The 57671-nt window shown below is 59.4% G+C and carries 51 protein-coding genes, 2 pseudogenes and 1 riboswitch (2 of these 54 cut by a window edge); of the genes and pseudogenes, 34 read left to right on the top strand and 19 right to left on the bottom strand.

All coding sequences use genetic code 11. The features are described 5' to 3' along the window. The 13 genes and pseudogenes from ACTG27_RS14615 to tldD all read left to right on the top strand — a co-directional run. On the top strand, positions 1–784 hold the 3' portion of the coding sequence (locus ACTG27_RS14615) for a hypothetical protein (RefSeq protein ID WP_439979881.1). It extends 374 nt beyond the left edge of the window; the window shows 784 of its 1158 coding nt (coding positions 375–1158); its start codon lies off the left edge, out of view; it ends in the stop codon at positions 782–784. A 14-nt stretch (positions 785–798) separates the two neighbouring features. Beyond that, positions 799–1611: a LamG-like jellyroll fold domain-containing protein gene (locus ACTG27_RS14610; protein WP_439980527.1), complete on the top strand. Its 813-nt coding sequence runs from the start codon at positions 799–801 to the stop codon at positions 1609–1611. A 274-nt stretch (positions 1612–1885) separates the two neighbouring features. Next, positions 1886–4078 (top strand): annotated as a pseudogene (locus ACTG27_RS14605) (DUF6701 domain-containing protein); the annotation flags it as partial. A gap of 204 nt (positions 4079–4282) precedes the next feature. Next, positions 4283–5323 carry a rod shape-determining protein gene (locus ACTG27_RS14600; protein WP_005340051.1) on the top strand — a complete coding sequence of 347 codons (1041 nt, stop codon included), beginning with the start codon at positions 4283–4285 and terminating at the stop codon, positions 5321–5323. Positions 5324–5365: 42 nt separating this feature from the next. Beyond that, a complete protein-coding gene (mreC, locus tag ACTG27_RS14595; RefSeq protein ID WP_005340053.1) occupies positions 5366–6256 on the top strand; it encodes a rod shape-determining protein MreC in 891 nt (296 codons plus the stop codon). After that, positions 6256–6741, top strand: a complete 486-nt coding sequence (gene mreD, locus ACTG27_RS14590; RefSeq protein ID WP_005340054.1) for a rod shape-determining protein MreD — start codon at positions 6256–6258, stop codon at positions 6739–6741. The genes mreC and mreD overlap by 1 nt, the downstream gene beginning before the upstream one ends. Positions 6742–6743: 2 nt before the next feature. Next, positions 6744–7330, top strand: a pseudogene (locus tag ACTG27_RS14585) (Maf family protein). A 95-nt stretch (positions 7331–7425) separates the two neighbouring features. Continuing rightward, a complete protein-coding gene (rng, locus tag ACTG27_RS14580) occupies positions 7426–8895 on the top strand; it encodes a ribonuclease G (RefSeq protein ID WP_005340056.1) in 1470 nt (489 codons plus the stop codon). After that, entirely contained in the window at positions 8896–12789 is a 3894-nt protein-coding gene (locus ACTG27_RS14575) for a YhdP family protein (protein ID WP_439979880.1), read from the top strand. A 34-nt stretch (positions 12790–12823) separates the two neighbouring features. Next, positions 12824–13156, top strand: coding sequence for a Dabb family protein (locus ACTG27_RS14570; protein WP_439979879.1), 333 nt, complete (start codon positions 12824–12826; stop codon positions 13154–13156). After that, positions 13153–13740 (top strand): nucleotidyltransferase domain-containing protein, encoded by a 588-nt coding sequence (locus ACTG27_RS14565; RefSeq protein WP_129504843.1) that lies wholly within the window; start codon positions 13153–13155, stop codon positions 13738–13740. Before ACTG27_RS14570 ends, ACTG27_RS14565 begins: the two co-directional genes overlap by 4 nt. 19 nt (positions 13741–13759) lie before the next feature. Then, on the top strand, positions 13760–14566 hold the full coding sequence (locus tag ACTG27_RS14560) for a carbon-nitrogen hydrolase family protein (protein ID WP_279461137.1): 807 nt from the start codon (positions 13760–13762) through the stop codon (positions 14564–14566). A gap of 133 nt (positions 14567–14699) precedes the next feature. Further along, positions 14700–16148, top strand: a complete 1449-nt coding sequence (gene tldD, locus ACTG27_RS14555; protein WP_439979878.1) for a metalloprotease TldD — start codon at positions 14700–14702, stop codon at positions 16146–16148. A gap of 131 nt (positions 16149–16279) precedes the next feature. Here tldD and ACTG27_RS14550 read toward each other — a convergent pair whose 3' ends face one another. The 3 genes from ACTG27_RS14550 to ACTG27_RS14540 form a co-directional block, all read right to left on the bottom strand. Beyond that, complete coding sequence (locus ACTG27_RS14550; protein ID WP_005340062.1) at positions 16280–16483, bottom strand: hypothetical protein; 204 nt, start codon at positions 16481–16483, stop codon at positions 16280–16282. A gap of 159 nt (positions 16484–16642) precedes the next feature. Continuing rightward, positions 16643–17365 (bottom strand): MarC family NAAT transporter, encoded by a 723-nt coding sequence (locus ACTG27_RS14545; RefSeq protein ID WP_236381783.1) that lies wholly within the window; start codon positions 17363–17365, stop codon positions 16643–16645. 138 nt (positions 17366–17503) lie between these two features. After that, the gene (locus ACTG27_RS14540) at positions 17504–18823 is read right to left on the bottom strand and encodes an MFS transporter (RefSeq protein ID WP_019446502.1); all 1320 of its coding nucleotides are present in this window, start codon (positions 18821–18823) and stop codon (positions 17504–17506) included. A gap of 166 nt (positions 18824–18989) precedes the next feature. Between ACTG27_RS14540 and ACTG27_RS14535 the strand changes: the two genes are divergently transcribed. Together ACTG27_RS14535 and aphA are read left to right on the top strand one after the other, a co-directional pair. Further along, the gene (locus ACTG27_RS14535; RefSeq protein WP_019446503.1) at positions 18990–19664 is read left to right on the top strand and encodes an ATPase; all 675 of its coding nucleotides are present in this window, start codon (positions 18990–18992) and stop codon (positions 19662–19664) included. Positions 19665–19770: 106 nt separating this feature from the next. Continuing rightward, positions 19771–20490, top strand: coding sequence for an acid phosphatase AphA (gene aphA / locus ACTG27_RS14530; RefSeq protein WP_429072366.1), 720 nt, complete (start codon positions 19771–19773; stop codon positions 20488–20490). A gap of 72 nt (positions 20491–20562) precedes the next feature. On the opposite strand, the gene ACTG27_RS14525 is transcribed toward aphA, so the two are convergent. Continuing rightward, positions 20563–20829: a hypothetical protein gene (locus ACTG27_RS14525; protein WP_005348674.1), complete on the bottom strand. Its 267-nt coding sequence runs from the start codon at positions 20827–20829 to the stop codon at positions 20563–20565. Positions 20830–20998: 169 nt separating this feature from the next. On the opposite strand from ACTG27_RS14525, the gene ACTG27_RS14520 reads away from it, so the two are divergent. Both ACTG27_RS14520 and ACTG27_RS14515 read left to right on the top strand, forming a co-directional pair. Then, the gene (locus ACTG27_RS14520) at positions 20999–21820 is read left to right on the top strand and encodes an HDOD domain-containing protein (protein ID WP_019446506.1); all 822 of its coding nucleotides are present in this window, start codon (positions 20999–21001) and stop codon (positions 21818–21820) included. Between the two features lie 130 nt (positions 21821–21950). Next, complete coding sequence (locus tag ACTG27_RS14515) at positions 21951–22448, top strand: GNAT family N-acetyltransferase (RefSeq protein WP_421263114.1); 498 nt, start codon at positions 21951–21953, stop codon at positions 22446–22448. Between the two features lie 153 nt (positions 22449–22601). Here the strand turns inward: ACTG27_RS14515 and ACTG27_RS14510 are convergent, their stop codons facing one another. Both ACTG27_RS14510 and ACTG27_RS14505 read right to left on the bottom strand, forming a co-directional pair. Beyond that, entirely contained in the window at positions 22602–22778 is a 177-nt protein-coding gene (locus ACTG27_RS14510; protein WP_005340085.1) for a hypothetical protein, read from the bottom strand. A 505-nt stretch (positions 22779–23283) separates the two neighbouring features. After that, positions 23284–24561, bottom strand: a complete 1278-nt coding sequence (locus tag ACTG27_RS14505) for a cation:proton antiporter (protein ID WP_139438600.1) — start codon at positions 24559–24561, stop codon at positions 23284–23286. Positions 24562–24777: 216 nt separating this feature from the next. On the opposite strand from ACTG27_RS14505, the gene metH reads away from it, so the two are divergent. Further along, the gene (gene metH / locus ACTG27_RS14500; RefSeq protein WP_439980526.1) at positions 24778–28473 is read left to right on the top strand and encodes a methionine synthase; all 3696 of its coding nucleotides are present in this window, start codon (positions 24778–24780) and stop codon (positions 28471–28473) included. A 231-nt stretch (positions 28474–28704) separates the two neighbouring features. Continuing rightward, the gene (rimK, locus tag ACTG27_RS14495) at positions 28705–29601 is read left to right on the top strand and encodes a 30S ribosomal protein S6--L-glutamate ligase (RefSeq protein ID WP_005340088.1); all 897 of its coding nucleotides are present in this window, start codon (positions 28705–28707) and stop codon (positions 29599–29601) included. A gap of 95 nt (positions 29602–29696) precedes the next feature. Here rimK and ACTG27_RS14490 read toward each other — a convergent pair whose 3' ends face one another. Together ACTG27_RS14490 and ACTG27_RS14485 are read right to left on the bottom strand one after the other, a co-directional pair. Next, entirely contained in the window at positions 29697–30941 is a 1245-nt protein-coding gene (locus ACTG27_RS14490; RefSeq protein ID WP_439979877.1) for a sensor histidine kinase, read from the bottom strand. After that, the gene (locus ACTG27_RS14485; protein ID WP_019446511.1) at positions 30938–31606 is read right to left on the bottom strand and encodes a response regulator transcription factor; all 669 of its coding nucleotides are present in this window, start codon (positions 31604–31606) and stop codon (positions 30938–30940) included. Before ACTG27_RS14485 ends, ACTG27_RS14490 begins: the two co-directional genes overlap by 4 nt. Positions 31607–31694: 88 nt before the next feature. On the opposite strand from ACTG27_RS14485, the gene ACTG27_RS14480 reads away from it, so the two are divergent. The 11 genes from ACTG27_RS14480 (at position 31695) to ACTG27_RS14430 (ending at position 44402) form a co-directional block, all read left to right on the top strand. Then, the gene (locus tag ACTG27_RS14480; protein WP_267529240.1) at positions 31695–32117 is read left to right on the top strand and encodes a hypothetical protein; all 423 of its coding nucleotides are present in this window, start codon (positions 31695–31697) and stop codon (positions 32115–32117) included. An 86-nt stretch (positions 32118–32203) separates the two neighbouring features. Then, on the top strand, positions 32204–32689 hold the full coding sequence (locus ACTG27_RS14475) for a hypothetical protein (RefSeq protein WP_439979876.1): 486 nt from the start codon (positions 32204–32206) through the stop codon (positions 32687–32689). Positions 32690–32949: 260 nt separating this feature from the next. Next, the gene (gene aerA / locus ACTG27_RS14470) at positions 32950–34413 is read left to right on the top strand and encodes an aerolysin AerA (protein WP_162838751.1); all 1464 of its coding nucleotides are present in this window, start codon (positions 32950–32952) and stop codon (positions 34411–34413) included. Positions 34414–34664: 251 nt separating this feature from the next. Continuing rightward, positions 34665–34777: riboswitch (TPP riboswitch) on the top strand. Positions 34778–35057: 280 nt separating this feature from the next. Next, positions 35058–37049 carry a phosphomethylpyrimidine synthase ThiC gene (gene thiC / locus ACTG27_RS14465; RefSeq protein WP_041209655.1) on the top strand — a complete coding sequence of 664 codons (1992 nt, stop codon included), beginning with the start codon at positions 35058–35060 and terminating at the stop codon, positions 37047–37049. Next, positions 37046–38662, top strand: a complete 1617-nt coding sequence (gene thiE, locus ACTG27_RS14460) for a thiamine phosphate synthase (protein WP_439979875.1) — start codon at positions 37046–37048, stop codon at positions 38660–38662. Before thiC ends, thiE begins: the two co-directional genes overlap by 4 nt. Then, the gene (locus ACTG27_RS14455; protein ID WP_439979874.1) at positions 38652–39428 is read left to right on the top strand and encodes a HesA/MoeB/ThiF family protein; all 777 of its coding nucleotides are present in this window, start codon (positions 38652–38654) and stop codon (positions 39426–39428) included. Before thiE ends, ACTG27_RS14455 begins: the two co-directional genes overlap by 11 nt. Then, the gene (thiS, locus tag ACTG27_RS14450) at positions 39425–39631 is read left to right on the top strand and encodes a sulfur carrier protein ThiS (protein ID WP_368167316.1); all 207 of its coding nucleotides are present in this window, start codon (positions 39425–39427) and stop codon (positions 39629–39631) included. The genes ACTG27_RS14455 and thiS overlap by 4 nt, the downstream gene beginning before the upstream one ends. An 85-nt stretch (positions 39632–39716) precedes the next feature. After that, entirely contained in the window at positions 39717–40484 is a 768-nt protein-coding gene (locus ACTG27_RS14445; protein ID WP_439979873.1) for a thiazole synthase, read from the top strand. Then, positions 40481–41737, top strand: coding sequence for a 2-iminoacetate synthase ThiH (thiH, locus tag ACTG27_RS14440; RefSeq protein ID WP_439979872.1), 1257 nt, complete (start codon positions 40481–40483; stop codon positions 41735–41737). Before ACTG27_RS14445 ends, thiH begins: the two co-directional genes overlap by 4 nt. A gap of 766 nt (positions 41738–42503) precedes the next feature. Continuing rightward, on the top strand, positions 42504–43733 hold the full coding sequence (locus ACTG27_RS14435) for an AAA family ATPase (protein WP_439979871.1): 1230 nt from the start codon (positions 42504–42506) through the stop codon (positions 43731–43733). A gap of 3 nt (positions 43734–43736) precedes the next feature. Further along, entirely contained in the window at positions 43737–44402 is a 666-nt protein-coding gene (locus ACTG27_RS14430; protein ID WP_439979870.1) for an HNH endonuclease, read from the top strand. A gap of 182 nt (positions 44403–44584) precedes the next feature. Here the strand turns inward: ACTG27_RS14430 and ACTG27_RS14425 are convergent, their stop codons facing one another. From ACTG27_RS14425 to ACTG27_RS14405, 5 genes are all read right to left on the bottom strand, one after another. Beyond that, the gene (locus tag ACTG27_RS14425; RefSeq protein ID WP_439979869.1) at positions 44585–45127 is read right to left on the bottom strand and encodes a GNAT family N-acetyltransferase; all 543 of its coding nucleotides are present in this window, start codon (positions 45125–45127) and stop codon (positions 44585–44587) included. A gap of 22 nt (positions 45128–45149) precedes the next feature. Further along, positions 45150–45590, bottom strand: a complete 441-nt coding sequence (locus ACTG27_RS14420) for a hypothetical protein (protein WP_439979868.1) — start codon at positions 45588–45590, stop codon at positions 45150–45152. Positions 45591–45669: 79 nt separating this feature from the next. Then, complete coding sequence (locus ACTG27_RS14415; RefSeq protein WP_429033983.1) at positions 45670–46083, bottom strand: GNAT family N-acetyltransferase; 414 nt, start codon at positions 46081–46083, stop codon at positions 45670–45672. A 28-nt stretch (positions 46084–46111) separates the two neighbouring features. Beyond that, positions 46112–46747, bottom strand: a complete 636-nt coding sequence (locus ACTG27_RS14410; RefSeq protein WP_439979867.1) for a Vat family streptogramin A O-acetyltransferase — start codon at positions 46745–46747, stop codon at positions 46112–46114. 22 nt (positions 46748–46769) lie between these two features. Continuing rightward, a complete protein-coding gene (locus ACTG27_RS14405; protein ID WP_439979866.1) occupies positions 46770–47087 on the bottom strand; it encodes a DUF6968 family protein in 318 nt (105 codons plus the stop codon). Between the two features lie 335 nt (positions 47088–47422). Between ACTG27_RS14405 and ACTG27_RS14400 the strand changes: the two genes are divergently transcribed. After that, the gene (locus tag ACTG27_RS14400) at positions 47423–48313 is read left to right on the top strand and encodes a diguanylate cyclase (RefSeq protein WP_439979865.1); all 891 of its coding nucleotides are present in this window, start codon (positions 47423–47425) and stop codon (positions 48311–48313) included. A 471-nt stretch (positions 48314–48784) separates the two neighbouring features. Beyond that, complete coding sequence (locus tag ACTG27_RS14395) at positions 48785–50059, top strand: amino acid permease (protein WP_101530032.1); 1275 nt, start codon at positions 48785–48787, stop codon at positions 50057–50059. A gap of 66 nt (positions 50060–50125) precedes the next feature. On the opposite strand, the gene ACTG27_RS14390 is transcribed toward ACTG27_RS14395, so the two are convergent. Beyond that, positions 50126–50764 carry an exopolysaccharide biosynthesis protein gene (locus tag ACTG27_RS14390; protein WP_069529294.1) on the bottom strand — a complete coding sequence of 213 codons (639 nt, stop codon included), beginning with the start codon at positions 50762–50764 and terminating at the stop codon, positions 50126–50128. Positions 50765–51016: 252 nt separating this feature from the next. On the opposite strand from ACTG27_RS14390, the gene ACTG27_RS14385 reads away from it, so the two are divergent. Next, positions 51017–51637 carry an outer membrane beta-barrel protein gene (locus ACTG27_RS14385; protein ID WP_439980525.1) on the top strand — a complete coding sequence of 207 codons (621 nt, stop codon included), beginning with the start codon at positions 51017–51019 and terminating at the stop codon, positions 51635–51637. A 90-nt stretch (positions 51638–51727) separates the two neighbouring features. On the opposite strand, the gene ACTG27_RS14380 is transcribed toward ACTG27_RS14385, so the two are convergent. Next, positions 51728–52651 carry a GGDEF domain-containing protein gene (locus ACTG27_RS14380; protein ID WP_439979864.1) on the bottom strand — a complete coding sequence of 308 codons (924 nt, stop codon included), beginning with the start codon at positions 52649–52651 and terminating at the stop codon, positions 51728–51730. Between the two features lie 505 nt (positions 52652–53156). Here ACTG27_RS14380 and amt point away from each other — a divergent pair. Further along, positions 53157–54584, top strand: a complete 1428-nt coding sequence (amt, locus tag ACTG27_RS14375) for an ammonium transporter (RefSeq protein WP_005355035.1) — start codon at positions 53157–53159, stop codon at positions 54582–54584. 82 nt (positions 54585–54666) lie between these two features. Here amt and ACTG27_RS14370 read toward each other — a convergent pair whose 3' ends face one another. The 4 genes from ACTG27_RS14370 to ACTG27_RS14355 all read right to left on the bottom strand — a co-directional run. Beyond that, a complete protein-coding gene (locus ACTG27_RS14370) occupies positions 54667–55134 on the bottom strand; it encodes a glycine zipper 2TM domain-containing protein (protein WP_005340126.1) in 468 nt (155 codons plus the stop codon). Positions 55135–55231: 97 nt separating this feature from the next. Next, a complete protein-coding gene (locus tag ACTG27_RS14365) occupies positions 55232–55729 on the bottom strand; it encodes a GNAT family N-acetyltransferase (protein WP_439979863.1) in 498 nt (165 codons plus the stop codon). Between the two features lie 112 nt (positions 55730–55841). Further along, positions 55842–56246 carry a nitrous oxide-stimulated promoter family protein gene (locus tag ACTG27_RS14360; RefSeq protein WP_368194837.1) on the bottom strand — a complete coding sequence of 135 codons (405 nt, stop codon included), beginning with the start codon at positions 56244–56246 and terminating at the stop codon, positions 55842–55844. An 88-nt stretch (positions 56247–56334) separates the two neighbouring features. Continuing rightward, a protein-coding gene (locus ACTG27_RS14355) for an aminopeptidase P family protein (RefSeq protein WP_439979862.1) crosses the window boundary here: on the bottom strand, positions 56335–57671 show its 3' portion. It continues 466 nt past the right edge of the window; the window shows 1337 of its 1803 coding nt (coding positions 467–1803); its start codon lies off the right edge, out of view; it ends in the stop codon at positions 56335–56337.

Raw genomic sequence — 57671 nt, 5'->3', positions numbered from 1 at the left:
AAGTATTACTACTAGTGGGAACGTGTCGCTAAACTCGGGAGTCGTTCAGGGAAATATCACCAGCAGTAGTAACTCTGTCAGTGTGACTAATGTGCAGTTATCAGGAGATATCAGTGCAAATAGTTCGTTGACGATATCTGGCGGAACTTATAGTGGTAATATTACCATGCGCTCAAATAATCCAGTGACGTTCAACTCAGTTAATATGACTAGTGGAAGTGTCTCTGGGGCTAGCTCTTTTAATGCAACAGGTAGCCAACTGGGATCTCAGGGAAGTCCTGTCATTATCTCGACCACATCAAATAATATCACTGTTACCAATTCTACGGTTTATGGCAATCTGACTGCTGCAACAAATAATGCCGGTGGGGTAGTGAATGTCAACAATAGCTCTGTGACTGGTACTTGCCTACCAGTGTCAAATCCGGTAAATGCTTGTGTCCCGGCACCTGTTGCCTTGTATCAGCTTGAAGAGAGTAAGTGGACTGGTGTTGCAGGAGAAGTCAAAAACGCTGTTGCGGATGTGCTACATGGTCGCGCCATGAGGGGCGCGAAAACCAATACTGTGTCGCCTGCATTACCTGCAAACGCGAATAATCTTGGCACTTGTGGTTATGGTGAGTTTACTGGCAGTAGTAATCAATATATTGAAGTGCCACATGACGCTCGCCTGTCATTTTCCAATCAGTTAACTGTTTCTGCTTGGGTATATCCGGTAAGTCTGCCATCGGCTGGAAATTTGTATTCTATCGTGTCAAAGATGGCAACTATGAGTTTCATCTAGATAGTCAAGGCAGAGTGTTTTGGTATTGGGAAAGAAGTTCTGGCGTGAACCAGACACTGACAACAAACACCAAAATACCGTTAAATACGTGGTCCCATATAGTCATTCGCTATGATGCAATGGCTGCTAACAATCAACGTCAAAAAATATATATCAATGGCGTCGCTGATACGGTTAAAGGTAATGATGCAAACTCATTAAGAACAAATACACAAAATTTGGAGATTGGCCGAGATTATATCGATAGTCGCAGCTTTAATGGACGAATTGATGAGGTTGCTATTTATGGTTTGGCCTTGTCTGACTCTCAGATAGCTGAGTTATATAGTCAACGTCATCCCTGTGGTGGCTCGACATTGATTTGTGAGACCGATAACTTCTCCCAGCCGCTCGGTGATAGGTGGGCCGTCAAGCAGAGTGCTGGCGGATTTATACCATCCATTACGGCAGACCGACGTTTACGGATGACTCAAGCCAGCACGGGACAAGCAACCTCCGCGACTTATCAGCGGTTATTTCCTGCTGCTGGCAATCTGGTGACGCTGACATTTAATCACTACGCCTATGGTGGCACGAGCACTGGTGCAGATGGCATGACAGTTGTGCTTTCTGACGCGTCGGTGACGCCACAGCCAGGTGCTGCTGGGGGGCCTTTGGGTTATGGCCATTATCAACCGAGTAACTCACCTGGATTTGCTGGTGGTTGGCTCGGATTTGGTTTGGATGAATATGGCAACTTCTCATCCTTTGGGGGGGGGGGGAAGTGTGGGCTATCGCCCGCAATCGGTTGTCGTGCGTGGCTCGGGATCCAATTTTTCCGGATATAACTATCTGCGAGGCACCTGTAATAACGGAACTACCAATGTTAATACCAGTTGCTTGAGTCCAAAGGTAGATGGTAACGGTAGCGCCAACCATCGTTACCGTCTGACGATTGATTCACGAACCAGTGGGCGAGCGATGGTCAAAGTAGAGCGTGATACGGGAAACGGGTTTATCTCTCTTATCGATTCGTTTGATGCGCTGGATCCTGCATTGGGCCAAAGTCCATTACCGCAAGACTTTTATGTGTCATTGACAGGTTCTACAGGTGCCCTGACCAATATTCACGAACTCGATAACGTAGAAATATGTGCGCTGAAATCAAGAGAGGTAGGCGTTCAGGTAGATCATTTCGAGTTGCAGTATTCGGGTCAACCTCTGACCTGCAATCCGGAAGAGATCACTATCAAGGCGTGTGCAAATCCAGATTGCAGTCTGCTGATTACCGAACAAGTTGCTGTTTCCTTGTTGCCACAGAGTCTCCAGGATGGTGGTTGGTACCCACTGTCTGGTGCCAACAATGTGAGTGGCAATACGGTGACCTTTACCGGTGGAACGGGCAAAGTTTTGTTGCGTAACAATACTCAGACCCAAGTGACGTTGGGTGTGAACAATTCCGTTCCTGCTGTCAAACCACTCAGTGAAACCTTGTGCAAGGCCGGGGCCGGTACGCCCAGTGCGGCAGCCTGTACCCTGAACTTTGCCGATAGCGGTTTCTTCTTTGATGTGCCTGATACTTATTCCAACCAGCCTCAGGATGTGACTATCAGTGCGGTCAAAAAAGACGACATTACCAAGCAATGTGTGCCCGGATTTACCGGCGTGAGGTCTGTCGGCTTTTGGGGAACGTACAACAATCCAAATACCAATAACTTTGGTAGCAAGATCTCGATAGATGGCAATGCCATCGCTACCTATGCCGCCAGTGTTCCTTCACCAACGCCAACCACCCTCAACCTGGCTTTTGATAATCAGGGTAAAGCGACCTTGAAAAAAGTGACCTACCCGGATGCGGGTCAGATGCAGCTTTCAGCCAGTCATAATGGCAGTGGTGAGACGGCGGGTCTGGTGATGAAGGGGGCCGACACGTTTGTGGCACGTCCGGTCGGCCTGTGCATTACGCCCCCGCAAGGGGGCTGCGCGGCTGGTGACAGCAGTTGTCCGGTCTTCAAAAAAGCGGGGGAGGCGTTCCAGGTAGATATCAAGGCGATGGCCTGGGAATCCGCCAATGATGGGGATATCTGCGTCGGGAATCAGACTACGCCCAACTTTGCCCTGCCCAATATTGCTCTGGGCAGTACGCTGGTGGCACCCAATCCGGGCACCAATGCAACGCTGGGTACTACCGCCTATAGCCATGTGGCTGCGGCCAACAGTGCCAATAACGTTAGCCAGACCGTGAGCGAGGTGGGAGTGTTCCGGATGACGGCGACGCCACCGGCGGCAAAGTCGCCAGAAGGAAGCACTGTATCTACGGGCTATTTCGGCTATACCATCCCTCCCGCCAGCAGCATGCCGGTGGGCCGCTTCGTACCCTGGGATTACAGTTTGAGTAATGGTTTTATCACGCCTGCCTGCAATGCCTTTACATATATGAGCCAGCCCTTTGCCAGCGGTTTTGTCCTCACTGCACGCAATCTGCAGAAAGGGACGACAGAGAACTATAAGGGGGCGTTCGCTAAAGGTGTTGCTGAGATGGTGGCTGCGAATGCTCTGGATGGGGTTGCGCGTGACAAGCGTATTACACTATCTCCCTCGCTCAGCTGGGCAAGTGGTATTGCGAGCGTTAATCAGCAGTCACCTTTGGGGCTGAATACCCGCTTTGATCGTGCAGCGAGTCCAGAAGCACCTTTCGCCACGTTGAGCTTTGGTCTCAAAGTCGATGATAAGGATGGCGGCAATACACTGTTGGCTAATCCAAATATGAATACTGCTGTCGCTGGGACATGTTCCGGATCGGGGTGTAATGCGGTGCTGCTGGGTACTCAAAAGCTGTTGTACGGCCGCCTGCAGGCTGGTACGGCGGCGGGCCTGGCCTCGGCGCCGCTGGCCATTCCACTGCAGATGCAATATTACGAAGGGGGCAACTGGCTGCAAAACAAGGAAGATCAATGTACCCAGCTCTCTTTGGCCAATCAGGGGTTCACTTTCCTCAATTCGAGTCACACCTTTGATGCGGCGACTCGCGAGCTGAATCTGGGGGCGGGTCGCAAGATCAAGCTGGGGTTGGGTAGTTCTGCACCGGGTGGGGATGCTGCACTGGCGAAAGAAGGGGAGATCCTGTTCCACTTTGCCAAGCCGGACATCTCGGTGCGCATCCCCTACAAGGTCGAATTGGCAAAACAGCCATCATCGCCACTCTGGTTGTCTGACCCAACGAGTGCCAATGACGGCAACCTGCAAGGTGAGGCCATTTTCGGCTCCAGCCGGGGTAATGACAGAATTATTTATCGGCGCGAAGTATTGCATTGAATGATGTGAAAGGGGGGCTGGCTCAACAGCATCCCCCTAAATCCTTGTTTATTAGTGTTTGCAAGCGTGTGCGAGTGAGTGATGACTCGCATTTTTGTCGCGCCTGATTGATTGGCGACAGTTTGAGCGCTTGCCCATTGGGGTGGGCATTGGTAAAGTTAGCCGGTTTTCTGCACCTCCAAATTCTTAGGATTTCCCGTAGCCATGTTCAAAAAGCTCAGAGGCGTCTTTTCCAACGATCTGTCGATCGATTTGGGAACTGCCAACACCCTGATCTATGTAAAAGATCAAGGGATCGTCCTTAACGAACCCTCAGTTGTCGCCATTCGCCAAGAGCGCGGGAACGCCAAATCGGTCGCTGCTGTCGGTCATGCCGCCAAGCAGATGCTGGGCCGTACCCCGGGCAACATTTCCGCAATCCGCCCGATGAAAGATGGCGTGATCGCCGATTTCTACGTGACCGAGAAGATGCTGCAGCACTTCATCAAACAGGTTCACGACAACAACTATTTCCGCCCCAGCCCGCGCGTGCTGGTGTGTGTACCGTGCGGTTCAACCCAGGTTGAGCGTCGCGCCATCAAGGAGTCCGCACTGGGCGCCGGTGCCCGTGAGGTCTACCTGATCGACGAGCCTATGGCTGCTGCCATCGGTGCCGGCCTGCCGGTATCCGAAGCGACCGGTTCCATGGTGGTTGATATCGGTGGTGGTACCACTGAAGTGGCCATCATCTCTCTGAACGGTGTGGTCTACTCCCAGTCCGTCCGTATCGGTGGCGACAAGTTTGACGAAGCGATCATTAGCTACGTCCGTCGCAACTACGGCAGCCTGATCGGTGAAGCGACTGCCGAGCGCATCAAGCACGAGATCGGCTCCGCCTATCCGGGCGAAGAGGTGCGCGAGATTGAAGTGCGTGGCCGTAACCTGGCTGAAGGTGTACCGCGCAGCTTCACCCTCAACTCCAACGAGATCCTGGAAGCGCTGCAAGAGCCGCTGTCCGGTATCGTGGCTGCCGTCATGGTGGCGCTGGAGCAGTCTCCGCCCGAGCTGGCTTCCGACATCTCCGAGCGCGGCATGGTGCTGACCGGTGGTGGCGCACTGCTGAAAGATATCGACCGTCTGCTGATGGAAGAGACCGGCATTCCTGTCGTCGTGGCCGAAGATCCCCTCACCTGTGTGGCCCGTGGCGGCGGCAAGGCGCTGGAGCTGATCGATATGCACGGTGGCGATCTGTTCCACTACGAATAAGACCCAAAGCCGGCCAGCGTGCCGGCTCTTTTTTGACGACCCATGAAACCCATTTTTGGTAGAGGCCCTTCGCTTCAGTTACGGTTGTTTCTCGCCGTCATCATCTCCATCGCTGCCATCGTCGCGGATTCCCGCTTCGGTGTGTTTACCCATGTCCGCGTCTACCTCAGTTCGTTAGTCAGTCCCCTGCAATACATGGCCAATGCGCCGGGTACCCTGCTCGACACCATGTCGACCCAGGTGCAGACCCGCGCCGATCTCATCGAGCAGACCAAACAGCAGGAGCAACAGCTGTTTACCCTGCGTGCCCGTCTGCTCAAAATGGATCAGCTGGAACACGAGAATCAGCGGCTGCGTGAGCTGCTGGGTTCGCCGGTGCACAAGGAGTCCCGCAAGATGGTGGCCGAGCTGCTGTCGGTGGATTCCGACCCCTTCAGCCATCAGGTGCTGATCAACAAGGGGGCGCTGGATGGCGTCTACAACGGTCAGGCGGTGATCAACGATCAGGGTGTGATTGGTCAGGTGCTCCACGTGGGCTCCACCACCAGTCGCGTGCTGCTGATCACCGACTCCAGCCACGGCATTCCGGTGCGGGTGCTGCGCAACGACTTGCGCGCCATCGCTTCCGGCAGTGGCGAGCTCGACAAGCTTGAGCTGCGCAACCTGCCGCGCAATACCGATATTCAGGTGGGTGATCTGCTGGTCACCTCCGGTCTGGGTGGCCGATTCCCGGAAGGTTATCCGGTGGCGACTGTGACCCGCTCCGAGTATGTGGAGGGCAAGCCCTTTGCCCAGGTCGAGGCCAAGCCGCTGGTGGAGCTGGACAGGCTGCGCTATCTGCTGCTGCTGTGGACCGACAAGAAGCCTGAAGTACATGATGAGGATGGCGAACGGGCGGCTCCCGCTGCGTCCGCCGCAGGAGCCACCCGCTGATGCTAGAACCCGCCAGCGGCAGGATCTGGATCTGGATCTCGATCCTGCTGGCCTTGAGCCTGTCGATCCTGCCGCTTCCTTTTGAATTTGACCCCTTCCGTCCGGACTGGCTGGCCATGGTGCTCATCTACTGGGCACTGGCTTTGCCGCACCGGACCAACGTCGGCACCGCCTGGGTGGCGGGCCTGCTGCTGGATGTGCTGCTTGGCAGCACCCTCGGCGTGCGGGCGATGGCGATGGCCATTACCACCTATCTGGCGGCCTTCCAGTTCCAGAAGATCCGCAACTTCTCCCTCTGGCAGCAGGCACTGATCATCGGTGGCCTCTCGCTGGTGGGCAAGATGACGGTATTCTGGGCCGAGCATCTGTTCAGCCAGGCCAGCCTCAACTTCTCCTACTTTTGGTCGACGTTGACGACGATGCTAATATGGCCCTGGGTGTTTCTGGTGCTGCGTAAGGTGCGGCGCCGCTTCAATATCAGGTAAATATGAACAAAAACAACGACCACAACTCTATCTCGCCTCGGCTTCTCCCCGTCGCCGTGAACTGCTGACCCAGATTGGCTACCGCTTCGAGGTGCTGAAACTGGATGTGCCCGAGCAGCGGGAAGAGGGTGAAAAGGCGCAGGATTACGTCTGCCGCCTCGCCCGTGACAAGGCGATGGCGGGCGTGGCGTGTGCGCCGACGGCGTTGCCGGTGCTGGGTGCCGACACCATAGTGGTGCTGGGCGACCGGGTACTGGAGAAACCGTCCGATCTGCTGGATGCCAAAGATATGCTGGAGTCCCTCTCCGGCAAGGTGCATCAGGTGATGACGGCGGTGGCGCTGGCCAGCAAGGATCGTTGTGACGTGCGTCTGGTCACCACCAACGTGGCGTTTCGCAAGCTGGACGAGGCCGAGATCGAGGCCTACTGGCAGACCGGTGAGCCCTGTGACAAGGCCGGGGCTTATGGCATTCAGGGTATTGCCGGCAAGTTTGTCAGCCGCATCGAAGGGAGCTATAGCGCCGTGGTCGGCCTGCCCCTGCTGGAGACAGACTTGCTGATCAAGCATCATCTGGAACAGCTCAAATAATTTCCCGTCAGCTGTGCTCTGCTGCGTTTCTCCCTTGCGCGCGTTGTACCGGATTGGCTCTATAGAATTCAAAACTGGAACAGGCAAGGTTACTTATGTCGGTAGAACTGCTGGTTAACGTTACCCCCTCCGAAACCCGGGTCGCTCTGGTCGAAAACGGTCTGCTGCAGGAAGTGCATGTAGAGCGTCAGGCCAAACGCGGCATCGTGGGCAATATCTACAAAGGCAAGATCAGTCGGGTGCTGCCCGGCATGCAGGCGGCCTTCGTTGATATCGGCATGGACAAGGCAGCTTTTTTGCACGCCTCTGATATCGTCCCCCACACCGAGTGTGTGGCGGTGAAGGAGAAGGAGCAGTTCCAGGTCGGTAACATCGCCGAGCTGGTGCGTCAGGGGCAGGACATCATGGTGCAGGTGGTGAAAGATCCGCTGGGTACCAAGGGTGCCCGTCTCACTACCGATATCACCCTGCCATCCCGCTATCTGGTCTTTATGCCGGGCAGCGCCCACGTCGGTGTCTCCCAGCGCATCGAGTCCGAAGCGGAGCGGGAGCGCCTCAAGCGCACCGTGGCCGGTTATGTGGACGAGCTGGGTGGCTACATCATTCGCACCGCCGCCGAAGGGGTGGGGGAGCAGGAGCTGGAGCAGGATGCAGCATTCCTGAAACGGCTGTGGCGCAAGATCCTCGAGCGCAAGCAGAAGTACCCCCCCTGCAAGATCCTCTACGAGGATCCCAGCCTGGCATTCCGGGTAGTGCGCGACTTCGTCGGTGCCGAGCTCGACAAGATCCGCGTCGACTCGCGCCAGAGCTTCGATCAGCTCAAGCGCTTCACCGAAGAGTACGTGCCGGAGCTGGCCAGCAAGCTGGAGTATTACCCCGGCGAGTCGCCCATCTTCGATCTCTACGACGTGGAGAACGAGATCCAGCGGGCACTGGAGCGCAAGGTGGAGCTGAAATCCGGCGGCTACCTCATCATCGACCAGACCGAAGCCATGACCACGGTGGATATCAACACCGGCGCCTTCGTCGGCCATCGCAATCTGGAAGAGACCATCTTCAACACCAACGTCGAGGCGACGGCGGCCATCGCCCGTCATCTGCGCCTGCGCAATCTCGGCGGCATCATCATCATCGACTTCATCGACATGCAGTCGGAGGATCACCGCCGTCGGGTACTGCACAGCCTTGAGCAGGCGCTGTCAAAGGATCGTGCCAAGACCAACGTCAACGGCTTCTCCCAGCTCGGTCTGGTGGAGATGACCCGCAAGCGCACCCGCGAGAGTCTGGAGCATGTGCTCTGCTCCGAGTGCCCCGAGTGCAAGGGGCGCGGCCGGGTCAAGACGGTGGAGTCGGTCTGCTTCGAGATCCTGCGGGAGATCATCCGGGTCAATCGTGCCTACGATGCGGATCAGTTCACCGTCTATGCGGCACCGGCCGTGGCCGACTACCTCCATGGCGAGGAGTCCCACAGTCTGGCGGAGCTGGAAGTGTTCATCGGCAAGCAGGTGCGGGTAGTGAGCGAACCCCTCTGCGGTCAGGAGCAGTTCGACGTGGTGATGATGTAATTGGTCTATCGCTGGCTGAGTCGGGGCTGGTTGGCCCTGGGGGTCCTGTTCGTACTGATGGCCATGCTGGTCACCTTGGTACGGGTCGGGGGCCCTTTGCTGAATCAATACCGGGAGAGTCTGATCCACACTCTGCTGGGCGATTCACAACTCAAGGTCAGCGTGGAGCAAGTGGGGCTGGACTGGACACAGTCCGGGCCCGCCCTCGAACTGCAGCAACTCGCCATCGCCCCGGATTCGGGGCGTTTTGCCGTACAGCTCGGCAAAGCCTGGGTGCATCTCGACTTCTGGCGCACTATTAACGAGCTCAAGCCGGTCTTTGGCGAGCTGATCCTGAGCGATGGCGATATCACCATCGACTTGCGCCAACCGGCTGACGACAGCCCCTCCGGCGATCCCCAGCAGGGCGCCCTGCTGCGCTTTCTGCTGACCCAGCTCTCTACCTTCGATGTGCACAACACTCGTCTCAGCGTCACCACTTCCCTCGGTGATCTCCGCGCCCTCGACATCGCCCAACTGCGCTGGCAGAACCGCGGCAAGCGCCATCAGGGGGTCGGCAAGGCTTACCTCATCAACGGGGTGGGCGAGAGCACCCTCGATCTGATACTGGATGTGGACGCCCCGACTGCCCGGCTCGATCGCCTCAAGGGGCAACTCTATCTGGGGGCCCGCCAGCTCGATATCACCCCGACCCTGGCCAAGATCCATGCGGGCGAACCCAAGGTTGCCGGTCAGCTCGACTTCCAGCTCTGGAGCGAGTTTGACAGCGGCAAGCTGGGCAATACCCTGCTGGCGTTTGGCAACAACTACCTGATTTGGAAGGATCCCAAGAAAGGGGATATGCACCGTTTCGGCCTCGATGGTGGCAAGATCCAGCTGCGCCGCGATGGCACCGACTGGCAGCTGGCCAGCCACAACGTCACCTTCAAGCTGGATGGCAAACCCTGGTTGCAGAGCCGCTTGCAGCTGGAACGGATCGGGGATCGGGTGCAGGGCTATCTGCCCAGCATAGAGTTCGACAAGATCACCCAGATCAGTCAGCTGGTCTCGGCGCTCTACCCTACACTCTGCGAGACCCTGCGCCAGACCAATCCGCAGGGTTCGGTGCAGGAGCTGACGCTGCTGGCCAATGCCGACTGGCAGGATCTCTCCCTCAGTGGCCGCTTCAGCAAGGTGCGTCTCAAGGCCTGGCAGGATATACCCGGGATGCAGGATCTCAACGGCGAGTTCTGGCTTACCCCGACCGGCGGTAGCGCCAGATTGGCGCTGGCGAACGACAAGGTGGATCCCGCCCGTCACTTCAAGATGCCGATCCCGGTCGACAACTTCTCGGCCCGCCTCGACTGGTGGCGCGAGGAACAGGGCTGGGTGCTCTACGGGCAGGATATCGCGCTGGATAACCCGGATCTGACCCTGGCCAGCCGTTTCCGCCTCGATTTGTTCGAGCACCCTTTCCTGGCCCTGACCGGCCGCATCGATGTGAAGAACGCGGGCCATGCGGATCGCTACTTCCCGCTGCAGGCGATGGACAAGGGGCTGGTGGATTACCTGAGCGGCGCCATCAAGGGGGGCAAGGCCAAGGGGGCCGACCTGCTCTGGTATGGCGAGTTCAGGGACTTTCCCTACGACAACGGCAAGGGCATCTTCCAGGTGGCGGTGCCGCTGGAGCAGGCCACCTACGAGTTCTTCCCCGGTTGGCAACCGCTCACCGACCTGCAGATCGATCTCTTGTTCCAGAATGCCGGTCTCGATATGCGCAGCCGCTCCACCAAACTCGGCAAGGCGAGCTCCGACTCGGTGCATGCCTGGATCCCGGATCTATCCCCCGGCGCCCATCTCTATGTGGATGCCAAGGTGCAGGGGGAGGGCAAGGCCATCAGCGACTATCTGCAGGATTCCCCGTTGGGTAGTTCGGTAGGTCAGGCGCTGCGGGAGATCGAGATCCGCGGCCCGATGGCCGGTTCGGTCAAGCTCGATATTCCTCTCGATGGCGAGAGTGAGGTGAAGGCGAGCGGCGATGCCACCTTCAGCAACAACAAGGTGCGGGTCGCCAGTCTGGATCTGCCGCTGGAGAAGGTGCAGGGGCGGCTCGAATATGACAACGAGCAGACCCGCTTCAGCAATCTCAAGGCGAGCCTGTGGAACCAGCCGCTGACCCTCGACTATCAGGGGCGCCAGCATCCGGATCACTATCAGGTCGACCTCGATTTCAAGGGGCAGTGGGATAGTCGCCGCCAACCCGCCGCCATCTCTTCATTCGGCATTCTCAACGGCCGCAGTAACTGGGGCGGCAAGCTCGGGTTGACCCTGCCCGACAGCAAGCCGTTCAGCTTCCAGCTGACGCTCGACTCCAACCTGCAGGGGATGGCGCTGGATCTGCCGCTGCCGCTGGCCAAGAGCAGTGCCAGTCGACTGCCGCTCAAGGTGATCGCCCGTGGCCGGGATGGCAGCGCCGACATTCGCGCCGTGCTGGGGGCCGATGTGGATATGCAGACCCGACTGGTCTACGGCGAAGGGGTGCCTTATCTCAGCCGGGTGCGGGTCGATGTGGGTCAGCCGGGCGCCCGGGTAATGCGCGATGCCCCCATGCTGCTCGCCATCAACCAGCAGGAGGCCGATGTCGGTGGCTGGCTGGCCAGACTCAAGCAGTGGTTGCCAGTGCAGAACCAGACCGGCAATGCGGTGGTTGGCCCGGCCTTCCTGCCGCAGGAGTGGTGGGTGGATGGACAGCTGGCTCGCGCCTATATCGGCAGTGCCACCCTCAAGGCGGCGCGTTTCACCGTGGGGCCGACCAATCAGGCGACCGAAGTGATGATCGACAGCCCCGATGTGATGGGGGTGATCCGCCTACCCGCAGTGGCCAATCGCCCGGTCGACGCCAAGTTTGCCCGCATCTACTGGTCTGGCAAGAGTTCGGATCTCAGCCCGGATCCCGATGCCAAACAGGACAACGCCATCATGGCATCCATCCCCTGGTTGAAGGTGAGCTGTGTCGATTGCCGCTTTGGCGAGCTACCTCTTGGTGAAGTGAAAGGGGAGCTGGTGCCCGGCGCCAACAAGGTGACACTCAAGGGGCTGGATATGCGGCTGGCGGGGAGTCAGCTCACCGGCAGCGTCGACTGGCTGGCCGATGGCAACCGGATGCAGACCCGCACCCGTGGCAAGCTGACCAGCAACAACAGCGAGCTACTGCTCAAGCGGCTCGGCTACACCTCGCCCATCGGCGATGCCCCCGGCTCCCTCGCTTTTGATCTGAACTGGCAGGATGTGCCCTATCGCCCGAGCCTGCCGACCTTGGGGGGAAGTGCCAACTATCAGCTGGAGGGTGGCACCCTGCGGGAGGTCAACGACAAGGGGGCGCGACTGCTCTCCCTGCTCAGCCTCGATTCCCTGCTGCGCAAACTGCGGCTCGATTTTCGCGATGTGTTCGACAAGGGCTTCTACTTCGAATCCATGTCCGCCTCTGCCACCATCAAGCAGGGGCAGGTCAGCAACGATGATTTCTATATGAAGGGGGCGGCAGGCAACCTGCGCGGCGAGGGGATCGCCGATCTGGTGCGCTGGCGGCTCGACTACGAGCTGAGCTTCTCCCCCAATCTGGGGGGCACCCTGCCAGTGGTGGCGGCCTTCTCCATCACGCCGGTCACGGGTCTCTATGTGCTGGCCCTCTCCAAACTGCTGGAGCCGGTGGTGGATGTGGTGACCCGCATCGATTTTCGCATCTCGGGCCCGCTAGACGCACCCAAGCTGATCGAGGCGGGGCGAGATCGCGCGCGCATCAAGCTCAACCAGCAGCAGAAAGAGGCGGTTGACGCCGTTGCCCCCGGCCTGCCTACCCAAGAGGTGACCCCTTTCCTGCTGAGCCCCAAACACGCGGGGCCCGCTCAGCGTTGAACGAGCGGCCCGGCACCATCACAAGGAGTGAGCCATGATCCGACATATCCTGCTGATCGCCTTCAAGCCGGGCACCCAGCCTGCCCAGATAGATGCGGTGCGTACTGCCTTTCTCGCCATTCCCCATCAGGTCAGCGGCGTGACCGCCGTGGAGTGGGGGGAGAATGACAGCCCGGAGGGGAGGGCCGAGGGGTTTACCCACAGCGTGCTGATGACCTTCGCCGACGAAGCGGCCCGCCAGCGCTATCTGCCCCATCCTGATCACGATGCCCTCAAGGCCATCTTCTGCCCGGTGCTGGCGCGAATCATAGTGCTGGATTACACCCTGCAGGCAGGGGATCGGGTTGTGCCAGAGGGGCCGTTATGATGGTGGATGAGCACTGGGCTGCCATCCCTCCACTGCAGCGCGCACTGCTGGAATCGGTTATGAAACATGGCGCAGCTCATCCTGCGATTGATGCCGGGGTAGTGGTTGGGTCGCTCGCCAAGGGCAAGGCAGACCGGGTATCCGATGTCGATCTCTTGTTGCTGGCCGAGCCGGGCTTCCATAAGCAGGGAGACGAACTGGTGCGCACCATTGTGGGGGAGCGGCCCATCTTTCACTGCTGGCAAGGAAGACATGAAGAGGTCTGTTCATACTGGCGCTTCATCTTCCTCGATATGTCCAGCATCGAGATCCATATCCTTGATCGGGGGGCTGAGTTCCCCCTTGCCAAACCTTATTTGCCACTGTTCGATAAAACTTCCTCCCTTGGTGCGCTTGAGGTATCTGGCCCTGCCCCAAGCCATTGGGACTTTCCTGCCTATATGGCCGAAGGAGATGGTCTGGTTTGGGAGTTGTTCGATTGCCTCAAATGGGCGGAGCGGGGGCAGCGGGGATTGGTCCGGCATCATCTTCGCAAGCTGCTGGCCGAGATGGATAAAGACCCGAATATTGTGGATCGCGATTAATACGGACAAGGAGAACGTCATGTGGTTAGCCGCAATACAGCTGGTATCTGGCCGTCACTGGCAGGATAACCGGGAGCAGATCGCCGCCGAACTGGCGGCCTTGCCCAAAGAGCGGCCGCTGCTGGTGCTGCTGCCGGAAAACTTTGCCCTGTTTGGCGAACGGCAGGGCTATCTGGATGGCGCGGAGGCCATAGGTGAGGGCCCGATCCAGCAGCAGCTGGCCAAATGGGCCCGCGATTACGGCATCTGGCTGGTGGCCGGGGCTATGCCGACCACCATCTCAGGTTCCGACCATATCCATACCAGCTCGCTGGTGTTTGACCCCAGCGGTGAGCTCAGGGGCCACTACCACAAGATCCACCTGTTCGACGTGGATGTGGCGGACAATCACGGTCGCTACCGTGAGTCGGAGACATTCAGCCCCGGCGAGGCGCCTGTGTTGGTGGACTCTCCCTTTGGTCCCCTCGGCCTCTCGATCTGTTATGATCTGCGTTTTCCCGAGCTCTACCGCCAGTTGGCCCGTGCCGGTGCCCGCGTGCTGCTGGTGCCTGCCGCCTTTACCGCCGTGACCGGCGAGGCGCACTGGGAGCCGCTGCTGCGGGCTCGAGCTATCGAAAACCAGTGCTACGTAGTCGCTGCCAATCAGGGCGGCACTCACGAGACAGGGCGCCAGACCTGGGGCCACAGCATGGTGATCGACCCCTGGGGTCGGGTGCTGGCGAGCAAAGAGTCCGGGCGCGGTACTGTGCTGGTGCAGATGGCGCTCGGGCTTATCGCCGAATTGCATCGCACCATGCCAGTGCTGCAACACGCCCGTTTGCTCTGATGGTGTGGTGAAAAATTGAAACGCAGCCGTTTGCCCGTGCTGGAGCATACCCGTTTGTTGTGATGGTGTGGCTTGTCGCCAACCCGTCGGCAAGACGATTTAAAACAGCTCGTTACGAGAGTGGAGAAGAAGATTGAGTCTATTGAGCCAGGTTAGTGCCTCCCTGTTGGCCCCGAATGACATCGACGAAGGGCGCCTGCAGCAGCTGCTCGGCAGCCTGATGAGCCATCAGGTCGAGTTCGGCGATCTCTATTTCCAGCGCAGCTGGCACGAGTCCTGGATGCTGGAAGATGGCATCGTCAAGGATGGCAGCTACAACATCGATCAGGGGGTCGGGGTGCGCGCCGTCAGCGGCGAGAAGACCGGCTTCGCCTACTCGGACGAGCTGAGCCTGCTGGCGCTGCAACAGTCGGTGACTGCCGCTCGCGGCATCGCCGCAGCAGGTGCTCACGGCAAGGTGAAGGCGTGGACTCGCACCGAAGCGAACCTGCTCTATCCGGCCATGGATCCGCTGCATACCCTCGACAAGCACCAGAAGATCGCCCTACTGGAGCAGATGGACAAGTTCGCCAGAAGTCTGGATCCCGCCATCAATCAGGTGATGGCCTCCATCAGCGGCGTCTACGAAGAGGTGCTGGTGGCCGCCACCGACGGCACCCTGGCCGCTGATGTGCGTCCGCTGGTGCGGCTGTCGGTGACCGTGATCGCCGAGAAGGGGGATCGCCGCGAGCGTGGCAGTGCCGGTGGCGGTGGCCGCTTTGGTTACGACTGGTTCCTCGAACTGGACGGGCTGGAGAGCCGCGCTTTTGGCTATGTGCGTGAAGCGGTGCGTCAGGCGCTGGTCAATCTGGAAGCCATCGACGCGCCAGCCGGCACCATGCCGGTGGTGCTGGGTGCCGGCTGGCCTGGTGTGCTGCTGCATGAGGCGGTGGGTCACGGTCTGGAGGGCGATTTCAACCGCAAGGGCTCTTCCGCATTTGCCGGTCGCATCGGCGAGCAGGTGGCCTCCAAGCACTGCACCATCGTCGATGACGGCACCCTGCCGGGTCGGCGTGGCTCCGTCAGCATAGATGACGAGGGGACGCCGGGTGGCTACAACGTGCTGATCGAGAACGGTATTCTCAAGGGTTATCTGCAAGACAAGCAGAACGCTCGCCTGATGGGGGTGCCGCTCACCGGCAACGGGCGCCGCGAATCCTACGCTGCCATGCCGATGCCACGCATGACCAACACCTACATGCTGGCGGGTCAGTACGATCCGGCCGAGATCATCGCCTCGGTGAAGAAGGGCATTTATGCCCCCAACTTCGGTGGCGGTCAGGTGGACATCACCTCCGGCAAGTTTGTCTTCTCCGCCTCCGAGGCCTACCTCATCGAGGATGGCAAGATCACTGCCCCCATCAAGGGCGCGACCCTGATCGGCAACGGCCCAGAAGCGATGAGCCAGGTCTCCATGGTGGGTAGCGACCTTGCGCTGGATCGCGGTGTTGGCATCTGCGGCAAGGAGGGGCAGAGCGTGCCGGTCGGTGTCGGCCAGCCCACCCTCAAACTGGACCAGCTCACCGTGGGTGGCACTTCGTAGGTTGGGTTAGCCGCGCAGCAGCGTAACCCGACGCATTCAAACCCCGGCTCTTGCCGGGGTTTTGCTATTCAGGGAGCCACAGGCAACAAAAAGCCCCGGTCGTTGGACCGGGGCTAGCGGGTTATTCGGTATCAGTTGACGGATATGGCGCGGGCGTCGATGAAATAGCGAGCGTTACCCTGTTTGTCGATCTGGATTTTGGCAACCAGTTGCTCCTGATCTTTATATTCCCAGCGTTGCTCGATCTTGGCGAGGGATGGGCTCGCAATCCCAACCACGTTCAGGTACTCGTGAAACAGGCTATGGCTCCCTATTTCGGTCAGCATCTTGTCCATCTGCATACTCTCCTGAAGTTGAGTGGGTATTCATCAACAAACCTATCAGCGTCCATCTGAATAAAGTCTGTATGAAAAACAAACTAACTCATTTGTGTGTCAATAACATGATCAGGAACAAGATCAGTGCAGATCGTCAGGGACTTTTTGATACCGTTTTCAATCAGAGCCGGTGGGCTTCTGCGGCAACTGATCAAACGTGCCGGAAGCCTGCGGTAGTGTCGGCGCGGTTTGCACGGTCTGGCCGCCGTGGAAGACCGGATCCTGTGCCACTTCCTTGATGCCGTTGATGCAAAACTGCATACCCATGCAGACCAGCAGGAAGCCCATGATGCGGGTCATGGCGTCGATGCCGGTGGCGCCCAGGATCTTGCAGACCGGATCCGCCAGCTTCAATACTCCCCAGCTGATCAGGCTCATCAGGGCAAACGCCGTTACCACACCGGCGTAGATGGTGAGGCGGTTGTACTCGTCAGGCAGTTCGGCAATCTGGGCGGCACCGCTTATTACCAGCGCCATGGTGCCCGGCCCGCACATGCTCGGCATGGTGAGCGGTACGAAGGCAATGCTCTGGTTTATATCGACCCCGCTTTGCTGGCTGGGGGCGGGGAACAGCATGCGAAAGCCGATAAAGCCGATGATGAGGCCACCGGCCAGGCGCAAGCCCGGAATGGAGATCCCGAACAGATCCAGGATCGAGGATCCGATAAAGAAGGTGATGCAGAGGGTGCAGAACAGATAGATGGCGGCCAGATTGACCTGACGGCGCACGTGTTCGCGCGACATCCCCTTGCTCAGTCCCAGCAGCAGGGTGGCCGTGGTGGGCGGGTTGACCATGGGCAGCAGCGCCAGCAAGGTGAGTAATACGACCTGAAAGAACATCTTGAGCCTCGGATAAAGAGTTGGACGTCATGGGGCGACGCGGGTGGCAGGCCCCAGAGGGAGGCTATCTTATGCTGGTGAAACTGAACATAAGCAGTACAAAAAAGCCCCGGCAGATGCCGAGGCTTGTTGTTCGGGTCAGGCCGCTTGCGGCGCTTGCTGTTGCCGGATGGCCCGTTGCTGGAACCAGAGCCAGAGACCGATGGCGAACCCCAGTACAGACAGGCTCACCACATAGTGGGAGGGGGCCAGCATGTCGCTCTTCATCCAGAGGGTCACCGCCATCGGGGTGAGGCCACCGAAGATGGCGTAGGCCACGTTGTAGGAGAACGACAGACCGGAGAAGCGCACCACCGGCGGGAAGGCGTTGACCATCACGTAAGGCACGGCGCCGACGATCCCGACCGCAAAGCCTGCCAGCATGTAGAGCGGCACCAGCTGGCTCGTACCGGCCGCCAGACCGTGATAGAAGGCATAGCTGGAGCCCGCCAGCAGCAGGGAGCCGAACATGAAGGTGAGACCGCTGCCCAGCAGGTCGATCAGTCGACCATAAACGATGCAGCCGAGGGTCAGGGCCACGATGGCCAGCGAGTTGGCGGTCAGGGCGTCAGCCGGGCTGATGCCATAGACCTTCTGCAGATAGGTGGGGGTCATCAGGATCACCACCACGATACCGGCGGAGAGCAGCCAGGTGAGCAGCATGGAGACCACCACGCTGCTCTTGTGGTTGCGCAGCACCGACTTGAGGGGCAGTTCGTCAGCCAGGGTCTTGTTGGCTTTCATCTCGGCGAAGACCGGGGTTTCGTGCAACCAGCGCCGCAGGTACATGGCGACGATGCCGAAGATACCGCCCAGCAGGAAGGGCACTCGCCAGCCCCAGTCACTCACTTCGGCTGGTGTCAGGCTCTTGTTGACCGCAGTCGCGATGAGGGAGCCGAGCAGGATGCCGGCCGTCAATCCCGCCGTGAGCGTGCCGCAGGCGACCCCGACCCGACGGGCAGGGACGTGCTCGGCGACAAACACCCATGCGCCCGGCACTTCACCGCCGATGGCGGCGCCTTGCAGGATCCGCAGTCCCAGCAGGGCGATGGGGGCGCCGATGCCGAGTACCGCATAAGTCGGCAACAGACCGATCAACAGGGTCGGCAGCGCCATCATGATGATGCTGAGGGTGAACATCCGCTTGCGACCGATGAGATCGCCAAAGTGGGCCATGATGATGCCGCCGAGCGGGCGGGCCAGATAACCGGCGGCGAAGATGCCGAAGGTCTGGAACTGGCGCAGCCACTCAGGAATGTCGGCCGGAAAGAACAGCTCGCCGATGACCACGGCGAAGAAGACGAAGATGATGAAGTCGTAAAACTCCAGCGCACCGCCGAGGGCAGCCAGACTCAGGGTTTTGTAATCCTGTCGATTGAGGGGGCGGGCGTGATCATGTTGTTGTGTGGTCGTGGTCATATCCGTATGTTTCCCATCGGTTTTTTTAGTTATTGTCACCCCGTGCAAGGGGCATATACAGGTGATCGAGAGTATGCTGCCTGCCTCTTGTGTGTAAATCGCGCAATTCGCAACACTGTCTTGCATCTTTTTGGGGCAATCCGAGTGCCCCGCTGGCGGAGGAATGATGGAAAAGAAACGGGTACTGCTCTCCTGGAGCAGCGGCAAGGATTGCGCATGGGCATTGCATCAGTTGCGGCAAGATCCCGCCATCGAAGTGGTGGGGCTGTTTACTACCCTCAATCAGGCATTCGAGCGGGTGGCGATGCACGGGGTGCGCAAGCAGCTGTTGACCGAGCAGGCCGCCTGCGTCGGGCTGCCCCTCATCACCATCGATCTGCCCTGGCCCTGCAGCAACGAGGATTACGCCCGCATCATGACCGGCTTTATCGCCGATGTGGTGGCACAGGGGATCCGCCATATGGCCTTTGGCGACTTGTTCCTCGAGGATGTGCGAGCCTACCGTGAAAAGCAGCTGGCAGGCACAGGCATCGAACCACTGTTCCCGCTCTGGGGCAGCAATACCCGTGAACTGGCGCCGCAGATGGTAGCCGCTGGGTTGAAGGCGCGGATCAGTGCTCTCGACCCGAACAAGCTGGATGCCAGCCTGGGTGGCCACGATTTTGACGAGGCACTGCTGGCGGCGCTGCCGGAGGGGGTCGATCCGTGCGGCGAGAACGGCGAGTTTCACACCCTGGCCTATGATGGCCCCATGTTCTCCCGCCCGCTCGGCATTCGGGTCGGTGAGACAGTGCTGCGCGACGGCTTTGTCTTTACCGATCTGCTGCCAATCGAAGATTAATTATCGGGCGTCAAATGCTCCCTTTTGCTGGAGTATTCACAGATTTGAGAGGCGGGATGGGGGCACTATTGGCCCCCTCTTTTGATTGAAGATGACAACCTGCCTTATGAAACACATCTATCGTCCGGCGCTGCTTGCCTCCTTGCTGGCTGCCGCCCTCTCTCTGCCTGCCGTGGCGGGTCAAGTCGCTACCGTTCAGCCTATCCCTGCCGGTGTCACCACCGTCACTCTGGCCCAGCAGGCGCCAATCCACTGGGTATCGGTGGAGCAGATTGCCAAGAGTCTGGATGGCCTGCCGCCAATGGCAGTCGGGTTTGATATCGACGATACCCTGCTCTTCTCCAGCCCGGGCTTCTATCGCGGCAAACAGGAGTTCTCGCCCAACGACGAGAGCTATCTGAAGAACCCCGCCTTCTGGGAGAAGATGAATAACGGCTGGGATGCGTTCAGCATGCCGAAAGAGGTGGGCAAGGCGCTCATCGCCATGCATCTCAAGCGCGGTGACCACATCTATTTCGTCACCGGTCGCTCGGCCACCAAGACCGAAACCGTGAGCCAGACTCTGCAGCAGACCATGAATATTCCGGCCGACCAGCTCAATCCGGTGATCTTCGCGGGTGATCAGCCGGGCCAGAACACCAAGGTGCAGTGGCTCAAGGATAAGCAGATGAAGCTCTTCTACGGCGACGCCGACGGGGATATCAAGGCGGCGCAGGAGGTCGGCATTCGCGGCATTCGTCTGCTGCGGGCCGCCAACTCCAGCTATCGGCCACTGCCGTTGGCAGGGGCGCTGGGGGAAGAGGTGATCGTCAACTCCCAGTTCTGATCCGGAGCGGATCTATGCAAAAGGGCGGGGCCATTGGCACCCGCCCTTTTTGCATCCGTCATCCAGCTCGGGTCAGTCGTCTGCCCACGGCATCTCGGGCAGGCTGTCGAGAAACTCGCCGTAACGGGTCAGATTGAAGGGGCCCTGATCGGCCTCCATCGCCATCAGCTCGGCCCCGAGGGCGCAGGCGATATATTGCAGCGCCTCTTCCCGCGGGGTGCCCTTCATCACCAGTCGCATCAGAGTCGCCTTCACATGGGGCGGGTGACCATCGTTGAGCTGGTTCTCCACCATCTCCAGCAGCGCGTCTTCATCAAAAAATTCCTGAGTGTCGTTCATGGGATATCCGCAACAGTGAATGTGGCGGCCAGTATAGCCCGAATGTGACTAACACCTTGAATGACCAGAGAATAAACAATCCGATGGGGAGGCCATTTGTTACCCATAATTAGGAGGAGTTTGCCAAGGCAAACAGGTTGGAACACAGATAACATGGATGGACACGCCTATGCCCACGATAGATTCCCTGCTGGCCGAGCCCAAGCTACTGCCCCAGATCCCGGAAGTGATGCGCGATTTGATCCAGACCTTCAATGAAAAGGATCCGGATCTGCTCAAGATCAGCAAGTTGATCAACAAGGACCCTGTCATCTCCGCCAAGTTGCTGCGCCTGGCCAACTCGGCCAAATTCGGCAGCAGTCGTCAGATCGGCACCGTCAATGAAGCCGCGGTGCGGCTTGGATTGGCGATGGTGCGCAACATGGTGCTGGCCTGCGGGCTCACCGAATCGGTCACTGCGGTGCCCGGCATTGACCTCAAACATTTCTGGGGCTGCGTCTTCAATGTGGCGGAGCTGGCCCGTCGTCTGGCGGTGAAGAAGGGGATGAAGGGGGATGAGGTCTTTACCTGCGCCCTGCTCTACGATCTCGGCCGACTGGTGATGCATGTGGGCTTGCCGGAAAACACCGTCCATCACATCCACGATCTGGAGTTGCACAAGGGACGGGCCAAGGCGGAAGAGCTGGTGGTTGGCTTCAACTATGCCCAGGTCGGGGCGGCCATGGCACGCTACTGGAAGTTCCCCGAGACCATCAGCAATGCGGTGGAGTATCACTATAACCCCATGCTGGCCAAGGAGTTCTCTCCCGAGGCCGGGTTGATCCATCTGGCGATCGTGCTGGCTGCGCAATCCGATGTGGGGGAAGAGGCGCCACCCGAGTGGCCCCACAAGGTGGCAGATGCGCTGGGGCTGAGCTGGGCCGATTGTGCCGCCCAGTTCACTGCGCTGCGCGAGCAGGGTAATGGCTATGCCGGATTGCTGGCCGCCTGAGCCCGTTTCTCCCATCTCGTCAGGGGTCGCACTGCGGCCCCTTTTGTATGAGTGATGGTGCCACAGGCTTGCCAGCCCGGGAGTGACGGGGCACTCTTTGCCCTTCACTTTCCGTTTGAGAGCCCTTGCCATGATTGCATCCTCCCGCCTGATCCTGCGCGAAATGATCGCCACCGACGCCCCCTTCATCCTTGAGCTGCTCAATGACGGTGACTTCTATCGCTACATCGGTGATCGGGGCATTCGCACCCTCGAACAGGCGCAGGAGTATATCCAGCAGGGGCCGGCAGTCAGCTATGCCCGCTATGGTCATGGCCTCTATCTGGTGGAGCGCAAAGAGGACGGTGCCAGCCTCGGTATATGCGGTCTGATCAAGCGCGATACCCTGGAGCAGGTCGATATCGGTTACGCCTTCCTGCCGCAATATCGCGGTCAGGGCTACGCCATTGAAGCGGCGCAGGCCGCTCTTGCCGATGGCAAAAGCCGATTGGGGATCGGGCAGGTAGTTGCCATCGTCACTCCGGGTAACGAGCGATCCATCGGCCTGCTGGCCAAGCTGGGGCTGGTGCACAGTCGACTGGTCAAATTGAGCGAAGATGCCGATGAGTGCCTGCTGTTGGAGCAGTGATCAAGGTCAGTGAGCGGGGAAGCGAATGGCGAGGTGGCTGTCAGGCTGAGTGACAAGCAAGAGGCTGGGTCTGGCTAAAGGCGTGAGAGAAGCAAAGAGGCCGCCGTGAGTTGCGGCCTGTCTGCATCGGGCGCAGCCGGAGGGCAGGCAGGATCAGTTGAGGTCTTCGATGGAGAACTCGCCAGCGATACCATCACAGGAGATGGCGAAACCGCCGCTGAAGCGGGTGCTGAACTGGATCAGAAACGCATCATTGTCGTGCTCTTGCACAGGCAGGTTGATGGGTTTGCTGCGACGCAGGGGCTTGTGTGTTTGTACTGCTTTCATCATGGTATTTCTCTATATAAATTAGGTGTTTGCTCCTTGTATTGGCAAATGTCAGGTCAATGGGCGCGGTCGATTGGGTGAACGACAAGCGCGCAGGAATACCCAGCCCGCTTAAAGGGCGTCTGCACTTTCAAGGAATATGCTGATGCATAAATCAAATTGGGTGGGCAGATCGGGTCTGCACCGTGAGAGCCGGGCAACGCAGGCAGACAGCCTGACGGTTCTCAAGGCGAGTAAATCAGAAGAAGGTTATGCGGGTACTGGCAGGATTCATCGTGAGGTGAAGCATTGCAGGGCAAACATAAACAGGGCTGATTAACTAGCCGGCGCGCATTCTCTCCTCGAAATGAATAAAAAGCAAACAATAATTTGCCGATGTTTAGGTCAGTACGCTTTTCCTCTGTGTAATCAAGGCGCTATCAGCAGCAAATATTCGCAACTATCCGCCATAAAAAGAGGGCTCCCGACGGGAGCCCTCTCTCTTCTGCAATCAGCACAGTGGGCCGACTCAGTAGTCGCTACAGGCCTTCTTGGCAGCCGTGATCATCGGGGTGATGGTCATGCCTTGCACCACGATGGAGAACATCACCACCGAGTAGGTCATCACCAGGATGACCTGACGCAGGTCGACGCCATGTTCCGGGATCATCATGACGCCGGAGGGGAGTGCCAGTGCCATCGCCATGGCCAGACCACCGCGCAGGCCACCCCAGGTGAGGATCCGCACCGAGAAGGTGTTGTAATTGCGGAATCGGCGGAAAGCCACATAGGGCAGCGACACGCTGATAAAGCGGGCGCCCAGGCAGAGCGGCACCGCAATGACCAGCAGGATCCAGTCACGCCAGGCGAGATCCAGCAGTACCAGCGCCAGACCGATCAGCAGGAACAGCAGGGCGTTGAGGAACTGGTCCATCAACTCCCAGAAGTGATCCAGGTGATGGCTGCTCTGCTCGGAGAAGCCGGAGTGACGGGTCCAGTTGCCGATCATGATGCCGGTGACCACCATGGCCAGTGCGCCGGAGACGCCGATCATGTTGGCAAAGGCAAAACCGGCGGTCGGGATGCAGAGGGTCAGCAGCAGCTCCAATGAACCGTCATCGGTGGCGCTGATCATCACGTGAGCGATGAGGCCCAGCACGGCGCCAAACAGGATGCCACCGAGGGCTTCGTGCAGGAACAGACCGGCCACGCTACCGAAGGTGGGCTCGACACCGCCAAAGGCGACGGCAAACACGGTAGCGAAGATGACGAGGCCAACACCGTCGTTGAACAGGGATTCCCCTTCGATCTGGATGGCGATCTGGGGTGGCGCTTTCATCTTCTTGACGATGGCCAGTACGGCAATCGGGTCAGTGGGGGAGATCAGCGCGCCGAACAGCATGCAGTAGACCAGCGGCAACTCCCAGCCCAGCAGCTTGGCGATAAACCAGAAGCCGTATCCGATGAGGAAGGTGGAGAGCAGGGTGGCAATGATGGCCAGAATGGTGATCTCCCACTTCTGGCTACGCAGTGCCTTGAGGTTGATGCCAAGGCCACCGGCGAACAGCAGGAAGCCCAGAATCCCCTTCAGCAGGAAGTTCTGGAAGTCGATGCTCTCCATGGTCTTGACGGCAAGAGGTTCCAGATTGAACCAACCCAGTTTGCCAAACAGCACCAGCAGTGCGGAGATCAGCATGGAGCCCGCAGTAATGGCGATGGTGGTCTGGATCTTCACAACATACTGGTTGGCAAAGGCGATAAAAATCGCCAACGCTGCCAGAAAACAGAGTGTGTAGTAGACGCTCATAGTTATTTTTTTCTCGTTGGTAGACAGCAAGCACGTATCCCTATGCAGGACGGGCATAGGTTACTCTCGGGCCCTATGTTACTCATTACCCATAAATGAGTATATGGTGGCGCATTTGGACTGATAGACGGCTAGATTTCCATTTTATTTGTTTGCTGTTAGGATGCTGTTTACGCAGTTGCATGGATGTAAGAGGAACACGCGGTGTCGAACGTAATGTCGAGCAGAGAGCCGAGCAAGCAGTCGGACGTAACAAAGAAGCTGGAAGCCTGCCTCAGGGAGCGGATCCTGATCATCGACGGGGCCATGGGCACCATGATCCAGGGCTACAAGCTGGGGGAGGCGGATTATCGTGGTGAGCGGTTTGCTGACTGGCATACCGACATCAAGGGCAACAACGATCTGCTGGTGCTGACCCGTCCGGCGGTGATCCGCGAGATCCACGAGCAGTATTGTGCTGCCGGGGCCGACATTCTCGAGACCAACACCTTCAACGCCACCCGCATCGCCATGGCCGATTACGAGATGGAAGAATTCTCGGCCGAGATCAACCGTGAAGCCGCCCGTCTGGCCCGCGCCGTGGCAGACGAGTGGACGGCAAAAGATCCCGCCAAGCCGCGTTTCGTGGCTGGGGTGTTGGGCCCCACCAACCGTACCGCCTCCATCTCGCCGGATGTGAACGATCCCGGCAAGCGCAACGTCACCTATGACCAGCTGGTGGCTGCCTACACCGAATCGACCCATGCCCTGATCGAGGGCGGCGCCGATATCATCCTGATCGAGACCATCTTCGACACCCTCAACGCCAAGGCGGCCGCCTTCGCGGTGGAAGGGGTGTTCGAGGAGCTGGGTTACAGCCTGCCGGTGATGATCTCCGGCACCATTACCGATGCCTCCGGCCGTACCCTCTCCGGCCAGACCACCGAAGCCTTCTACCACTCCCTGCGCCACGTCAAACCGGTATCGTTTGGCCTCAACTGTGCGTTGGGGCCGGACGAGCTTCGCCAGTATGTGGAGGAGCTGTCGCGCATCAGCGAGACCCATGTCAGTGCCCACCCCAACGCCGGTCTGCCCAATGCGTTTGGCGAGTACGATCTCGATGCGGGTGAGATGGCTGAGCATATCCGCGAGTGGGCCCAGAGCGGCTTTCTCAACATGGTCGGCGGTTGCTGCGGCACCACCCCGACCCATATTCGCGCCATGGCCGACGCCGTGGCGGGCATCAAGCCGCGCGTGCTGCCCGAGCTGCCGGTGGCCTGTCGTCTGTCGGGTCTCGAGCCCCTTATCATCACCCCTGAATCCATGTTCGTGAACGTGGGGGAGCGCACCAACGTTACCGGTTCGGCCAAGTTCAAGCGGCTGATCAAGGAGGGGCTCTACGACGAGGCGCTCGATGTTGCCAAGCAGCAGGTAGAGAACGGCGCCCAGATCATCGACATCAACATGGACGAGGGGATGCTGGACGCCGAAGCGGCCATGGTGCGCTTCCTCAATCTCATCGCCGGTGAGCCGGACATCGCCCGGGTGCCTGTGATGATCGACTCCTCCAAGTGGGAGGTGCTGGAAGCGGGCCTCAAGTGCGTGCAGGGCAAGCCGGTGGTCAACTCCATCTCCATGAAAGAGGGGGAGGAGAAGTTCATTCAGCAGGCGAAACTGCTGCGCCGCTACGGCGCCGCCGTCATCGTGATGGCGTTCGATGAAGCGGGTCAGGCCGATACCCGCGCCCGCAAGTTCGAGATCTGCCAGCGCGCCTACCGGATCCTGGTGGATCAGGTCGGTTTCCCGCCGGAAGACATCATCTTCGATCCCAACATCTTCGCGGTAGCGACCGGCATCGACGAGCACAACAACTACGCGGTGGACTTCATCGAGGCGGTGAAGGACATCAAGACGCATCTGCCCCACGCCATGATCTCCGGCGGCGTCTCCAACGTCTCGTTTTCGTTTCGCGGCAACGAGCCGGTGCGCGAAGCCATTCACGCCGTCTTCCTCTACCACGCCATCAAGAACGGCATGGACATGGGGATCGTCAACGCCGGTCAGCTCGCCATCTATGAAGACATTCCGGCGGAGCTGAAAGAGAAGGTCGAGGCGGTGGTGCTCAACCTCAATGACAACGCCACCGAGGAGCTGCTGGCCATCGCCGAGAAGTATCGTGGTGCCGGTGCCCAGGCTGAGGATCCGCGGGATCAGGAGTGGCGCAGCTGGCCGGTGGGCAAGCGGCTGGAGCACGCGTTGGTCAAGGGGATCACCGACTTTATCGAAGAGGATACAGAGGAGGCGCGTGCTCAGGCCGAGAAGCCGCTGCACGTCATCGAAGGGCCGTTGATGGATGGCATGAACGTGGTCGGCGACCTGTTCGGCGCCGGCAAGATGTTCCTGCCGCAGGTGGTGAAATCGGCGCGGGTGATGAAGCGGGCGGTGGCCTATCTGCAGCCCTATATCGAGGCGGAAAAGTCGGGTGGCTCCAGCAACGGCAAAATCGTGCTGGCGACCGTGAAGGGGGACGTGCACGACATCGGCAAGAACATCGTCGGGGTGGTGCTGCAGTGCAACAACTTCGAGATTGTCGACCTCGGGGTCATGGTCTCCTGCGAGACCATTCTCAAGACTGCGCGTGAGGTCGGCGCCGATATCATCGGGTTGTCGGGCCTCATTACCCCGTCGCTGGACGAGATGGTGCACGTGGCCAAAGAGATGGAGCGTCAGGGCTTCAAGCTGCCGCTCTTGATCGGCGGTGCCACAACTTCCAAGGCGCACACTGCGGTGAAGATCGAGCAGAACTACTCGGAGCCTGTGGTCTATGTCTCCAACGCCTCCCGCGCGGTAGGGGTGGCCCAGAGCCTGCTTAGTCCGGATCTCAAGGAGGCGTTTGTCGCCCGCATCGACAAGGAGTACGAGATCGCTCGGGATCAGCATGCCCGCAAGCAGCCGCGCTCCCGCCCGGTCAGTCTGGCCCATGCCCGCGCCAACCGGCATCAGCTGGACTGGGTTGGCTACCAGCCGCCCAAGCCCCGCGAGCTCGGGGTGCAGAAGTTCGAAGATGTGGCCATTTCGGTGCTGCGCCCCTACATCGACTGGACGCCGTTCTTCCTCAGCTGGGAGCTGGCGGGCAAGTATCCGCGCATCCTTGAGGACGAGATCATCGGCGAGGAAGCGACCAAGCTGTTTGCCGACGCCAACGCCATGCTGGACCAGCTGGAAAAGGATCAGAGCGTGCGCTGCGCCGGGGTGATCGGCCTGTTCCCGGCCAACGCGGTAGGAGACAGCATCGAGGTCTACAGCGACGAGTCCCGCACCGAGGTCATCAAGGTGTTGCACCACCTGCGCCAGCAGAGCGAGAAGCAGGGCTTCCCCAACTACTGTCTGGCGGACTATGTGGCGCCGAAAGAGAGCGGCAAACCCGACTGGATCGGTGCCTTCGCGGTGACCGGCGGCATCGGTGAGGAGGCCATCGCCAAGGCCTACAAGGCGCAGCATGACGACTACAACGCCATCCTTATTCAGGCGGTGTGCGACCGTCTGGCCGAAGCCTTTGCCGAGTATCTGCACGAGCAGGTGCGCAAGGTACATTGGGGTTATGCCCCCGACGAGGCCCTCAGCAACGAGGAGCTGATCCGCGAAAACTATCAGGGCATCCGTCCGGCCCCCGGTTATCCGGCCTGCCCGGAGCACACCGAGAAGGGGAGCATCTGGGAACTGCTGGATGTCGAGCAGGCTATCGGCATGCAGCTCACCGAATCCTACGCCATGTGGCCGGGGGCGGCGGTGTCGGGCTGGTACTTCTCCCACCCCGAGAGCAAATACTTCGCGGTGGCACAGATCCAGCAAGATCAGGTGGAAGATTACGCCGTTCGCAAGGGGATGACGCTGGCCGAGGCCGAGCGCTGGTTGGGGCCAAACCTGAACTGATTTCCGCGTGACATCGGTTGATCTTTAACGAGAAACGGCGGCATCCTTGCACGGGTTGAACAACCTGCGCAGAGCCGCCGTTTAACCTGTTGGTCACAGTGATGTGGTAGCGTGCGGTTTGGTGTGGTTTGTCTTGTTGTCAGGATAAACAATTGGCGTTGTCTTGGCGCTGTGGCACCTTATACTCTCCCGCCCCATCCTGCCCAGGCATAGCCTTCTAGCGGAATTGTCATGAAGATCGCCATTTTATCCCGTGAGCCGAAAAACTACTCCACCCGCCGTCTGGTCGAGGTGGCACAGGCGCGCGGTCATCAGGTAGAGGTGCTCGACACCCTGCGCTGCTATATGAATATCGCTTCCCACAACCCCTCCATTCACTACGAGGGTGGGGAGCTGGGAAGTTATGACGCCGTGATCCCGCGGATCGGGGCCAGCATTACCGCCTACGGCACCGCCGTGCTGCGCCAGTTCGAGATGATGAACACCATGGCTCTCAACAGCTCGGTGGCCATCAGCCGCTCCCGCGACAAGCTGCGGGCGATGCAACTGCTCTCCCGCCACGGTATCGGCCTGCCCATCACCGGCTATGCCCACAGCACCCACGACGTGCCCGACCTCATCACCATGGTGGGTGGGGCGCCGCTGGTGGTGAAGCTGCTGGAGGGAACCCAGGGGATTGGTGTGGTGCTCTGCGAGACTCAGAAGGCCGCCGAAAGCGTGATCGAGGCCTTTATCCAGACCAACAACAACATTCTGGTGCAGGAGTATATCCGCGAGGCCAATGGCGCCGATATCCGCTGTCTGGTGGTCAACGGCAAGGTGGTGGCAGCCATGCGCCGTCAGGCCCAGCCGGGAGAGTTTCGCTCCAACCTGCACCGTGGCGGCACCGCCGAGGCGATCAAGATCACTCCGGAAGAGCGCGCTACCGCCGTACAGGCCGCCAAGATCATGGGGCTGGACGTGGCGGGGGTCGATATTTTGCGCAGCGCCCGTGGCCCGCTGGTGCTGGAGGTCAACTCCTCCCCCGGCCTGCAAGGGGTGGAAGCCGCCTCCGGCAAGGATGTGGCCGGCAAGATCATCGAGTTCCTCGAACTCAAGGCGAGCCGCAAGAACAAACCGGCGGAGTGAGCCTCAGGCTTGCATCCGTCAGATAGAAACAGGGCGCCCTCGGGCGCCTTGTTGCTATCTGGCTGGTGGGTTGGCGGTGCCACTGCGCCCTCACCCTAACCCTCTCCCAAAGGGAGAGGGAACTGTTCGGCAGTGATCATCGCCAGCCGGGCGCTAAATACGCCATCCTCGAGCCGGGTGTCGATCTGCCAACCCAGCTTCTCGCAGATGCGCTGGATGATGGTGAGGCCACAGCCGTAGCCTAGGATCTGATCCGGCGCCGCCGCCGTCGGGTTGCTGATGGTGAGCACCGAGCCGCACAGCTCGATGTCGATATGTCCCTCGGCATAGCTCAGGGCATTTTTCAGCAGGTTGCCGAGGGCGATGGCGAGCAGGGAGAGGGGGGCGTTGACTTCGCTGCTCTCATCCAGATTAAGCCGGATATCGAGGGCCTCCCGCTGCAACAGCGGAGCGAGGCGGGCCAGCTCCTGACGGATCAGCGGGGTCACCTGCTGCAGCGGTCGCTCCACTGCCTCCTTGCGGCCCAGCAGCAGGAAGGTCTCGGTGAGCAGCGCCATCTCGTCGGCGGCGGCGCGGATGCGGGTGGTGGCGCGGGCGGCTGGCGCGGGCAGATCCGTCACCTTGCCGAGCAGCGCGGCCGAGCCCTGGATCACCATGTTGGGGGTGCGCAGCTCGTGGCTGGCGAAGCGGCTGAACTCCTGCTCGCGGGCGAATACCGCGCTCACCTCCTGTTTACCGGCCAACAGTGCCAGTTCGATATCGCGCAGCTCCTGCCAGGGGGCGTCGGGCTCGAAATCCGCCTGATCCGGAGTGAGGTGGGCGACCCTGTGCTGCAGCCGTTGCAGCGGCCCTGTGATATGACGTACCAGCCAGATGCCGAAGCCGAGGCAGGCGAGCAGCAGCGCCAGCCCGATCAGCCGGGTCGCCAGATGCAGCTTGTCCTCGTAGGGGTCAAGGTAGTCATCGGCGTCGTCATTGAACACCAGATAGAGCAGTCCCTCACCGGAGGGGTGACGGGCCACCAGAAAGTGTTTGTCCTCCTTGCCCAGCTGATGCTCGAAAAAGCCGGGAGTCTGGTAGGGCTTCAGCCATTTCGGCAGACGGCCCGCTTCGGTCCAGTAGCTGGAGAACTGTCTGGGGCTCGGGGCTGCGGCGGCCGGGCCGAGTCGCAGCCAGTCATCGCTGTAGCGGGTCACTTCGGCTTCCAGCCAGTGGCGCAGGCTCAGCTCCTCCATCTTGTCCTCGGCCACCAGCATCAGGCCGGAGAGTAGGATCAGCAGTACTACCCCGGCGCCGCCGAGCGCCATGATCAGGCGGCGGCGCAGGCTCGGCAGGCTCATGCGCTCACCAGTCGATAGCCCTGACCGTGCAGGGTCTCCAGCATGGGAGTGGGGAAGGGTTTGTCGAGCGCGTTGCGCAGGGCGTAGATATGGCTGCGCAGGGCATCGGAGTCGGGCTCCTCATCCCCCCAGACGGTGTCGAGCACCTCCTGACGGCTGACGATGGCGGGGGCGCGGCGGGCCAGCAGGGCGAGGATTTGGAACGGGATCTTGCCGAGCTTGAGGGGCTCACCGGCGCGGGTGGCGCGGCCGCTGGCGACATCGACCGTCAGATCGCCAAAGCTGATGGCCCCCACATCGCCGCGCGGGCCGCGCAGGCTGAGGGCTTGCAGTCGCACCTCCAGCTCCTCCATGGCGAACGGCTTGACCAGATAGTCATCCCCTCCCGCCTTGAAGCCCGCTAGCTTGTCTTCCAGGCTGTCGCGGGCGGTGAGAAACAGCACGGGAGTGGCAATCCCCTGCTCGCGCAGGCGCGCCACTGTGCTGAGCCCATCGAGGCGCGGCATCATCACATCCATGATGATGACGTCGAAACGCTGCTCCTCCAGCAGCTGCAGCGCCGCCTGACCGTGATAGGCACAATCGAGGCGGTGACCGGCCAGCTCCAGATAATCCATGATGGTTTCCGCCACCTGAGGATTGTCTTCCACTACCAAAATCTTCATGCTTTGCTCTCCTGGTTGGTGAGCGTTTCACGCTCTTTTCACACCGGATTCGGCATCCTGTTTGCCAGTGTAACCCCGAGGATCCCTGATGAAGAAGTCTCTCTGCGCCCTCCTGTTGCTGATCTTGTTGCCACTTGGCACCGCACAGGCGACCGAATTCAAACTGACCGGCCGCACCACCTGGCAGCTTGGCCAGTTGATGGTCAACGGCATGCCGTTCGTGATCGACGACCAGACCCGCTTCAAGGATTGGCTCAACGAGGATGATCTCGGCGGTACCTGGGTCGAGATGAAGGGGGTGGTGGAGAACGGCGTGCGCTATGTGCGCAAGGTCGAAGCCCTCGACGAGGATGACAAGGACGAGATGGATCTGGAGGGGCCGGTCGAAGGGGGGCGGATCTGGGGCTACACCACCTCGGACAACAGTCTGACGCCGTTCGAAGGGCGCTGGCTCGAGCTGGAGTGCAAGTTTGACGGCATGCGCCTGAGCCGCTGCCGCGAGGATGACTGATCCGATCTCTGCGTTCCGATTAGAAATGCTCCCGAATGAAGCCCATGCTTGTCCTGCATGGGCTTTTTGTTCAGGGACGAACGAAGATGGAACAATCGAGAAAGTGGTGTGCATGGATGCTGGGTGTGCCGCTCTGGGCGGCGCAGGCGGGAGCCGACGAATTGTGGCTGGTGGAGCTGGAGCACAGCGACGGCATCCGCCTGCAATTTCAGGGGGCCGAAGTGGAGCTGGGCAGTGCCGCCATCTGGCGGCAGGGGGAGATTTGGCCGCAGCCACTCAAACCCGGCGACCAGCTCGCCCTGCTGGTCACCGATGGCGTTGCCACCCGCATTGAGCTGCTGGCCGCCAGAGCCCCGCTGGCCAATCAGCCCTGGCAGCGGGCGCAAGATCGCCTGCAATCCTTCGATGACCGGCAGCTCACCCTGGCCACCCTGGGCACTGTGCCACTCAATCCGCAGGTGCGCTGGGTCAACGGCTCGGTCGCCGATCTGCACGCCGGGAGCGAGCTGGTATTGATCCGTTCGGCGGATGGAATATTGCAGGGAATTGAAGTGATCAATCCGGAAGAGTAATTCAGCATCTTCTTATTTAATATGGTTTCACCATATTGTGGCAGCCATTAAATAATGACTGTCACAATATTTATGATTTATTCCTCAATAAAGTCATCGCTCTAATTATTTTCCTGTATCACCATTATTTTGTTTGTCATGGATGTTTTTTGGTGGTTTATTTTATTTGTGTCAGGTTTTGTCGGAGTCCATACCTGTCAAATGAAAAAGGATATTTCTACACAATAACAATTATCGTATGTCTGAAAGAGGGATAAATGATGAATAGAATAATTACCGCCAATCTGGCGTTTTTGGCGTCTTCATTGATGCTCGCTCAGGTGCAGGCGGCTGAACCTGTCTACCCTGATCAGGTCAAGTGGGCGGGTCTTGGCACGGGCGTCTGTGCCAGTGGTTACCGTCCTCTGACCCGCGATGAAGCCATGAGTATCAAGGGTAATCTGGTCAGCCGCATGGGGCAGTGGCAGATCACCGGGCTGGCGGATCGCTGGGTGATTATGGGGCCGGGATATAATGGCGAAATCAAACAGGGCACTGCCGGAGAAACCTGGTGTTATCCCAACTCACCAGTTTCCGGAGAAATACCAACACTCTCTGACTGGAATATTCCGGCGGGTGATGAGGTCGATGTGCAATGGCGGCTTGTCCACGACAATGATTATTTTATCAAGCCAGTCAGTTATCTCGCCCATTATTTGGGATACGCCTGGGTGGGTGGAAATCATAGTCCCTATGTCGGGGAGGATATGGATGTTACCCGGGTTGGCGATGGCTGGCTGATAAAGGGAAATAATGACGGCGGCTGCTCCGGATATCGTTGCGGGGAGAAGAGTTCCATCAAGGTAAGCAACTTCTCATATACCCTGGAACCCGACTCCTTCAGCCATGGTCAGGTCACCGAGAGCGGCAAGCAGCTGGTCAAGACCATCACGGCCAATGCGACCAACTACACCGACCTGCCTCAGCAGGTGGTGGTGACCCTGAAGTACGACAAGGCAACCAACTGGTCGAAGACCGACACCTACAGCCTGAGCGAGAAGGTGACCACCAAGAACAAGTTTCAGTGGCCGCTGGTGGGTGAAACCGAACTGGCTATCGAGATCGCCGCGAGCCAGAGCTGGGCCTCCCAGAAAGGAGGCTCGACGACCGAGACCGTCTCGGTTGAAGCGCGCCCCACGGTGCCGCCTCACTCCAGCCTGCCGGTGCGGGTTGCGCTCTACAAGTCCAACATCTCCTACCCCTACGAGTTCAAGGCCGAGGTCAATTATGACCTGACCATGAAGGGCTTCCTGCGTTGGGGCGGCAATGCCTGGTATACCCATCCGGAGAATCGCCCCACCTGGGAGCACACCTTTGCCGTCGGCCCGTTCCGCGACAAGGCGAGCAGCATCCGTTACCAGTGGGACAAGCGTTATATCCCGGGTGAAGTGAAGTGGTGGGACTGGAACTGGACCATCAGCGAGTATGGTTTGTCGACCATGCAGAATAACCTGGGTCGTGTGCTGCGCCCGATCCGTTCGGCAGTGACCGGTGACTTCTATGCCGAGAGCCAGTTTGCCGGCGATATCGAAATCGGTCAGCCCCAGACCCGTTCCGCGGCCTCTGCCCAGTTGCGTAACGCCTCTGCTGAAGGTGTGGCTCTGACCGGTGTAGATCTGGATCAGGAGGCCCTTGCCAACGAAGGGTTTGGCAACGTATCCCTGACCATAGTTCCGGTTCAATAACCTCACTCGCAGGCCCCTTTCATAGGGGCCTGTTTCTGTTTGCCCTGCGCCCCTCGATTTTCCCTCTTTTTCTCCTCTTGTCCCTGAATGATCACAGCGGGAACCTGTGGCGTGCCAAGGTGATGCCAACGCAGGTTTGACCTCTGTTTGGGGTGGCTCCGTGGTGAGGCATTGTTCACTCATTTGTTGAAAGAGGCGTGTTGGCCAGATTGTTAACGGCTTGTGCTTTAGATTTTCCCCCTTATACTGGCGCCATCTTGTCGGAGTGCTGACCGTCGAACGACGCGAAGCTGAGACCGTTAATTCGGGATCCGTGGAACCTGATCAGGTTAAAACCTGCGAAGGGAACAAGGGTAACTTGCGGGTTACCGCGCCGGAGGAGGGACAAGCCTCTTCCGCTCATCGAAGGGAGCATCCTTGATGGGTCAGGGCGCACAGGAGGGAGTCTGTCCCGTCCGGTTGTCCAGCATGTGGGGCGCCTTGCCCACAGCGTGCAGAGAGCGGGAAGTGGCAGAACAGCGGCGCGGAGATCCATCCCGCGCGCACTCCCTCCCGAGATAAACTCCCCGCCGCAAGTTCATCTTCTCCTCGAACTCCAGACAAGCAAACACCCATAACTTCAACCAGTTAATGTGAGTTTTGCTATGTCTACTTCTGTATCTGATACCACCAAATCCAGCCGCCGCGAGCAGCGCTCCAGCGCCCAGGCCTTTATCGATAGCCTCAAGGGGATGGCTCACCCCAACTCCCGCCGCATCTTTATCGAAGGCTCCCGCGCCGATATCCGGGTGCCCCTGCGGGAGATCCAACTGGCCGACACCTTCGTCGGCGGCACCAAAGAAAATCCCCAATTCGAGCCCAACGAGCCGGTGCCGGTCTACGACACCTCGGGCCGTTACGGGGAGGAGGGGGTCGCCATCGATGTGCGCCGCGGTCTGCCGCGCCTGCGGGAGAACTGGGTGCTGGAACGGGATGATACCGACGAACTGCCGGGGCTCAGCTCCACCTTCACTCAGGAGCGTCTGGCCGATGAGGGGCTGGATCACCTGCGCTTCGAACATCTGCCGAAACCGCGCCGCGCCAAGCCGGGTCGCCGGGTCACCCAGCTCCACTACGCCCGTGCCGGTATCGTCACTCCCGAGATGGAATTTATCGCCATTCGCGAGAACATGGGGCGCGAGCGGGTGCGCTCCGAGCTGCTGCGCACCCAACATCCGGGCCGCGATTTCGGTGCCCGCCTGCCCCAGAACATTACCCCCGAATTCGTGCGCGATGAGGTGGCCGCCGGTCGCGCCATCATCCCCAGCAACATCAACCACCCGGAAGCGGAGCCGATGATCATCGGCCGCAATTTTCTGGTGAAGATCAACGCCAACATCGGCAACTCGGCGGTCACCTCCAGCATCGAAGAGGAGGTGGAGAAGCTGGTCTGGTCCACCCGCTGGGGCGCCGACACAGTGATGGATCTCTCCACCGGCCGTTACATCCACGAGACCCGCGAGTGGATCCTGCGCAACAGCCCGGTCCCCATCGGTACCGTGCCCATCTATCAGGCGTTGGAGAAGACCAACGGCATCGCCGAAGACCTCACCTGGGAGCTGTTCCGCGACACCCTGCTCGAACAAGCCGAGCAGGGGGTGGACTACTTCACCATCCACGCCGGCGTCCTGCTGCGCTTTGTGCCGATGACCGCCAAGCGCCTCACCGGCATCGTCTCGCGCGGCGGCAGCATCATGGCCAAGTGGTGCCTCTCCCACCATAAAGAGAACTTCCTCTACCAGCACTTCCGCGAGATCTGCGAGATCTGCGCCGCCTATGACGTGGCCCTGTCGCTGGGCGACGGTCTGCGTCCGGGCTCCGTCTATGACGCCAACGACGAGGCCCAGTTCGCCGAGCTGCGCACTCTGGGCGAGCTGACCAAAATCGCGTGGGAGTACGACGTGCAGGTGATGATCGAGGGGCCGGGCCACGTGCCGATGCACATGATCGAGCGCAACATGACCGAGCAGCTGGAGCACTGCCACGAGGCGCCCTTCTATACGCTGGGCCCGCTCACCACCGATATCGCGCCGGGTTACGATCACTTCACCTCCGGCATCGGCGCCGCGCTCATCGGCTGGTACGGCTGCGCCATGCTCTGCTACGTCACCCCCAAGGAGCATCTGGGGCTGCCCAACAAGGAGGATGTGAAGCAGGGGCTTATCACCTACAAGATCGCCGCTCACGCCGCCGATCTGGCCAAGGGGCACCCGGGCGCCCAGATCCGGGACAACGCCATGTCCAAGGCGCGCTTTGAATTCCGCTGGGAGGATCAGTTCAATCTGGCCCTCGACCCCGACACTGCCCGTGCCTACCACGATGAGACCCTGCCGCAGGAGTCCGGCAAGGTGGCCCACTTCTGCTCCATGTGCGGGCCCAAGTTCTGCTCCATGAAGATCACTCAGGATGTGCGCGATTACGCGGCGAAGCTTGAGGCGGTAGAGATCAAGCTGGTCGGCATGGATGGCCAGCAGGAGCAGGTAGTGGCTCAGGTGGAGAGCGGCATGGCTCGGATGGCGGAGACCTTCAAGGAGACCGGCGGCGAGATCTACCATCAGGCGGCGGCGCTGAAACAGGCCGCAGGGGAGGAGGCGTGAGCAGTGCAAGCGGGGCTGTCAGCCCCGCCGATCTGTCGCCCGTGATGGACTCCCGCCCAGTTGTCTGGACCATCGCCGGTTCCGACTCCGGCGGCGGCGCCGGCATTCAGGCCGACTTGCATACATTGCACGACCTTGGCGTGCACGGCTGCTCGGTCATCTCCGCCATTACCGCCCAGAACTCGGTGGCGGTGAAGATGGTCGACCCCGTGCTGATGCAGACCTTCACCGCCCAGATTGACGCCCTCGGCGTCGATCTGCCGCCTGCCGCCATCAAGATCGGTCTGCTGCCGACCCGGCTCCATGTGGAGGTGCTGGCCCGTCGACTGGCTGCCATCGAGGCCCCCTTCGTGGTCTACGACCCGGTGGCCATCGCCAGCACCGGCACCCCGATGGCGGAGCCCAATATGCTGGAGGCGGTGCGTGAACAGCTGTTGCCACGTCTGTCGCTCATCACCCCCAACGGCCCCGAACTGGAGGCCCTGACCGGCATTCCTGCGACCAGCCCTGTGCTGGTGCGCTTCGCCGCCCAGCGGCTGCGCGAACTGGGCGCTCGCGCCGTGCTGGTCAAGGGCGGCCATCTGGGTTGGAGCGGTGAGCTCTGCCTCGACTACTACCAAGACGAGACCCGCGAATTCTGGCTCGCCGCACCGCGCCTAGATACCCGCCACGGCCACGGCACCGGCTGCTGCTACGCCAGCGCCATCGCCGCCGTGGTGGCGCAGGATTATCCGGTGGAAGACGCCATCACCCTGGCGCGTGCCTACCTGCAACAGGGCTTGGCTGCAGCGCAGGGAGTGGGCGCAGGCCCGGGCCCCATCGCCCATCTTGGCTGGCCCGCCGATCTTGCCCACTTCCCCCGCGCCGTGTTGGCGGGATCAACCCTCGATCGCCGCTTCGGACTTTATCAGACAAGCAGCGCCCGCCTGCCGGATGGCCCCTTCGCGCCGACCGAACACAACCTCGGCCTCTATCCGGTGGTGGATTCGGTCAAGTGGCTGCGCCGCCTGCTGGGGCTGGGGGTCAAGACCATCCAGCTGCGGATCAAGAATCTGCCTGCCGCAGAGGTGGCGCCGGCCATTCGCGATGCGGTAGCGCTTGGTCGCCGTTATGGGGCGCGGCTCTTTATCAACGACTTCTGGCAGCAGGCCATCGAGGCGGGAGCCTGGGGCGTGCATCTGGGGCAGGAGGATATGGAGACCGCCGATCTCGCCGCCATTCAGGCCACCGGACTGCGCCTTGGCATCTCCACCCACGGCTACTTCGAGCTGATGCGGGCCCGCGAGCTGGCGCCCTCCTATATGGCGCTGGGTCATATCTTCTCGACCAACACCAAGGCGATGCCTTCGCGCCCGCAGGGGCTGGTGCGGCTGCATCGCTACCGCGCCCTGATGTGCGACTGGCCGACTGTGGCCATCGGCGGCATCAGCGAGGAGCGGGTGGCGGCGGTCAAGGGGAGCGGGGTCGGCAGTATCGCGCTGGTCTCGGCCATCACGGCCAGCGACGACTGGCAGGGGGCGACCGAGCGACTGCTCGCGGCCGTGGGGGTGGGGGATGAGCCGCGTTCAGCACAGCTCATGACCGACTTGCAGGAGGCTGCCCATGCTCTCTGATGCTGAGTATTTGCGATACGGCCGCCAGCTGATGCTGGCGGAAGTGGGTGAAGAAGGGCAGGCACGGCTGAAAGATAAGTCTGTGCTGATCGTGGGCCTCGGCGGGCTTGGCTCACCGCTCGCCCTCTATCTGGCGGGGGGCGGGGTGGGCACCTTGTGGCTGGCTGATGGCGACACGGTGGATTCCAGCAACTTGCCGCGCCAGATCCTGTTTGATAGCGAGGCGGTCAACCACTCCAAGGCGGAGCTGGCCCGCGAGCGCTTGGCCGCCCACAACCCGCAGGTGGAGCTGATCGCCATCAACCAGCGGCTCGATGCCGCCAGCCTGCCGGAGTTTGTGGCCGAGGTGGATCTGGTGATCGACTGCTGCGACAACCTCGCCACTCGGCAGGCCATCAACGCCGCCTGCGTGGCTCAGGGTAAGCCCTGGATCTCCGCCGCCGCAGTGGGCTGGCAGGGGCAGCTGATGGCGCGCACAGGTACGGATCACGCCTGCTACGCCTGCCTCTATCCGCTGGATACCAAGATCAAGGAGAGCTGCGAGACCAGCGGCGTCACCGGCCCGCTGGTCGGGGTGATGGGTTCCTTGCAGGCGCTGGAGGCATTGAAACTGCTGCTCGGGATGCCAAGCCCGGTCGCTGGCACATTGCGCCGCTTCGATGCTTTGACCCATCAGTGGCAGACCCTCACTCTGGCCCCCGATCCCGATTGCCCGGTTTGCGGGCAGCGCCGATGCCCGTCACACGATAAGGAGATCACCCCATGACCTTGACCATTCGACTCAACGATAAAGCGCAGCCGCTGGCGACAGGGCAGAGCGTGGCCGACCTGCTGGCGGCGCAAGACGTTAATCCACAGGGAGTGGCGGTAGCCCTTAACGGCACCGTGCTGCCCCGTGGCCGCTGGGCCGAGACCCGTCTCAATGACGGGGATGAACTTCACCTCTTTACCGCCATTGCGGGAGGCTGATCCATGATGCTTGCGATCCCATCTTCGAGCGTTCTGCCTTGCGGCGGAACTTCATCTCTTCTTACCACTGTGGCGGGAGGCTGACATGCTGACCATTGCCGATCACACCTTCTCCTCGCGCCTCTTTACCGGCACCGGCAAGTTTGCCCGCCCGGAACTGATGGCTGCCGCCATCGAGGCGAGTGGCTCCCAACTGGTCACCATGGCCATCAAGCGGCTCGAACCGGGCAAGGCCCACGACGATATCCTGAGCCCCTTGCTGCAACTCGGGGTCAAGCTGCTGCCCAACACCTCAGGCGCCAAGAGCGCCGCTGAGGCGGTGTTTGCCGCCCATCTCGCCCGCGAGGCGCTGGGCACGAACTGGCTTAAGCTGGAGATCCACCCCGATCCGCGCTATCTGCTGCCCGATCCCATAGAGACGCTGAAAGCCGCCGAGCAGCTGGTGAAAGAGGGCTTTGTGGTGCTGCCCTACTGCGGGGCCGACCCCGTGCTCTGCAAACGGCTGGAAGAGGTGGGCTGCGCCGCCGTGATGCCGCTCGGTGCGCCCATCGGTTCCAATCAGGGGCTGGTGACCCGGGAGTTTCTCGCCATCATCGTCGAGCAGGCCAATGTGCCGGTGGTGGTGGATGCGGGGATCGGTGCGCCGAGCCATGCCGCCGCCGCCTTTGAGCTGGGCGCCGATGCCGTGCTGGTCAACACCGCCATCGCGGTGAGCGGCGATCCGGTCGCCATGGGCCGCGCCTTTGCGCTGGCCTGCACCGCCGGGCGCAGCGCCTATGAGGCAGGTCTCGGCGCCCGCGCCCTGCAGGCCCAAGCCTCCAGCCCGCTCACCGATTTTCTGGGGGCGTTATGAGTCATGATGCTGGCGCGGGACAATATCCAATCGCCACGCCCTCTTTCTCGGTTTCTCCTGTGGTTGATGTGTTTAGCTCCCCTCTTGGCTCTTCACAAAATAAGGGAGAGGGGCTGGGGGGGAGGGCTAAAGAGCTTACCTTTCTCGACCGATGGCAGGAGCTGGAGTGGGACGATATCGGCATGCAGATCCGCGCCAAGACAGCCGCCGATGTGGCCCGCGCCCTGAGCGCACCGCGCCGCACCCAGAGCGATTTTATGGCGCTGATCTCCCCAGCCGCCGAAGCCTATCTGCCGCAGATGGCAGCCGAGGCCGAGCGGCTGACCCGCCAGCGCTTTGGCAACACCATCGGCTTCTATGTGCCGCTCTATCTGTCGAATCTGTGCGCCAACGACTGCACCTACTGCGGCTTCTCCATGAGCAACCGCCTCAAGCGCAAGACCTTGAATAGCGACGAGATTGAGCGCGAGTGTCTGGCCATCAAGGCGCGCGGTTTTGACAGCGTGCTGCTGGTGACCGGCGAGCACGAGCACAAGGTGGGGCTCGCCTATTTTCGCGAGGTGATGCCCATCATCCGCCGCCACTTCAGTACGGTGGGGATGGAGGTGCAGCCCCTCTCGCAGGCCGACTATGCCGAGCTGAAAAGCCTCGGCCTCGATGCCGTAATGGTTTATCAGGAGACCTACCACGCCCCCACCTATGCCCGCCACCATCTGCGCGGCAACAAGCGGGACATCGCATGGCGCCTCGCCACGCCGGATCGACTTGGCCGCGCCGGTATCGACAAGATCGGGTTGGGGGCGCTGATCGGCCTCTCCTCGGACTGGCGTGCCGACAGCTACTTTGTCGCCGAGCATCTGAGCTGGCTTGAGCGCCACCACTGGCAGAGCCGCTACTCGCTCTCCTTCCCGCGCCTGCGCCCCTGCACCGGCGGACTTGAACCTGCCGTGGTTATGTCGGATCGCCAGCTGGCCCAGCTGATCTGCGCCTGGCGCCTCTTCTCGCCCACGCTGGACTTGTCCCTCTCGACCCGCGAGTCGGCCACCTTTCGCAACGGCGCGGTGCGCCTTGGCATCACCCAGATGTCGGCCGAGTCGCGCACCCAGCCGGGAGGCTATGCCGAGGGGGATGCAGAGGAGCTGGAGCAGTTCGCCATCCACGACGACAGGCCGGTAGGAGAGGTGGCCGCCGCCGTGCGGCAGGCCGGCTTGCAGCCGGTGTTCAAGGACTGGGAGCCCTTCTTGGGCCGATAGGGGCGGCCACGCCCCCCTTTGCCGGTGGCATCCCGGCGTCCAGCCAGACTCCGTGCCTGTGGCAAGCAGGCACGGCTGCGTCGTGCAATCGTAGGGTCGATTAGCCGTCAGGCGTAATCGTCCGGGGGGATAGTCGATGGCACGGCTTCGCCGTGCAGGACGCGAGGCCGCTGGCCTCGAAGGGGTTTCGCCCGCCCTTCGGGCTTGGGCGAGTAACTTTTCTTTGCGTGGCCAAAGAAAAGTCACCAAAAGAAAGGCCACCCCCACTTATTCGCCCGACTTCGTCGGGTTCCTTCGGCTCACCCGCTTGTCCGACGGCACGCGCCGACGGGCCATCCATGGCCCGGCGCCGCTCGCTCGACATCCTGTCTCGCGGCCTGGTCAAGCGTGCTCACCTCTGCGAATAAGAGGGGGAACCAAAACCGTGCCCGCCATCACCTCAGGGGGTAGTCGTAGGGTGTAATAAGCGGAACGCATTGCAGCACTAATGAATGGTTTTATATCACCATCGTCGGTATTGCAGCGGATATGTGAAACTCTGGTTAATCGTTGTGGCAATCAAGCTTTCTTCCACACTTAAAAAGGAAGCCGATATAGAGTTCTTCTATGCTGATATTTTTATCCAAAAAATAATGTTAATGGCAATCATATCAGCGTGCATTTGACTTCACATATGGTGTAGCCTATTTAGCCTTGGTGAAATTGCATGCAATGCTTGGTATGATTGTTACGATACTATTTTGTCTGTAAATAGATGGAGAGAATTATGATAAAGGAAATTGATTTTAAACTATCTGGGAGTATAGATAAGAGAGTAAAAATACCGTTAAATGGTAAGAATCTTATTATTACTGGTGCAAATGGCTGTGGTAAAACAAGATTTTTACGTCAATTAAATGACTATCTACGCGGGGTTCTTGAACGGAAAATTCAACCGGAAGATGTAATATTACGTGAGTTGGAAAGCGCCCAGGAAACATTTAATAGCATAGATTTGTCTCATCAGCACTATCAATATCATAAAGATAGAGTAGATGAGATTTCAAAAAAACATCAGCAGTCAATAAATGAAAAAATAGAATTTGAAGGCCTCATGGACATATTTTCATTGCTAAATGAAAAGGCATTTGTTCTTAGGTTTTTTGAGGCGAATCGATTAGCTAATCAATTGGCAAATAATGGGCAAGTAGAAAATATCGCATCGATTAAACAACGTGGCATGCAAGAGGATATATTGCAGGACTCAAGTGATAAATTTGAAAGATATCTTGTTAGTTATTATAACTATGGTAGCCATGTAATTGCTCGTGAAAATAACCCAGAGAAAGCAAAGCAAATCAACAGCTGGTTTGATAAAGTGGAAAGCGATCTTCGTAATTTATTTGAAGATAGTCAATTGTCTCTGAAATATAATCCTGAAGAACAGGCTTTTTATATACATCAAGATGGGAAAGAACCATTTAGATTTGACAATCTTTCATCTGGTTACAGTTCTATTCTCAGTATTTATGCTGATTTATTAATGAAGGTTGAGCTTCGTGATGTACCATCAAATAAAATTTCGGGATTTGTTTTAATTGATGAAATTGATGCACATCTACATGTCTCAATTCAAAGGAAGATTTTCTCATTTTTTGACAAAGCCTTCCCAAAAATTCAGTTTATTATTACCACGCATTCACCATTTGTTATCCAATCAGTAAATGATTCAGTTATTTATGACTTAAGTAAAATGGAGTGCTTAGAAGACTTGTCGATGTATTCTTATGAGTCAATTTTGAAAGGTTTACTAGGTGTTGATAGTACATCTAATCTGTTAAATGAACAGCTAGAGCTGATGGCTCAACTTATACAGCAGAGGCCGATTAACAAAGATGAGTTGCAAAAGGTTGTTAATTTAATTGAGCCTCATGAAGCACGATTGGACTCGAAGTCGAAAGCGTTTCTTCTTCTTGGTAAGAATGCACTTCTTGATGCTAATGATGGTGAGGAGTAGCAGATGTTTAATGTTACTCGAATTTATCCGGCACCTGCATGTATAGCAAGAGGTCATTACACTAAAGAGGAAGTTCTCGTAGTGTTAAAACCAATGTTCTTTGAAAAATGTTATCTTTGTGAACGTGATGAGATTCAAGATGTAGAAGTAGAACATTTTATTCCTCATGAGGGTGATGATGCGTTAAAATATTCTTGGGAGAATCTTTTTTACTCTTGCTCGCGTTGTAATAGCATCAAAAGTAATCGACATGTCAATCTTCTTGACTGTACAGATGGTGCCTTGGATGTAGGCTCATTAATTAGTTGCAAGATGCCATCAGCACCATCAGATAGGGTGATGGTCGGAACTACTAGCCAGAATCCGACTCAAGAAATGATAAACACGGCAAGATTACTTGATGAATGCTTTAACCTTGAAAATACTGCATTGCGAGGTATAAGCCGTGAGGCCTTGATGGAGCAGTTATGGGATCACTACACAGACTTATTGAATGCTAGACGCGTTTTAAGAAATAAAAAATCTCCAGAGGTGGACAAAATTCGTGCAGAGCAAACTATTTCTGCAATGTTGACAGTGAAACATCCATTTTCAATATTTTGGCGTTACTACTATTTAGGTGACACCTTCTTGGTTAATACATATGCTCACTTAAGAGTTGGTTTTTAAGTTGAAGCGAATACTATATACGTCCCAACATAAATAATTGGGTCTTATATAATGAAATTCTGAGGGGTACGCTATTTTGGCTTCTGTGTCTGGGGTGCCTAGGTGAAAGTGCAGAGTGAGTTTTCCATGACCATCGTCCATGCAGGTTATCGAGGTCGATAGGATTTGCTCTACTGCAAGATTTAGTAGGCTGTAATAAGGGAGTAAACATTCGCATCCATAGGCAGTCCATGGAGAAAGATACGGTTCCTTGCCCGGCACTCAAAGGTAGCCCCTGCGGCGATGGCAACCGCTTCGCTGGCGCTGTTGCCGATTCCCATCACGATCTCCAGCCGAAATAGACCCAGCTGCCGAAAGCCAAAGTCACGGAGCAGGGCGACCGCCTGTCGGGCGATGCCGCAGCCTTGGCGGGATTGGCGTACCCAATAGCCGATATTGCCGTAGCGATGGTGGGGCGACAGCTGGTTGATACCTGCGCCACCCAACAGCTGGCCGGTGGTGGCGCAGAAAATGCCCATGTCAAAGGCACGTCCCGCTTCGCGATCCTGCTCGCAGTTGGTAAACCACTCCAGTGCGTTTTCCCGAGTAAATGAATGGGAGCACCAGCTCATCCATTTACCGACCGTCTCGATCGATTCGTGGGCCGCGCGGACAAACTCGTCAGCATCGCTCGGCTCGAATGGGCGGATTACGATCTGGGTGTTGGCAACGGTAGTGAGCTGCATCGTGCTTCCTGCTTGATGGTGTCTATGGGGCTGCGCTGCCCAGTTGCTTGAGGGAAGCCGTCAGCGAGAAAGGCTGAGCAAATTCCTTCATCCCGGCCAATCTATCCAGCTCTGCTTGGCCGACTTGCTGCAACTGAGCTTGCTGGGCGGGAGTGAGCGTGGTGGTTCTCGCCTTGATCAGGGTGTCGAGAAAACTACGGTCTCCCTCTACCGCCTGATGGAACGCCTTGATCGCCAGCGCATCCACTTCTGCTGCGGTGCAGCGCTCCATGCTTTTCTCATGCAGATAGATCAGCACGGTCGTCTGTTGTTCCTTCTCCAGTGACCAGAAGGGGTCGCTTTTCGCGGGCAGTGTGGCGCTGTGTTGTGACTTGAGCGCTTCGCACCGCTCAAATGCCGGATCCAGATCGTGTAGTGACAGGGCAAAGGCGCTGGAGCTGGTTGTAAGCAGTGCAAAGAGCAAGGCAAGGCGCCTGTAGAAGGAGAGACTCCTGCTACCCGGCGCCTTGTTTATTGCAGGGCTGTTGCGGCAGCTCATCGGCTTATGACTGCTTTTTCAGAAAGTAACTGATATGCCCCGGCGGCATATCGGGCAGCTGGCCAAAGACCTCGTAACCCTGCTTCTGGTAGAAGGGGAGGGCCTGAAAACTGGTGGTTTCCAGATGGTAGTTGCTGATGCCCTTGCTTTGGGCGTACTGCTCCATGGCGCCCAGCAGGCGGCCGCCCCAGCCATCGCGGCGGATGCTTTCGTCGATCCAGAGCCAGTCGACGTGCAGCCAGCCCCACTTGATGTCGGCGATGATGCCGCCGTGTACCTTGCCCTCTTCATCTTTGATAAAGCTGGCGATCCGTTCGCGCAGATGGGTGCCGGCGTGATCCTTGTTGAAGCCCGAGAGACCAATGCGCAGCGCTTCGATCTCATCGTCCTGAGGCGGTTGGGGTGGGGTTAGTTGCATAGTGCTTCCTGCTTGATGGTGGTTGTCTCTAACGGGTTGCCGCTTCCAGCGCGGCTATCTCACCGCCGCTGATAAGCGGCAGGTTGCGGCTGATCTGCTCCACCGGCCAGTCCCACCAGGCGATGGCGTTGAGACGGGCGATGGTGTCGTCGTCGAAGCGGTAGCGGATCACCTTGGCCGGGTTGCCGCCGACCACGGCGTAGGCGGGCACGTCACCGGTGACCACGGAGCGGGCGGCGATAATGGCGCCGTTGCCGACTTTTACCCCCGGCATGATCAGGGCGTCATAGCCAATCCAGACATCGTTGCCGATGATGGTATCGCCCTTGTAGGGGAGGCTGCCCGGGGCGGGGGCGGCGCTCTCCCAGCCGTTGCCGAAGATAAAGAAGGGGTAGGTGGAGAAGCCGGAGGTCTGGTGGTTGGCGCCGTTCATGATGAACTTCACCCCGCGGGCGATGGCGCAGAACTTGCCGATGATGAGCTTGTCGCCGATGAAGGGGAAGTGGTAGAGGACGTTGCGCTCGAAGCCCGCCGAATCCTCCGGGTCGTCGTAATAGGTGTAATCACCCACCTCGATATTGGGCCCCTTGATGGTGTTCTTGATAAAGCACACCTGGGGGAAGCCGTTCATGGGGTGGGGATTGGCGGGATCGGGTCCGTGCATCTGGTCTCCTTGGATGGGCGGGCTAGAGCGCCGGGAAGTAGCAGGCGCTCATGTCGATGGGGTGATCGGGGCTGCCTGGCAGATAGAACTGCCAGCCCGCATCGGAGAAGGCGCGCAGCTCGGTCTCGACAAACTTGATGGCGAGGCTCAGGGCCTGCAGGCTGTCGATGCCGTAGATAAAGGTTTTGTCGCTCAGCCCCGCCAGTTTCACCTTGCAGCGCCAGTCACCGCTGGCGGACTTGGGATCCGGCTCGGGGGCCTTGATGGCGATTTTGAGGACGAGCTGTTCCCCTTCGGTGCTAATGGCGTCGAAGCGGGCGGTGACGATGGCGTTTTTCATCTGGCGATTCCTTTTCCGTGGTACAGCCCCTGCGGTTGCGGGTGGCTGGCGTTCCTGATGGCTGATGAGGTGAAAACTGGACTCAGGACGGCCAGCGTAAATGAACTTGTGAGTTGAAACAATGGGATATGCGCGACCGGGGGAGGGGGCTTTCGCCGCTGTGAGCGAGCTCAGTGGCGGGAGTTGCAACGCGCTGGCCGAGAGGCTGGCAGGCTGCTAGATGTAAAGGATTGTTGGCTGTGGCCGCAGATTTTTCTGTTCTGCCGATGAGGGCGAGTGAGTCCTCTTGAGGCAGAATATCTCCCCCTGTTTGACGCTGAAGTACAGGAGTCTCCGTGGCGCTTTCGGTAACCCAGCTTTATGAAGTGATGGCCCAGCTGCCAGATCCCGTCTTTATCCTCAGTGAAGATGGCTATTACGTGGAATATATCGGCGGCATGGAGCAGCAATCCTATCACGACGGTAATCCGCTGGCGGGCAAGCAGTTGGCAGATGTGCTGCCACCCGAGATGGCCATGTGGGTCAAGGCGCAGGTGGCCGAGTCGCTGGCAAACGGTCAGGTGCGGGTGGTGGAGTATGAGCTCTCCGCCGTCGAAGTGGGGGGGATCAATGCTGCCGCCGGGCCGCAAGGGATACAGCGTTTCGAGGGCAAGATTGCGCCGCTGCCCTCCCTCTATGACGGCAAGCGGGCGGTGGCCTGGGTGACCCGCAATATCACCCGCCAGTACGAGTTGCAGCAGCGACTGCTGCGCCAGAGTGAAACCGACCAGTTGACCGGCCTCTACAACCGCCGTTTCTTCTTCGAGCACTGCCAGCCGTTGCGGGCAGGGGAGGCCCCCTGCGGCCTTATCATGCTCGACATCGATCACTTCAAGCAGCTCAACGATCGTTACGGCCACCAGCAGGGAGATCGGGCCTTGCAGCGCTTCAGTAGTTGTATCGATGCTCTGTTGCGGGCGGATGACCTCTTTGTGCGCAGCGGTGGCGAGGAGTTTCTGATCCTGCTGCCGCGGATCGATGAAGCCGGTTTGCAGCAGATGGCGGAGCAGATCCGTGCCGCCGTCGAAGCGCTGCCTGCCGATCCGGTCGCCATCACGGTCAGTCTGGGCACAACCCTGGTGCAGCCGGAGGAGGAGATCAATCAGGCGCTGGCCCGGGCCGACGAGTGGCTCTATCGGGCCAAGCGGGCAGGCCGCAACCGGGTGGCGCACTGCCCGGCAGGTTGAGAGTGCCACCCCGGTTGCTGCGGGAAATAGCCTGTGCTTTTACCCTGAATAAATTGGCTGACATCACTGTCAATTAGTAGAAAAGTTGGCCGTATTATTTAACTCATATTCCACAGCTTAAGGTGTTAATATTATCGGCCTGATCGCTGGTCTTATTTGTGTTGTTGGGCAACAGCATGAGGTTTTATCGGTATGTTATCAAACAGGCGTGAATCTGGTTTTGGGTGACGAATGTGATACATCCTGTTGTCTTTTGAAACATTCCGATTCAAACAGTCATGAATTATTAACCTTGACCCGGATAGCGATTTCAACGATGGTAGCGTGGCAGCTCCGTTTCTCTCCGGTGGCCCTGTTGGCCGCTGGCGGCGTTGTTTTTTCATGTGCAGGGCGATATGCAACGACATATCTCCAGCCTGTTATTCGGGCCAATAAAAATAATGATGACAGATTAATAAGGTATATATTGCAATGAGTGTTTCTATTGCTGAAAAGAGTAACCCTGTTTCAAAATTGAAATGGGAGAAAAGCGATTCGGTATGGACCATGGGCCTATATGCCACTGCTGTCGGTGCCGGTACGTTATTTCTCCCTATTACTGTTGGCAGTAATTCTCCGGTTATTTTGCTGTTTATTTTATTGCTGGCTTTTCCGCTCTCTTATTATTCCCACCGGGCATTGAGCCGCTTTGTGCTCTCCAGCTCCCATCGGGAAGGGGATATCACTCATGTGGTGGAGGAGCACTTCGGTGCCAAGGCGGGCAAGCTGCTGATGCTGGTCTATCTGATGGCCTTCTACCCCATCATTCTGGTCTACAGCATCTCCATCACCAACGCGATTCAGAGCTTCGTGGTTCACCAGCTGGGGGATGCCGAGCTGCCGCGCGGCTTGCTGGTGCTGGGGGTGATGCTGGGCCTGCATCTGGTGCTGCTGGCCGGCAAACAGATCGTGGTGTCGGCCATCAGCGTGCTGGCACTGCCGATGGTTGCCTTTCTGATTGGCCTCTCTATCTATCTGCTGCCCCAGTGGAGCCTCTCCTATTTCAGCGAGAGCCAGGCGGTGGATTGGCGTGATCCGGCGTTCTGGAAATCCCTCTGGCTGATCGTGCCGGTGATGGTCTTCTCTTTCAGCCATGCGCCCATTATTTCTTCCTTCAGCGCGGCGCAGAAAAAGCGTTGTCAGGAGAGCGCCGACCTGCGCGCCAAGCGGATCATCAAGTACAGCAGTATGCTGATTTGCGGCAGCGTGCTCTTTTTCGTGGTGAGCTGCGTGATGAGTCTGAGTCAGGCCGAGATGGCGCTGGCCCGCACCGACAATATCTCGGTGCTGTCGGCGCTGGCGAACAAGTTCTCCAATCCGCTGATCGCCTATGTGGGGCCGCTCATCGCCATTCTGGCCATGTCCAAATCCTTCCTCGGCACCTCCATGGGGGTGAGCGAGGGGACGGTGAGCATGGTGAGCGGTGCCTGTCAGGGGCTGGGGCTCTCCCTCAAGGAGTCAACCATCGCCCGGGTGTCATCGGTGATCCTGTTTATGGTGACCGCCGTCATCACCTATCTGAACCCCAATGTGCTCGACATCATCGAGCGCGTCAGCGGCCCGCTGATCGCGGTGATCCTGTTTCTGCTGCCGGCCTGCTCCATCTATCGCTTGCCCGCACTCAAGCGTTATCGCGGGCCGAGTACCCTTTTTGTGTTGGTGATGGGGCTGCTTGCCATCTCGGCCCTTATCTACGATCTGCTTTGACCGGGCGGTATCCCGCACAAATCAAAAAGGGCGACCATCTGGTCGCCCTTTTTCTGTGCATCGGGGTTAGCCGAGCAGGCCGCTGGCGCTCTGGCCCGCCATCAGCAAGCCGATGGCCAGCACGCTGAACCAGACCAGGGTTGCGCTTACCAGCAGATAGCCGCTGGCGACGAACAGACCATCCCGCTGCAACATGCCAGTGGCCAGCAGCAGGATGGCCCAGGCAGGCATGGCGTTGGTGAACGGGATGGCGCCCAGGGGCAGCATCAGCAGCAGGGCGGCCAGCATGATCAGCAGGCCGTTGCAGCGGTTGACCGTGTTGCTGCCGGTCAGCACCAGCAGGCGTGGGCGGATAACGCGATCGACCCGGGCCAGCAGATCCGCCCCCTTGTGCAGGGTCGGCTTGAGCTGGTCGGCGGCGAAGCGGCGCTCCATCAGCATGGCGGGCAGCCAAGGCACCCGATTGAGGGTGATGCCGATGCCGATAAAGAGGATCAGCAGGCCAAACGGGGTGCTGACCCCGGGAATGGAGACCGGCAGCAGGAAGGGGACGGTGAGCAGCACGCAAAACAGCAGCATGCCCTGCTCGCCCACCAGCGCGAGCATCTGGCGCAGGCTGATGTGGCTCTCGTCGATGGCATGCGCGGTGGCCCGCAGGGTATCCGCGAGGGTAGTTTGGGGGTCGTGAAGTTGCGCGGCAACCATTCCCTGATGTCCTTTTGAGTAGTGATAACGGGCCCCGATGACCCGATTTGGCGCCAGCATACGTGGCAGAGGTTAACCGTCGATGAATGGTGGCAGGGGCGCATAGCGGCGCCAGTGGGGCGGCTCGGCAGAGGTTCCGGCGAGAGGGAAATCCCGCGACGAAAGTGATCCGGTACAGCCGCCGTTTAGGATGGGCGCAGGACGCCTCTGGTATGCTTTCTGCACAATCACACAGGGAGCAGGGGGATGATGATGAAGAGAGCAGGGATCGTGATAATGGGGCTGCTGCTGCCACTGGGGCAGGCCTGGAGTAGCGAGGCCTCGACCACATCCGGTTGGCAGGTGACGCCATTTTTTGGCTACAGCTCAGCCATCGATTTTGAGAAGAGTGATGAGGTGCAGCCGATCTCGCGCTCGGCCTCGCTCGATTCACTGCAAGGACAGAGCTCCGGCAGCTGGGGCTTCTTTATCAGCAAGGAGGTGGATGATCCCGGCATGATTGAGCTGCTCTACAGCCATCAGTCCACCACCCTCTCTCCCGACCAGCCGGATCGCCTGACGGTGGACACCCTGCACTTTGCCGGTGCGCTTACTCTCTCTGACAACCTGATGGCGCCCTATATCGGCGCCGGGATCGGGGTGACCCGCTTTGCCGCCTACGACAGCGAGGTGACTCCTTCCATGTCGCTGGCGCTCGGGGTGCAACCGCGCCTCGCCGAGCATCTGGCCCTGCGGGCCGAGGTGCGCGGTTATGGCTCGCTGGTTAACGACAACAACCAGTTTCTCTGCAACCCTGAGCAGTGCGTGTTCAAGGTGCGCGGGGAGCTGGTAACCCAGTGGCAGGCCAATATCGGTCTTACCCTCCGCTTTTAGGCGGGGGGATTTCCCACATGAAACAAGGGCCCTTGGGCCCCTGTTTCAGCAGCAATCTTCCGCCGTGATCGGCAATCAATCGGTAGATCTTCACGTCTCCTTGTTAGTCGGCATCGCCCATACCGCGCAGTTTCTGCCCGCCTCCTTGGCGCCATAAAGCGCCTGATCCACCCGTTTGAACAGCGAGACTGCCGGCTCCTTGGGCTCGCGGATCCCCACTCCCAGGCTGACCGTCATGGTATGGGCCGGGTCGGGGGCTATGGTGCGGGTCGCAGTGAGCAGGGTGTTGGCCAGTTGCTGTAGCTCGGCTTCGTGGGCTAAGGGCAGCAGCAGGGCAAACTCTTCACCCCCGACACGGGCCGCCAGCGCACCGGGCGGGCAGTGCTGTTGCAACAGCTCGCCAAACTGCTGCAACACCCGATCCCCGATATCGTGGCCGTAGTTGTCATTGATCACCTTGAAGTGATCGAGATCCAGCAGGATGAGGGCGTGGCAAATCCCCTGTTCCAGAAACAGCTGCTGATGAAAGTAGCGCCGGTTTGGCAGCCGGGTCAGATCGTCGAACAGCGCCTGCTGTCTGAGCTGGGTATTGATGTGGAAGAGGTGGTGCATGGTGCTCAGGATACCGATGCTGCTTAGCAGGATGCCGCTGGAGCGCAGCAGATCCTCGGCATAGATGGCGAGCCAGAGTGGCTGCGCCACCAGCTCATCCATGATGTCGGCGGTGGCCCCCATGATCCACAACATCAGACCGCAGGAGAGCATGCGGTAGGTGTGGGTGGGCAGGTGGGCGCACTGCACCACCCAGAACAGGAACAGCATGGTGAGCCAGTTGATCACCTCGAAGCCAAAGCTGACGGCGTAAAAGCGCTCGTAGGGGAAGTGGGGCAGCAGCAACAGATGAAGGGCCATGATGGCCAGCATCACTATACCCAGCAGCGCGATGTGGGCGCGATGCTCCCGGTCGAGATGACGGTAGTGGGAGGGGCTGATGTCGAGACGATCGAACTGCATGGTGTTCCTCGGATTGGGCCTGCCATCAGCTTGCAAACAAGGGGCTGTGTAATGGCATGCCGTGGTCGGATAACAGGAAACTGCTGGTCTGTCAGTGTAAACGAGCGGGCCCGCAGCGCGCGATATCGATGACGTCAGCTTGTGGGCTGGCTCAGGGTTTGCGCACTTCTGGTGCGTGAAGTATCGCCTGCCCTGTGACAGGGCGACCCTGGGCAGGTTAGCGCAGCTCATGCGCCAAATTGGTGCATTGATGATGCGCAATCTTATTAATGCCATGATTTAAAAGGATTTAAATTTATGGCCCGCTTTATGCTTTTTACATGTCAGACGGTCTCTTGCGGTCATCGGCGGCAGACGCAGTGATGAGGAAGTGGCAAGAGGCATCCCCGTGCCGGGCGCGGGTGTGATTCTGGCGGGTTGCAGCAACACCTTGCGGTTCGCCACAGATTCAATCAGGGAAACGGAGCCGGTCTTGTACCGGTACGACAGGGAAGGAGAGTGCTCTATGGTCAAAAAATGGATGATGGCGGGTCTGACGATGTTGCCTGCCTTGCTGGTTACCCCAAGTTGGGCCGAAGAGGTCGCTCAGGTACAGGCGGCGGTGGCGCCGGTTGCCGCCATGACAATCAACAAGGGTGACAACACCTGGATGCTGCTCTCGGCGGCGCTGGTGATCCTGATGTCGATCCCCGGTCTCGCCCTCTTCTACGGTGGTCTGGTGCGGGCCAAAAACATGCTGAGTGTACTGATGCAGGTCTTTACCCTGTTCTGCCTCATCTGTGTGCTCTGGGTGATCTACGGCTATTCGCTGGCCTTTACCGAGGGGGGCAATTTCTATGGCTCCTTCAGCAAGGTGCTGCTCAAGGGGGTGACCCCTGACTCCATCGCTGCCACCTTCAGCAAGGGGGTCGGGATCAGCGAGCTGATCTATGTGGTGTTCCAGGGGGCCTTTGCCGCCATCACCTGCGGCCTTATCGTGGGGGCGTTCGCCGAGCGCATCAAGTTCGCCGCCGTGCTGCTCTTCTCGGTGATCTGGTTCACCTTCGCCTACATCCCGCTGGCTCATATGGTGTGGTACTGGGCGGGTCCGGATGCCTATACCAGCGCCGAGGCTGCGGCCACAGCGACCGCCACTGCCGGCTATCTGTTCCAGCATGGTGCGCTGGACTTTGCAGGCGGCACAGTGGTGCACATCAACGCCGCCGTGGCGGGTCTGGTGGGTGCCTATCTGGTGGGCAAGCGTCTGGGCTACGGTCGTGATCCCATGACCCCCCACAGCCTGACCATGACCATGATCGGTGCCTCCCTGCTCTGGTTCGGTTGGTTCGGTTTCAACGCGGGCTCCGCGCTGGAAGCCAACGGTATCGCCGCACTCGCCTTTATCAACACCTGGGTGGCGCCGGCTGCGGCAGCTCTCTCATGGACCTTGGCCGAGTGGGTGATGAAGGGACGTCCCTCCCTGCTGGGTGCGGCATCCGGTGCGGTGTCCGGTCTGGTGGTGATCACCCCGGCAGCCGGTTTCGTCGGTGTGGGCGGTGGTCTGGTGATGGGCCTTATCAGTGGCGTGGCGGGTCTGTGGGGTGTCCACGGTCTCAAGCGCCTGCTGGGTGCCGATGACAGTCTGGACGTGTTTGGCGTACACGGGGTGTGCGGCATTCTCGGCGCCCTGCTGACCGGCGTCTTTGCCAGCCCGGATCTGGGCGGCACCGGGGTGTGGGACTATGTCACCAATCAGGTTGCCGAGGGTTACTCCATCCTGACTCAGGTGAAGATCCAGGCCATCGGGGTCGGTGTCACCCTGCTCTGGTCCGGTGCCGTGGCGGCGATTGCCTTCAAGGCGGTCGACATGCTGGTGGGTCTGCGGGTGAATGGCGATGCCGAGCGGGAAGGGCTGGATGTCACCTCCCACGGCGAGAAGGCCTACAGCATGTAATTCCGAACGTCAGACAACAAAAAACCGCCGGTTCCGGCGGTTTTTTTATGACTCTAAAGCTGCAAAGCCTGAGTTTACACGCTTAATTCACGACGGCCACGTTGATGCTGCCATTGCCCTGGGTCATGCGCACGCGAGCACCCGGGGTGAAGGTGGGGCTGGCTTTCTGCACGACCACGATGGCTTCGCCGTTCTCTTTCTTGATCTCCAGCTCGACGCCGTCGACCTGATTCATCTTGTTGCCGATGGCGTTGCCTGCCGCTGCACCGGCGATGGCGCCGCCTGCGGCTGCGATATCGCGTCCGGTGCCGCCACCGACTGTGCTGCCCAGCAGGCCACCGACTACGGCGCCGCCAATGGTGCCAATCAGGGAGTTCTCATCGGCCTGTATTTTCACCGGGCGGGTGGAGATGATGGTGCCGTAGCTGACGGTCTGCACCTGTTTGGCGCGGTCCTTGGTGTAGACATCGCCAGAGTAAACGTCACTGTTGGCGCATCCGGTGATGGTGGTCGCTGCCAGCAGGGCAATAAGGGTCATACGCTTCAACATGGTGGGCCTCCTGGGCTGCACGTAATTTGAACAATCCGGTTGATGAGTGAACTTTACTCCAACCCCGTCACACATGAAATCGGCAAAATGTAACCAATTATGCGTTCTGTAACCGGTTTTGTCCTTGAATCGCAGCTGTACCGGAGAGGGTTTTAACCAGCAGCAGACGGTCTTCTCCGGGGCCGAAGTAGTCGGCTATTTCCGCCTGCAATGTGTAACCGAGCCGGTAGTAGAGGCGCTGGGCCGGATTGGCCGGATCGACCGTGAGCCGCAGTTCGCTGATCTGCAGCGCCTGCTGGTTGGTCTCCATCTGGCGCATCATTCGCTCCGCGAGGCCGAAACCGCGCGCCTCGGGCAGCACCGCCAGCGAGAGTACCCAGCCTTGCGACCGCTCCTGACCAAATCCCCCCAGCACATAACCCACCAGCTGCCCCTCGTATTCAGCCACCAGCAACAACTCGGGCCACAAATCCATCGCCTGACGGAAGAAGAAGGCGGGATAGACATCTTCGCCAAACACCTTGGCATCGATCTGCCAGATGGCGTGCATGTCATTGTGGGTAGCGGTGCGTAGCAGGGGCGGGTTGTGGTGCATCAGGACTCCATTGGCAGCAAACGGATCGGCAACGCCGCTGACCTTGGGGTCAACGGCAAAAAAGGAGTCATAGGGTAGTGGTCATCCCCTGCCGGATGCAAGGGATTGGCGGCTATGGCGGCAGGGGGCGGCTCTGGGGCAGTTTGGGCGCTTTGCGCAAGCCGTCGAGCAGGTGGCGAAGGGTGAGCCAGGGGTGGCGCAGCAACATGCGCGGGCCGCTCCACTTCATCACCTGCTGGATCTGTTTGCGCATCGCCGGTGCGTAGCAGTGGATATTGCAGTTGGCGCAGGTGGGTTTGTGGCCGTGGCCATAACGGCAGCGACGAAGGCGCTGATGGGCGAAATCCCGCAACTGGCGACAATGGCGGCAATGGGGATCCTGATGATGGTGCTGGCAGTAGAGGTGGATCATGGCGCTGACCGTCTGCTGCTCGCGCATGAGTCTGGGGTGGTCACTCGCCTTTTTGCTGGCTGCGGCGTGTGAGCCCCGGGCTGGGCTGGCATGATGACTTTTCATGGCCGCCATTCTCCTGACCTGCTCGCTTTGGGTGTTGATACAGGTCAAAAGGGGGGATAAAAAAACAGGGCCCGCAGGCCCTGTGTTATCAGATGAGGCTGGTTGCCTGCTCCAGCCAGGCGAGATCTTCGCCCTCGAGCAGCGGGCTCAGGCGGCGGAACACCTCGACATGGTATTCGTTGATCCAGCGGAATTCGGCCGGGCTCAGCAGACTGCGGTCGATCAGGCGGGTATCGAACGGCACGTAGGTCAGACGCTCGAAGCCCAGCATCGGCAGCTCGCCAACCTGTTCCTGCTCGGTCACGACAACCAGGTTCTCGCAGCGGATGCCAAAACCATCTTCCCGGTAGTAGCCCGGCTCGTTGGAGAGCACCATGCCCGGTTGCAGGGCGACCATGCTCCCTTTCGGCGCGATGCGCTGGGGCCCTTCGTGGACGCTCAGGAAGTGGCCGACGCCGTGGCCGGTGCCGTGGTCATAGTTGTAACCGGCCTGCCACAGCGGCATGCGGGCCAGCACATCGAGCTGGATACCGGCGGTGCCACGGGGGAAGCGGGCCTGATCCAGCGCGATATGGCCCTGCAGTACCCGGGTAAACATCGCTTTCTGCTCGTCGCTCACCTCACCCACCTTGATGGTGCGGGTGATGTCGGTGGTGCCATCCATATACTGGGCGCCGGAGTCCAGCAGATAAAGGCTGTCCTGACCAAACGCACGGGGGGTGCCGTTGGTGTGGTGGTAGTGGCACATGGCGGCGTTGGGGCCGAGCGCAGAGATGGTATCGAAGCTCGGCTCGACGTAGTGCTCCTGCTCGCGGCGGAACGCTTCCACCTGATCGGCCAGAGTACCTTCATCCACACCCTCGAACTCGCCGGAGGCGACCAGCCGATCCAGCCAGGCGAGGAAGCGGGTCATGGCCACGCCATCACGCAGGTGAGCGGCACGCATACCGGTCAGCTCGATCTCGTTCTTGCACGCTTTCGGCAGCATGGTGGGGTCTTGCCCTGCCACCAGAATGGCACCCGCCTCTTCCATGACGAGCTGGGTCCAGGCGTTGGCGCTGTCCGGATCGGCCAGCACCTTCTGCTGATCTTCACCGATGCGCTGCAACACGTCGCCCAGCTTGTCGATGGGGTAGACGGAGACATCCTGCCCCACGTGTTGGGTGAAGGCGAAGCAGTCAATTTTGTCGGTATCGACGAAGAAATCGATGCTGGTGTTGGCGTAGAGCACCGCAAAACCCAGCACCACCGGCAACCGGTCGATGTCGCGGCCGCGCAGGTTGAGCAGCCAGTTGATGGGCTCGGCCTGGGTCAGCAGCACGGCATCCAGCCCGCGCTTGCGCAGGTCGGCCGCCAGCTGTTCACGTTTGGACTGGCTGGACTGGCCTGCCAGCTCCTCGCTGTAGAGGATGACCGGGCTCTTGG

Origin of the sequence: Aeromonas sp. 97A (assembly GCF_051919185.1) — a bacterium.
GTDB lineage: Bacteria > Pseudomonadota > Gammaproteobacteria > Enterobacterales > Aeromonadaceae > Aeromonas > Aeromonas veronii.
Note: the sequence above shows the minus strand (reverse complement) of the source record. Positions and strands in the feature narration are given on the sequence as shown.

What these genes read in the sequence shown, in the direction of transcription:
- ACTG27_RS14600 (WP_005340051.1), top strand. Translation starts at nt 4,283, where the DNA reads ATGTTCAAAAAGCTCAGAGGCGTCTTTTCCAACGATCTGTCGATCGAT.
- mreC (WP_005340053.1), top strand. Translation starts at nt 5,366, where the DNA reads ATGAAACCCATTTTTGGTAGAGGCCCTTCGCTTCAGTTACGGTTGTTT.
- mreD (WP_005340054.1), top strand. Translation starts at nt 6,256, where the DNA reads ATGCTAGAACCCGCCAGCGGCAGGATCTGGATCTGGATCTCGATCCTG.
- rng (WP_005340056.1), top strand. Translation starts at nt 7,426, where the DNA reads ATGTCGGTAGAACTGCTGGTTAACGTTACCCCCTCCGAAACCCGGGTC.
- ACTG27_RS14570 (WP_439979879.1), top strand. Translation starts at nt 12,824, where the DNA reads ATGATCCGACATATCCTGCTGATCGCCTTCAAGCCGGGCACCCAGCCT.
- ACTG27_RS14565 (WP_129504843.1), top strand. Translation starts at nt 13,153, where the DNA reads ATGATGGTGGATGAGCACTGGGCTGCCATCCCTCCACTGCAGCGCGCA.
- ACTG27_RS14560 (WP_279461137.1), top strand. Translation starts at nt 13,760, where the DNA reads ATGTGGTTAGCCGCAATACAGCTGGTATCTGGCCGTCACTGGCAGGAT.
- ACTG27_RS14550 (WP_005340062.1), bottom strand. Translation starts at nt 16,483, where the DNA reads ATGGACAAGATGCTGACCGAAATAGGGAGCCATAGCCTGTTTCACGAG.
- ACTG27_RS14545 (WP_236381783.1), bottom strand. Translation starts at nt 17,365, where the DNA reads ATGTTCTTTCAGGTCGTATTACTCACCTTGCTGGCGCTGCTGCCCATG.
- ACTG27_RS14540 (WP_019446502.1), bottom strand. Translation starts at nt 18,823, where the DNA reads ATGACCACGACCACACAACAACATGATCACGCCCGCCCCCTCAATCGA.
- ACTG27_RS14535 (WP_019446503.1), top strand. Translation starts at nt 18,990, where the DNA reads ATGGAAAAGAAACGGGTACTGCTCTCCTGGAGCAGCGGCAAGGATTGC.
- aphA (WP_429072366.1), top strand. Translation starts at nt 19,771, where the DNA reads ATGAAACACATCTATCGTCCGGCGCTGCTTGCCTCCTTGCTGGCTGCC.
- ACTG27_RS14525 (WP_005348674.1), bottom strand. Translation starts at nt 20,829, where the DNA reads ATGAACGACACTCAGGAATTTTTTGATGAAGACGCGCTGCTGGAGATG.
- ACTG27_RS14520 (WP_019446506.1), top strand. Translation starts at nt 20,999, where the DNA reads ATGCCCACGATAGATTCCCTGCTGGCCGAGCCCAAGCTACTGCCCCAG.
- ACTG27_RS14515 (WP_421263114.1), top strand. Translation starts at nt 21,951, where the DNA reads ATGATTGCATCCTCCCGCCTGATCCTGCGCGAAATGATCGCCACCGAC.
- ACTG27_RS14510 (WP_005340085.1), bottom strand. Translation starts at nt 22,778, where the DNA reads ATGATGAAAGCAGTACAAACACACAAGCCCCTGCGTCGCAGCAAACCC.
- ACTG27_RS14505 (WP_139438600.1), bottom strand. Translation starts at nt 24,561, where the DNA reads ATGAGCGTCTACTACACACTCTGTTTTCTGGCAGCGTTGGCGATTTTT.
- metH (WP_439980526.1), top strand. Translation starts at nt 24,778, where the DNA reads ATGTCGAGCAGAGAGCCGAGCAAGCAGTCGGACGTAACAAAGAAGCTG.
- rimK (WP_005340088.1), top strand. Translation starts at nt 28,705, where the DNA reads ATGAAGATCGCCATTTTATCCCGTGAGCCGAAAAACTACTCCACCCGC.
- ACTG27_RS14490 (WP_439979877.1), bottom strand. Translation starts at nt 30,941, where the DNA reads ATGAGCCTGCCGAGCCTGCGCCGCCGCCTGATCATGGCGCTCGGCGGC.
- ACTG27_RS14485 (WP_019446511.1), bottom strand. Translation starts at nt 31,606, where the DNA reads ATGAAGATTTTGGTAGTGGAAGACAATCCTCAGGTGGCGGAAACCATC.
- ACTG27_RS14480 (WP_267529240.1), top strand. Translation starts at nt 31,695, where the DNA reads ATGAAGAAGTCTCTCTGCGCCCTCCTGTTGCTGATCTTGTTGCCACTT.
- ACTG27_RS14475 (WP_439979876.1), top strand. Translation starts at nt 32,204, where the DNA reads ATGGAACAATCGAGAAAGTGGTGTGCATGGATGCTGGGTGTGCCGCTC.
- aerA (WP_162838751.1), top strand. Translation starts at nt 32,950, where the DNA reads ATGAATAGAATAATTACCGCCAATCTGGCGTTTTTGGCGTCTTCATTG.
- thiC (WP_041209655.1), top strand. Translation starts at nt 35,058, where the DNA reads ATGTCTACTTCTGTATCTGATACCACCAAATCCAGCCGCCGCGAGCAG.
- ACTG27_RS14455 (WP_439979874.1), top strand. Translation starts at nt 38,652, where the DNA reads ATGCTCTCTGATGCTGAGTATTTGCGATACGGCCGCCAGCTGATGCTG.
- thiS (WP_368167316.1), top strand. Translation starts at nt 39,425, where the DNA reads ATGACCTTGACCATTCGACTCAACGATAAAGCGCAGCCGCTGGCGACA.
- ACTG27_RS14445 (WP_439979873.1), top strand. Translation starts at nt 39,717, where the DNA reads ATGCTGACCATTGCCGATCACACCTTCTCCTCGCGCCTCTTTACCGGC.
- thiH (WP_439979872.1), top strand. Translation starts at nt 40,481, where the DNA reads ATGAGTCATGATGCTGGCGCGGGACAATATCCAATCGCCACGCCCTCT.
- ACTG27_RS14435 (WP_439979871.1), top strand. Translation starts at nt 42,504, where the DNA reads ATGATAAAGGAAATTGATTTTAAACTATCTGGGAGTATAGATAAGAGA.
- ACTG27_RS14430 (WP_439979870.1), top strand. Translation starts at nt 43,737, where the DNA reads ATGTTTAATGTTACTCGAATTTATCCGGCACCTGCATGTATAGCAAGA.
- ACTG27_RS14425 (WP_439979869.1), bottom strand. Translation starts at nt 45,127, where the DNA reads ATGCAGCTCACTACCGTTGCCAACACCCAGATCGTAATCCGCCCATTC.
- ACTG27_RS14415 (WP_429033983.1), bottom strand. Translation starts at nt 46,083, where the DNA reads ATGCAACTAACCCCACCCCAACCGCCTCAGGACGATGAGATCGAAGCG.
- ACTG27_RS14410 (WP_439979867.1), bottom strand. Translation starts at nt 46,747, where the DNA reads ATGCACGGACCCGATCCCGCCAATCCCCACCCCATGAACGGCTTCCCC.
- ACTG27_RS14405 (WP_439979866.1), bottom strand. Translation starts at nt 47,087, where the DNA reads ATGAAAAACGCCATCGTCACCGCCCGCTTCGACGCCATTAGCACCGAA.
- ACTG27_RS14395 (WP_101530032.1), top strand. Translation starts at nt 48,785, where the DNA reads ATGAGTGTTTCTATTGCTGAAAAGAGTAACCCTGTTTCAAAATTGAAA.
- ACTG27_RS14390 (WP_069529294.1), bottom strand. Translation starts at nt 50,764, where the DNA reads ATGGTTGCCGCGCAACTTCACGACCCCCAAACTACCCTCGCGGATACC.
- ACTG27_RS14385 (WP_439980525.1), top strand. Translation starts at nt 51,017, where the DNA reads ATGAAGAGAGCAGGGATCGTGATAATGGGGCTGCTGCTGCCACTGGGG.
- ACTG27_RS14380 (WP_439979864.1), bottom strand. Translation starts at nt 52,651, where the DNA reads ATGCAGTTCGATCGTCTCGACATCAGCCCCTCCCACTACCGTCATCTC.
- amt (WP_005355035.1), top strand. Translation starts at nt 53,157, where the DNA reads ATGGTCAAAAAATGGATGATGGCGGGTCTGACGATGTTGCCTGCCTTG.
- ACTG27_RS14370 (WP_005340126.1), bottom strand. Translation starts at nt 55,134, where the DNA reads ATGTTGAAGCGTATGACCCTTATTGCCCTGCTGGCAGCGACCACCATC.
- ACTG27_RS14365 (WP_439979863.1), bottom strand. Translation starts at nt 55,729, where the DNA reads ATGCACCACAACCCGCCCCTGCTACGCACCGCTACCCACAATGACATG.
- ACTG27_RS14360 (WP_368194837.1), bottom strand. Translation starts at nt 56,246, where the DNA reads ATGAAAAGTCATCATGCCAGCCCAGCCCGGGGCTCACACGCCGCAGCC.